46 protein-coding genes and 1 pseudogene are annotated in these 55,738 nt (G+C 67.2%); 18 read left to right on the top strand and 29 right to left on the bottom strand.

Annotated elements, in window-relative coordinates:
• Window positions 1-3,592 (bottom strand): DUF6531 domain-containing protein (locus C5O79_RS35605; protein ID WP_131932209.1); only part of this gene is annotated, 3,592 nt, incomplete at its 3' end.
• Between the two features lie 271 nt (window positions 3,593-3,863).
• Window positions 3,864-4,184, bottom strand: coding sequence for a hypothetical protein (locus C5O79_RS35600; RefSeq protein WP_236862343.1), 321 nt, complete (start codon window positions 4,182-4,184; stop codon window positions 3,864-3,866).
• Here C5O79_RS35600 and C5O79_RS35595 point away from each other — a divergent pair.
• A complete protein-coding gene (locus tag C5O79_RS35595) occupies window positions 4,156-4,521 on the top strand; it encodes an ASCH domain-containing protein (RefSeq protein WP_052759377.1) in 366 nt (121 codons plus the stop codon). The two genes, C5O79_RS35600 and C5O79_RS35595, sit on opposite strands and share 29 nt — an antisense overlap.
• A 98-nt stretch (window positions 4,522-4,619) precedes the next feature.
• On the opposite strand, the gene C5O79_RS35590 is transcribed toward C5O79_RS35595, so the two are convergent.
• A complete protein-coding gene (locus tag C5O79_RS35590; protein WP_122476734.1) occupies window positions 4,620-5,309 on the bottom strand; it encodes an aspartyl/asparaginyl beta-hydroxylase domain-containing protein in 690 nt (229 codons plus the stop codon).
• Window positions 5,310-5,551: 242 nt separating this feature from the next.
• On the opposite strand from C5O79_RS35590, the gene C5O79_RS35585 reads away from it, so the two are divergent.
• The 3 genes from C5O79_RS35585 to C5O79_RS35575 all read left to right on the top strand — a co-directional run bounded on the left by C5O79_RS35585 (window position 5,552) and on the right by C5O79_RS35575 (window position 6,546).
• On the top strand, window positions 5,552-5,896 hold the full coding sequence (locus tag C5O79_RS35585) for a DUF4148 domain-containing protein (RefSeq protein WP_122476731.1): 345 nt from the start codon (window positions 5,552-5,554) through the stop codon (window positions 5,894-5,896).
• Between the two features lie 80 nt (window positions 5,897-5,976).
• Window positions 5,977-6,249, top strand: a complete 273-nt coding sequence (locus tag C5O79_RS35580) for a DUF4148 domain-containing protein (protein WP_046549783.1) — start codon at window positions 5,977-5,979, stop codon at window positions 6,247-6,249.
• An 18-nt stretch (window positions 6,250-6,267) separates the two neighbouring features.
• Complete coding sequence (locus C5O79_RS35575; RefSeq protein WP_205746240.1) at window positions 6,268-6,546, top strand: hypothetical protein; 279 nt, start codon at window positions 6,268-6,270, stop codon at window positions 6,544-6,546.
• On the opposite strand, the gene C5O79_RS35570 is transcribed toward C5O79_RS35575, so the two are convergent.
• The 3 genes from C5O79_RS35570 to C5O79_RS35560 all read right to left on the bottom strand — a co-directional run bounded on the left by C5O79_RS35570 (window position 6,516) and on the right by C5O79_RS35560 (window position 9,222).
• On the bottom strand, window positions 6,516-7,043 hold the full coding sequence (locus C5O79_RS35570; protein WP_046549685.1) for a cytochrome b: 528 nt from the start codon (window positions 7,041-7,043) through the stop codon (window positions 6,516-6,518). The two genes, C5O79_RS35575 and C5O79_RS35570, sit on opposite strands and share 31 nt — an antisense overlap.
• A gap of 68 nt (window positions 7,044-7,111) precedes the next feature.
• The gene (locus C5O79_RS35565) at window positions 7,112-8,566 is read right to left on the bottom strand and encodes an ATP-binding protein (protein ID WP_122476728.1); all 1,455 of its coding nucleotides are present in this window, start codon (window positions 8,564-8,566) and stop codon (window positions 7,112-7,114) included.
• On the bottom strand, window positions 8,563-9,222 hold the full coding sequence (locus C5O79_RS35560) for a response regulator (RefSeq protein ID WP_039346624.1): 660 nt from the start codon (window positions 9,220-9,222) through the stop codon (window positions 8,563-8,565). Before C5O79_RS35560 ends, C5O79_RS35565 begins: the two co-directional genes overlap by 4 nt.
• 294 nt (window positions 9,223-9,516) lie before the next feature.
• On the opposite strand from C5O79_RS35560, the gene C5O79_RS35555 reads away from it, so the two are divergent.
• From C5O79_RS35555 to C5O79_RS35545, 3 genes are all read left to right on the top strand, one after another.
• A complete protein-coding gene (locus C5O79_RS35555) occupies window positions 9,517-9,867 on the top strand; it encodes a hypothetical protein (RefSeq protein WP_046549683.1) in 351 nt (116 codons plus the stop codon).
• 62 nt (window positions 9,868-9,929) lie between these two features.
• A complete protein-coding gene (gene hpnI / locus C5O79_RS35550; protein ID WP_081421020.1) occupies window positions 9,930-11,099 on the top strand; it encodes a bacteriohopanetetrol glucosamine biosynthesis glycosyltransferase HpnI in 1,170 nt (389 codons plus the stop codon).
• On the top strand, window positions 11,096-12,184 hold the full coding sequence (locus C5O79_RS35545) for a lysylphosphatidylglycerol synthase domain-containing protein (RefSeq protein WP_122476725.1): 1,089 nt from the start codon (window positions 11,096-11,098) through the stop codon (window positions 12,182-12,184). Before hpnI ends, C5O79_RS35545 begins: the two co-directional genes overlap by 4 nt.
• Before the next feature lie 43 nt (window positions 12,185-12,227).
• Here C5O79_RS35545 and denD read toward each other — a convergent pair whose 3' ends face one another.
• The 8 genes from denD to C5O79_RS35505 form a co-directional block, all read right to left on the bottom strand.
• Complete coding sequence (denD, locus tag C5O79_RS35540; protein WP_122476723.1) at window positions 12,228-13,199, bottom strand: D-erythronate dehydrogenase; 972 nt, start codon at window positions 13,197-13,199, stop codon at window positions 12,228-12,230.
• A gap of 28 nt (window positions 13,200-13,227) precedes the next feature.
• Window positions 13,228-14,004 (bottom strand): 2-oxo-tetronate isomerase, encoded by a 777-nt coding sequence (gene otnI / locus C5O79_RS35535; RefSeq protein ID WP_047849475.1) that lies wholly within the window; start codon window positions 14,002-14,004, stop codon window positions 13,228-13,230.
• Window positions 14,005-14,079: 75 nt separating this feature from the next.
• On the bottom strand, window positions 14,080-15,405 hold the full coding sequence (locus C5O79_RS35530; RefSeq protein ID WP_122476720.1) for an MFS transporter: 1,326 nt from the start codon (window positions 15,403-15,405) through the stop codon (window positions 14,080-14,082).
• 112 nt (window positions 15,406-15,517) lie between these two features.
• Window positions 15,518-16,156, bottom strand: coding sequence for an aldolase (locus C5O79_RS35525; RefSeq protein WP_047849477.1), 639 nt, complete (start codon window positions 16,154-16,156; stop codon window positions 15,518-15,520).
• Window positions 16,153-17,451 carry a 3-oxo-tetronate kinase gene (gene otnK, locus C5O79_RS35520; RefSeq protein WP_047849478.1) on the bottom strand — a complete coding sequence of 433 codons (1,299 nt, stop codon included), beginning with the start codon at window positions 17,449-17,451 and terminating at the stop codon, window positions 16,153-16,155. The genes C5O79_RS35525 and otnK overlap by 4 nt, the downstream gene beginning before the upstream one ends.
• Window positions 17,452-17,470: 19 nt before the next feature.
• The gene (gene ltnD / locus C5O79_RS35515; RefSeq protein WP_226245380.1) at window positions 17,471-18,367 is read right to left on the bottom strand and encodes an L-threonate dehydrogenase; all 897 of its coding nucleotides are present in this window, start codon (window positions 18,365-18,367) and stop codon (window positions 17,471-17,473) included.
• A 64-nt stretch (window positions 18,368-18,431) separates the two neighbouring features.
• On the bottom strand, window positions 18,432-19,136 hold the full coding sequence (locus C5O79_RS35510) for a FadR/GntR family transcriptional regulator (protein WP_046549676.1): 705 nt from the start codon (window positions 19,134-19,136) through the stop codon (window positions 18,432-18,434).
• Between the two features lie 189 nt (window positions 19,137-19,325).
• Window positions 19,326-20,393, bottom strand: coding sequence for a GlxA family transcriptional regulator (locus tag C5O79_RS35505; protein WP_046549675.1), 1,068 nt, complete (start codon window positions 20,391-20,393; stop codon window positions 19,326-19,328).
• A 290-nt stretch (window positions 20,394-20,683) separates the two neighbouring features.
• Between C5O79_RS35505 and C5O79_RS35500 the strand changes: the two genes are divergently transcribed.
• The 6 genes from C5O79_RS35500 to C5O79_RS35475 are packed head-to-tail and all read left to right on the top strand — an operon-like array spanning window position 20,684 to window position 27,711.
• Window positions 20,684-22,069, top strand: coding sequence for an L-serine ammonia-lyase (locus tag C5O79_RS35500; RefSeq protein ID WP_046549674.1), 1,386 nt, complete (start codon window positions 20,684-20,686; stop codon window positions 22,067-22,069).
• Window positions 22,070-22,085: 16 nt separating this feature from the next.
• Window positions 22,086-23,330, top strand: coding sequence for a sarcosine oxidase subunit beta family protein (locus C5O79_RS35495; RefSeq protein WP_006480591.1), 1,245 nt, complete (start codon window positions 22,086-22,088; stop codon window positions 23,328-23,330).
• A gap of 14 nt (window positions 23,331-23,344) precedes the next feature.
• Complete coding sequence (locus tag C5O79_RS35490) at window positions 23,345-23,644, top strand: sarcosine oxidase subunit delta (RefSeq protein WP_011354096.1); 300 nt, start codon at window positions 23,345-23,347, stop codon at window positions 23,642-23,644.
• Window positions 23,641-26,652: a sarcosine oxidase subunit alpha family protein gene (locus C5O79_RS35485; protein WP_046549673.1), complete on the top strand. Its 3,012-nt coding sequence runs from the start codon at window positions 23,641-23,643 to the stop codon at window positions 26,650-26,652. Before C5O79_RS35490 ends, C5O79_RS35485 begins: the two co-directional genes overlap by 4 nt.
• The gene (locus C5O79_RS35480) at window positions 26,642-27,274 is read left to right on the top strand and encodes a sarcosine oxidase subunit gamma (RefSeq protein ID WP_046549672.1); all 633 of its coding nucleotides are present in this window, start codon (window positions 26,642-26,644) and stop codon (window positions 27,272-27,274) included. The genes C5O79_RS35485 and C5O79_RS35480 overlap by 11 nt, the downstream gene beginning before the upstream one ends.
• Window positions 27,271-27,711, top strand: coding sequence for a dihydroneopterin aldolase (locus C5O79_RS35475; RefSeq protein ID WP_011354099.1), 441 nt, complete (start codon window positions 27,271-27,273; stop codon window positions 27,709-27,711). Before C5O79_RS35480 ends, C5O79_RS35475 begins: the two co-directional genes overlap by 4 nt.
• 284 nt (window positions 27,712-27,995) lie before the next feature.
• Here C5O79_RS35475 and C5O79_RS35470 read toward each other — a convergent pair whose 3' ends face one another.
• Window positions 27,996-29,069: an alkene reductase gene (locus tag C5O79_RS35470; protein ID WP_122476718.1), complete on the bottom strand. Its 1,074-nt coding sequence runs from the start codon at window positions 29,067-29,069 to the stop codon at window positions 27,996-27,998.
• A 172-nt stretch (window positions 29,070-29,241) separates the two neighbouring features.
• On the opposite strand from C5O79_RS35470, the gene C5O79_RS35465 reads away from it, so the two are divergent.
• Complete coding sequence (locus tag C5O79_RS35465; protein WP_122476714.1) at window positions 29,242-30,117, top strand: LysR family transcriptional regulator; 876 nt, start codon at window positions 29,242-29,244, stop codon at window positions 30,115-30,117.
• A 22-nt stretch (window positions 30,118-30,139) separates the two neighbouring features.
• Here C5O79_RS35465 and C5O79_RS35460 read toward each other — a convergent pair whose 3' ends face one another.
• The 7 genes from C5O79_RS35460 to C5O79_RS35430 form a co-directional block, all read right to left on the bottom strand.
• On the bottom strand, window positions 30,140-30,538 hold the full coding sequence (locus C5O79_RS35460; RefSeq protein ID WP_046549669.1) for a lysozyme inhibitor LprI family protein: 399 nt from the start codon (window positions 30,536-30,538) through the stop codon (window positions 30,140-30,142).
• A gap of 22 nt (window positions 30,539-30,560) precedes the next feature.
• Complete coding sequence (locus C5O79_RS35455; RefSeq protein WP_046549668.1) at window positions 30,561-31,244, bottom strand: lytic transglycosylase domain-containing protein; 684 nt, start codon at window positions 31,242-31,244, stop codon at window positions 30,561-30,563.
• Window positions 31,245-31,402: 158 nt separating this feature from the next.
• Window positions 31,403-31,798 (bottom strand): NAD(+)--rifampin ADP-ribosyltransferase, encoded by a 396-nt coding sequence (gene arr, locus C5O79_RS35450; protein WP_122476711.1) that lies wholly within the window; start codon window positions 31,796-31,798, stop codon window positions 31,403-31,405.
• A 32-nt stretch (window positions 31,799-31,830) separates the two neighbouring features.
• Entirely contained in the window at window positions 31,831-32,598 is a 768-nt protein-coding gene (locus C5O79_RS35445) for an ABC transporter permease (RefSeq protein WP_122476708.1), read from the bottom strand.
• Complete coding sequence (locus C5O79_RS35440) at window positions 32,595-33,533, bottom strand: ABC transporter ATP-binding protein (protein WP_047849484.1); 939 nt, start codon at window positions 33,531-33,533, stop codon at window positions 32,595-32,597. Before C5O79_RS35440 ends, C5O79_RS35445 begins: the two co-directional genes overlap by 4 nt.
• Complete coding sequence (locus C5O79_RS35435; RefSeq protein ID WP_122476706.1) at window positions 33,530-34,708, bottom strand: ABC transporter permease; 1,179 nt, start codon at window positions 34,706-34,708, stop codon at window positions 33,530-33,532. The genes C5O79_RS35440 and C5O79_RS35435 overlap by 4 nt, the downstream gene beginning before the upstream one ends.
• Entirely contained in the window at window positions 34,705-35,628 is a 924-nt protein-coding gene (locus tag C5O79_RS35430; RefSeq protein ID WP_046549663.1) for an ABC transporter substrate-binding protein, read from the bottom strand. Before C5O79_RS35430 ends, C5O79_RS35435 begins: the two co-directional genes overlap by 4 nt.
• 166 nt (window positions 35,629-35,794) lie before the next feature.
• Here C5O79_RS35430 and C5O79_RS35425 point away from each other — a divergent pair, with 166 nt between their 5' ends.
• On the top strand, window positions 35,795-36,724 hold the full coding sequence (locus C5O79_RS35425; protein ID WP_122476703.1) for a 2-hydroxyacid dehydrogenase: 930 nt from the start codon (window positions 35,795-35,797) through the stop codon (window positions 36,722-36,724).
• Window positions 36,725-36,826: 102 nt separating this feature from the next.
• Here the strand turns inward: C5O79_RS35425 and C5O79_RS35420 are convergent, their stop codons facing one another.
• The 3 genes from C5O79_RS35420 to C5O79_RS35410 form a co-directional block, all read right to left on the bottom strand.
• The gene (locus tag C5O79_RS35420; protein ID WP_131932207.1) at window positions 36,827-37,930 is read right to left on the bottom strand and encodes a methyltransferase type 12; all 1,104 of its coding nucleotides are present in this window, start codon (window positions 37,928-37,930) and stop codon (window positions 36,827-36,829) included.
• A 48-nt stretch (window positions 37,931-37,978) separates the two neighbouring features.
• Complete coding sequence (locus C5O79_RS35415; protein ID WP_131932205.1) at window positions 37,979-38,938, bottom strand: class I SAM-dependent methyltransferase; 960 nt, start codon at window positions 38,936-38,938, stop codon at window positions 37,979-37,981.
• Between the two features lie 267 nt (window positions 38,939-39,205).
• Window positions 39,206-41,158 carry a Xaa-Pro dipeptidyl-peptidase gene (locus C5O79_RS35410; RefSeq protein WP_122476698.1) on the bottom strand — a complete coding sequence of 651 codons (1,953 nt, stop codon included), beginning with the start codon at window positions 41,156-41,158 and terminating at the stop codon, window positions 39,206-39,208.
• Window positions 41,159-41,749: 591 nt separating this feature from the next.
• Here C5O79_RS35410 and C5O79_RS35405 point away from each other — a divergent pair.
• Complete coding sequence (locus C5O79_RS35405) at window positions 41,750-42,562, top strand: hypothetical protein (protein WP_122476695.1); 813 nt, start codon at window positions 41,750-41,752, stop codon at window positions 42,560-42,562.
• A gap of 32 nt (window positions 42,563-42,594) precedes the next feature.
• On the opposite strand, the gene C5O79_RS35400 is transcribed toward C5O79_RS35405, so the two are convergent.
• Window positions 42,595-43,848, bottom strand: a complete 1,254-nt coding sequence (locus C5O79_RS35400; protein WP_165935659.1) for a lipoprotein-releasing ABC transporter permease subunit — start codon at window positions 43,846-43,848, stop codon at window positions 42,595-42,597.
• Window positions 43,849-44,149: 301 nt separating this feature from the next.
• Between C5O79_RS35400 and C5O79_RS35395 the strand changes: the two genes are divergently transcribed.
• Both C5O79_RS35395 and pbpC read left to right on the top strand, forming a co-directional pair.
• Complete coding sequence (locus tag C5O79_RS35395; protein WP_122476683.1) at window positions 44,150-50,152, top strand: MG2 domain-containing protein; 6,003 nt, start codon at window positions 44,150-44,152, stop codon at window positions 50,150-50,152.
• Between the two features lie 54 nt (window positions 50,153-50,206).
• Complete coding sequence (gene pbpC / locus C5O79_RS35390; protein WP_122476681.1) at window positions 50,207-52,621, top strand: penicillin-binding protein 1C; 2,415 nt, start codon at window positions 50,207-50,209, stop codon at window positions 52,619-52,621.
• Between the two features lie 17 nt (window positions 52,622-52,638).
• On the opposite strand, the gene C5O79_RS35385 is transcribed toward pbpC, so the two are convergent.
• The 3 genes and pseudogenes from C5O79_RS35385 to C5O79_RS35375 form a co-directional block, all read right to left on the bottom strand.
• Window positions 52,639-54,045: a methyl-accepting chemotaxis protein gene (locus C5O79_RS35385; protein WP_122476679.1), complete on the bottom strand. Its 1,407-nt coding sequence runs from the start codon at window positions 54,043-54,045 to the stop codon at window positions 52,639-52,641.
• Window positions 54,046-54,270: 225 nt separating this feature from the next.
• A complete protein-coding gene (locus C5O79_RS35380; protein ID WP_046549657.1) occupies window positions 54,271-55,341 on the bottom strand; it encodes a porin in 1,071 nt (356 codons plus the stop codon).
• A 182-nt stretch (window positions 55,342-55,523) separates the two neighbouring features.
• Window positions 55,524-55,738: pseudogene (locus tag C5O79_RS35375) on the bottom strand (acetyl-coenzyme A synthetase); the annotation flags it as partial.

Raw genomic sequence — 55,738 nt, 5'->3', positions numbered from 1 at the left:
AGGTGAAGCGGCCTTCCTTGCCGTTGTGCCAGCGTTGCGTGAGGTTGCCGCGCGCGTCGTACTGGTAGTGGGTGCCGGCGTATTGCTTGAGCAGGTTGTCCAGCGCCTTGATGCGTGGCATGCGCTGGCGCTCGGCTTCGCGCTGCTCGGCCGGATCGATCAGGTTGCTCGCCGGATCGAAGTCGAAGGTCTCGTGGCCGAGCCGGCTTTGCGCTTCGAGCAGGCGGCCCACCGGATCGTAGCGGTACGCAAGCTGCCCGCGCCGTGTGTCGTTGATGTCGGTGAGCTGGCCGCTGGCGTCGTAGCGATAGCGGCGCACCAGCAGGCGGTTGCCGCCTGCGGTGTGTGTGGGAGCGGGCATGTCGCGCGCGAGCACCTGCTCGCTGAGCCGCCCCATGGCGTCCCACTGCTGCGTTTGCAGCAGGCGGTTGCCTTGCAGGCGCGCGACCTCGCGGTGCAGGTCATCACGCTCGTAGCTGACCAGTTCGCGCTCGTCGAGCTGCAGCGCCAACAGGTGGCCGCTGCCGTAGGTGAGCCAGCTGACGCGGTGGCCGTCCGGGCGCACGGTGGCGATGCGCTGGTTCAGCGCATCGTATTCGTGCTGCCACACCCCAACCAGCGGCTGGCCCAGGCGGGTGTAGTGCTGGTGCTCGCGCACCAGGTTGCCTGCCGGGTCGCGGAACCATTGCAGGCGGCTGTCGGCATTGCAGGCCAGCTCCAGGTTGCCGTTGCGGTCGTAGGCGAAGGTCTCGACCTGCCAGTCTTGCTCGCGTGGGGCCGCGTCGCCGGTTTGCAGCGCAGCGCGCCGCTCGGTGAGGCGACCCATCCGGTCAAAGGTGTAGGCGGTGGTGCGCTGCCCGTCGATGGCGCGCGCCAGTGTGCCGGTCTCTTCCTCGTATTCGTAGCGCGTGGTGGCACCATCGAAGCCGGTTTCCGCCAGCAGGCGGCCGACCGGATCGTAGTGGAACTCGGCATCGCGGCCGTTCTCGTTGCGCAGCGCGGTGAGCTGGCCGAGCTTGTCCCACTGGTAGCGCAGAGACTGGCCAGCGGCGTCCACGCGTTTTGCCAGCAGGCCGGCTTCGGTGTAGTCCCACTGCGTGCGCCGGCCCAGCGCATCCACATGCGTGAGCAAGCGGCCTTCGGCATCGCGCTCAAAGCGCTCTTCAGTGTCGTCCGGGTAGCGGATGGCGACAAGCTGTCCGGCCTCGTAGCGGTAGCGTGTGATCTGCCCAGCCGCGTTGGTGAACTGCACGAGCTGGCCGCGCTCGTCGTAGGTCCAGGTGCTGGCCTTGGCGGAGCAGTCCACGTAGCGGGTGAGCTGGCCGTTGGCGTTGTACTCGAGTTGCTTCTGCTTGCCGCTCGCATCGGTAATGCCGATCGGCAGGCCCATCAGGTTGTAGGCGTATTCGGTCTTGTTGCCCAGCGGGTCGATGGCCTCCGTGAGCCGGCCGCGGGTGTCGTAGTCGCGCAGCCAGAGGCCGCCCTCGGCGTCGCTGATCTTGATGAGCTGGTTCTTGGTGTCCCACGCGTAGTGCACGGTACTGCCGTCGTCACGGATGTGTTCGAGCAGGTTGCCGACCTCGTCGTAGGCGTAGCTGTCTTTGCTGCCGTCTGGATGGATGTGCTGGACGACGTTCTTGGCCTCGTCGCGGAACAACCATTCGGAGCGCTTGTCCGGGTGGACGATGCGGTAGGTGTAGCCCAAGTGGTCGTAGTAGTGCCGGGTCTCCTGGCCGTGGGCGTCGGTGACGTAGGTGAGGCGGAGGTTTTCGTCCCAACGAAGCTGAGTATCAAAGCTGCCGTCATCGGCCCATTCGCGCACGGCGCGGGCATTGGGGCCGTCACCTTCCCATTGCAGGTTCATGCCACGCCCGGTGCGGTCGGTGTAGTGGGTGATCAGGTGGTGCTGGTACTGGTAGGTCCAGACCTGTGCGTTCTCGTCCTGGGCCAGCGTGAGGTCGCCCGCTTCATCGTAGCGATACAGGCTTAGACGGCGCTGGGGTTCGTGCTCGCCCATCAGCCATAGGCCGGTGAGGCGGCCAACCTCGTCCACCAGGGTGCCGAGGTGGACATGCGCCTGGCTGGGGTCGTCCTGGTAGGTGATCAGGTCCGACAGCACGGCGCGATTGCCGATACGGTGGTCGTAGCCGAGCAGCATACCGGCACCGCCGCGCAATTCGATGTGCACGAGCAGGAAGCGATCACCGTGGCGATGGTAGGTCTCGCGACGTTCGTGGCCACGGCACAGTACCAGTTGGTGCTCGCTCACACGGGCCAGGGTGAGTTCTTCGATTCGGTCCTGGTACTCCATACCGACTTTGGGCAGCGGGTAGTCGTGGCTGCGGCCGTCAGCGCCGTGGTAGCGCAAGCCCTTGCCGGTCACGTCTATGCGTGTGGTGTACGGGGTGATCCAGCGCGCGCCCAACTCGCCGTCATCGAATGCACCGAGACTGGAGCGGTAGGTACGTGTCCAACTGATGGGAAATGGGCCGGGCAGCGTGAAGTCGGTCTGGCTGAGTGTTTCGCTGCCCGTGGCAAAGCTGATGTTGCTGCCGGTGCCCGTGGGCGCACAGTTCTTGCATGCGCTGGGGGTTTGGTCGGCCGGACGTTCTTTGACGCGAGCCTCCAGTGATTCGCCTGGATGGAACTGTCCAGCCTTGCTCGTCGTATCGGTCTTGACATTGGCGGCCAGGGGGCGGCCAGGCCCGCGCGCTTCGAGCGACCGATGTAATTCGGCGACGATCCACCCGACACTACCTTGCGTCGCCGGATTGGCCTGAGCTCGTACCTGCGTGGCCAAGAGCGCGGCAAACTGGCGCAGTAGCTGGGCGTTTGCGGCCATCTTGGCACGCGTTTCTTTTGCAGGGTTTTGTGCCGGGGCACTCTGGCTTGTGCTGGCGGCATCGCGCTGGAACTGAAGCGCCGCGTCATAGAGGTTGGAAAACACCTCGGTGGGGTCGTGCCATGACTTCCCCGATTCGCTTTTGCCGGGTGACATGCCGACAACATTGTTCACCTGGGCCAAGGCTTCCAGACCGCTGGCGAGGTCCAGCATGAGGGTTTCGCCAAAGGTGGCGGCCTCCTCCAGCAGGCTGGGTAGCCTTTGTTTGGCCTTCTCTACAGAGTCGTTCAACTCACCCCGAATGCTGCTGTTCAGATTGATCGCAAACGTGTTGAGCAGCGCCTCCCCAATCAGGGGCTTGCCGCTGTCGCTGTTCAGGAGTTCCTGTCGTGCCAGAAACAGGGTAGGCCGCAGCGTCATGCGGGCGGGAGCGGTGGCCGGAGCGGGCATTAGACCGATCAGATTGATGCTCGCGATTGCCCAGTCCGAGGTATCACGGTCCTCGCGTGTGGTGAGGGTGACAATGTCGCCCAGCAGGTCTGCCAGATTGAGGATGTTTCGGACGGCTGGAAGATTGCCTGCAACGGTGCGCAGGCGATCCAGGGTCACAGTTCCATCGGTGATGGTGCCCAGCCATTGGTCAAATGCACCGATGGTCAGCGCCACGTCACCCAGCTGGATTTGGTTGAGCGGAGCGACGGTGATGGGACGTGCGGAGGATGCGGACGGTTCAGGTGCTTGGCTTGCCATAGGTGCTCCAGGGGCCGAGCACCACAACTACTGCCTCCGGTGAAGGAATGACTAGCAGCAGGCGCTCAGCAGATGTGGACGTACATGGACTTCTCCAGACGCAAGCGTGAAGAGTTGCTGGCGATGTGAATATGGGATCGATCTGAAAAGACGTTCAGATGGCCTGATAGCTGTACGAAATTCGTTTCAGCGCATAGCCGTTCTCGTTGGCCCAGGCCGAGAAAGGCGCACAAGGGGCAGCGGTCCTGCCAGCCCGGTGCGCCATACCTGCTCACACCACAAAATTGCGCACCGACGCCAGCCCGTCGATGTAGTCCGACCACGCCTGCAGTATCTTCTGCCTCTGTTCGGCATATTCGGACCGATTGTAGACGCCGCGCACACAGCCGATGGTGTGATTCAACGCTTTCTCCACCACGTCCGATCCCCAGCCCTGTTCGTGCCGTAGCGCGGAGGCCGTGCGCCGCAGATCATGTGTGGTGAGGGTGGGAATCTCCTGCGCCTGTAATGAAACCTTCAGCGCCTGGAAGTGACGTTTTTTACCGATGAAGGAAATACTTGCGATGCCGCGACCCGCGCTGTCGATCGTCAAACCCGCCGTCGACGATATCGTCGCGGGCCGCAAGCGGGTCGAAATCCGGTCGTGGGCGCCGCCGGCCATACCGTTGCGCGATCTCGTGCGGGTGCAGAACACGGCCTTTCTGCGGCAGGACGGGCAGGAGGACCCTGACGATATCGCGCTCGCGTCGGTCGACGTCGTGGGCGTGCACGACTGGACGCCTGATGAAGCCCGCGCGCAAGGCGAGCACGGGTGCGCCGGATACGTGTGCGGGGAACTGACGAACATGCGGGCGATCGATCCGCCGTTCCGGTGTGTCGCCAGGCGCGGCATCCATGCGCTGGACGATGATTCAGGCAAGGTGTCCTGACGATCACGCCTGCATCCGGCGTGTGCTGAGCGTCTTCCCGACACAAGAGAGCGCAGTCGCGAAACGATGGGGCACCCGGCGCATGCCGGCTGTCGGCGCTAAACCGGAATCGATCGCCCGCGAATCCTGATCCCGAGCCGAACCACACCGATCACCGCATTCGACAACCACGTGAGCAGGCGCGGCATCCCGCGCCGGCGGATATCGAGCAGCAGCACGATCCGTACTTCGTCGCTGTCGTTCCATACCTCGTGCATGAACGTGTCGTCCCACAGCAGGAAGCGTCCTTCCTCGAGCCGGTATTCGTGGCCGTCGACCTTCAGCACGGCGGCCGGCGTGCCGTCCGCGCGCTTCGGCATCGACAGCACCAGATAGCCGCGCAGGATGCCGCGAAACGGCCCGCGATGCGGGGGAATGTGCTTGCCGGGCGCGAGGAACGACAGCGATGCGGACAGCACGTCCGGCGATGTCGCGACGATCGACGCGACGGTCGGGCAGCGCGACAGGTTGCGCGGGAACGGCTGGCCGTACGCCTGCATGATGAACATCCGCCAGTCGCGTGCATCGTTGGCCGAGATGTCGTACTGCTCGCGCATGATCTCGTGAAAGCGCGGAATGCGCGGCATGTCGCGCGCCACGGCGAACGCTTCAGCCTGGATGTCGGTCCATGCGCGGACGAAACGCCCTGCGTCGGGAAACGCGGCCGTGTCGAGCACCGCGCCGCCGTCGATATGGCGGTCGAACAGCATGCGCAGCAGGCCGGCTGCATAGTCGTAAGCGACGGACATGGTCGATCGAAGGGCGATCCGTAAAGGGTGACGTCAGTCTGCCCGAAGCGCGACTGGCGCTGCGTTACGTCAGGTTACGCCGGCTGACGAAAGAATGACAGTTTCATGAACGTCCATCCCGGGGCTCGCGGCGCGGGAGACGCCACGTGATCCGAGTTGCGCGACGAGCGGGAATAAACGCAGGCGCTCCGTCGTCATACGGGTGTAGCACGTCGTCTCGTTGACTTCTCAAGGAGTGGAACATGAACACGCATTGGCTGGTGGCCGCCGCGGTGGCGGCGATTTCCCTCGCGGGTATCGCGACGCAAGCGTCGGCACAGGAACTGACGCGCGCGCAGGTCAGGCAGGAACTGATCGACGCCGAAAACAACGGACTGCGCTTCGTGACCGATACGTCGTATCCGGACGTAAGCCCGCTGTTCCAGCGGCAGGTCGAACAGATGCCGGCGCATCAGGCCCGCACGGCGGTCGGCAGCGATCCGGCCGCTTCATCCGAAGCGGGCAAGCCGGCGACGATGTCGTCGCGCCGGGGTTCTGCCGCATGCGTCGGCCCCGCGAGCTTCTGCACGATCTATTTCGGAAGCTGACGCAGCCGCCTGCGTTCGCAGGTCAGGCATTCAAGGAATTCGACACGGTTGATCGATACGGAACATTGAAGGAGTTCATGATGAAAACATATATCGCAGTACTGACGATGATCGGAGCGATCGTCGGTCAGTCGGCTTTCGCGCAATCGGCCGCGCCGCTGACGCGTGCACAGGTTCGCGACGAATTGATCCGCCTGGAAGCAGCCGGGTACGACCCGGCGAAGGGAGACGAAGGCGAGTATCCGGCGGACATCCAGGCGGCGGAAGCGAAGCTTGCCGAGCAGGACCGGGCCCGGATGGCGGCAGCCGCGCACGCACCGGCGTCCGGCATGCCGGCGCAGACCAGCAACTAGGTGTGGAAATGGTCTTGTGTGACTTCAGGCCGTCGTGTTCGCGACACGGCAGGACGGCAGCCCTTCGTGCCGCTCGACGCGGCAGAAGGGCGCCGGCCGCGATGCCGGTCATTGCGCGCCGCTTCGCGCGGCGGCGCGATCATCTCATCGGCCGCTTGCGATGAGCGGCCGGCCGGTTGTGCGATGAACCGGGACGAAGACGGTATCGATATCGGCGGCAATCCGGTTCATGCGCGCGATGGCGTGCGGTGCCGCCGGCATGGCGATCACCAGGGCATCATGCGCTGCATGACCTGATCGCGCAGCACGAAGCGGTGCGCCAGCGCGGCTGCCACGTGCAGGCAAATGCCGGCGAACAGCACCCAGGCGAGGATGCCGTGCACATCGCCCATCGCATGGCCGAAGCTGGAGCCGGCTGCCGACAGCGCGGGCAGCGGCACGATCCCGACCAGCGTGACGCCCCACGCGCGCGACGACGCGTTGATCCAGCCGAGCAGCGGCACCGCGATCAGCAGCGCGTAGAGCGCAAAATGCGTCGCACCCGACAGTGCGCGCATCGCGGGCGACAGGTCATTCGCGGGCGGGCGATGCGTCGCGCGCCACAGCACGCGGCAAGCCATCGCCGCGACCAGCGCGGTTCCCACGAGGAGGTGGGCGGCGATCAGGCCGATGGGCTGCGTGTCGCGATGCACGTCGGGCATCGTCCAGCCGATCGCATATTGCGCGATGACCAGCGCGACGATCAGCCAGTGAAGCAAGCGCGCAACGGTGTCATATCGGGCGGGCGTGGACATGGAGACTCCTGGCGTACGGGGGAATGTATCGATCGTGGGGATTCTACGGTCGTATCCTTAACAAAACGTTAAGCACGGGGAATCGCACGTGACGGCGGGCCGGCGGGTTCGCCCGCTGGCGACGGTTCGCCCGCGCCAGCCGACGGCAGCGTGATCACGACACCGAGGCCTCGCCCGCCGATGCCGGCCCCGAACTGCACGGTGCCGCCGAAATACTGGGCGATGCGTGTGACGATCGACAATCCGAGCCCGCTGCCGGGCGATTGCACGCCGCTGCCCCGATAGAAACGGTCGCCCAGCCGCTCGTGCTCGACGGGTGCGACACCGGGCCCGTCGTCGCACACGACGATGCGTTGCCGCGTGCCGTCATCGTCCACACCGATCTCGATGCGGCCACCCTGGCGGCCGTACTTGATGGCGTTGTCGACGAGGTTGTCGAGCAGGATGCCGATCAGGATCGGATCGGCTTCGATCGCCCGTCCGGATACGGTGCCTGTCACGAGCGCGATGGCCTTGTCCGATGCCTTCGCGAGATGGCGATCGACGGCGGCTTCGACGAGTTCGCGAACGACGACGGCACGCGTCGGAATGCGTTCGTACTCGTCGAGCCGCGCGAGCAGCAGCAGTTGTTCGGCGAGACGCGCGCTGCGGTCGACGCCTTGAACGACCCGCTGCATCGCCAGTTGCTTGCGAGCCGGATCGTCGGTCGCGATCGCCACCTGCGCCTGGACCTTGATCGCGGCGAGCGGGGTCTTGAGTTCGTGCGCGGCGTCGGACGTGAACGCGCGCTCGCGCACGATCGATTGCCGCAACCTCGCCAGCAGGCGATCGATCGCGTCGACCAGCGCGCGCACTTCGTCCGGCACGGTGGCGATGCCGAGCGGTTCGAGCGATCGTGCGTCGCGTGCGCCGATCAGTGCCGACAGCGTCTTCAACGGTGCGAGACCGCGTCCGATCAGGTACCAGAGGAGCAGCGCCAGCACCGGGAGTGCGACGATCAGCGGCATGACGATGCCGCGCGCGATGCCGGTCGCCAGATCGCTGCGCGTGTTGACGATTTCCATCACGCGTATCCAGCGCCCCGACGCATCGTCGCGCAACGTGTGCGTGCGCCACGGTGTGTCGTGAATGACGATCGTTTCAGGGGTGCCGCGCGAGTTGCGCGTGCCGGGCAACCCGGCCGCTTCGGCCGGAAGGCTCGACGCGATGACGTGGCCCTGCGCGTCGCGTACCTCGAACAGCACGTCGCGCGGCAGGCGATCGCCGTCGGTCACGGGGCCGGGCCTCGAATGGCCACGATCCAGTTCGACGCGCGCATCCGGCGGAACACGGGCGAGGCGTTCGAGGTCGGCGGATGAAAGATCGACCAGCAGCGACGCGTATTCGACGAGGCGGGCGTCTTCCCATTCGCCAATCTCGCGCGTCGCATAACGGAAGCTGCCGAATACGGCAACGAGCCACACGACGGTCACGCAGCCGAGCGCCATCGACGACACGCGGCGCCGTATCGAGCGGGAGATCATGCGAGGTCGACGACGTAACCGATGCCGCGAACGGTGCGGATCAGGTCCGCGCCGAGTTTCTTGCGCAAGTTCGAGACATGGACCTCGATCGCATTGCTTTCGATACCTTCCTGCCAGCCGTACAGGGTGTCTTCGAGGCGCGCGCGCGATTGCGGCGCGCCCGGGTGGCTGACGAGCTGCACCAGGATGGCCCACTCGCGCGAGGTCAGTGCGATGCGCGACGCATCGCGTGTCACGGTGTGGGCGGTCAGGTCGATCGTGATGTCGCGCCACACGATCTCGTCGCCGGCGCGGCCCTGCGAGCGGCGCACGAGCGCACGACAACGGGCCAGCACCTCGGTCAGCTCGAACGGTTTCGCGAGATAGTCGTCCGCGCCGTCGTCGAGGCCGCGGACCCGGTCGGCCACGGTGCCGCGCGCGGTCAGCACCAGCACGGGAACCGTGTCGCCCGCATCGCGCAACGCACGCAGCAGTTCCGTGCCCGATTTCCCCGGCAGGCCGAGATCGAGCACGACGAGCGCGAAGCGTGTCGTCGCGAGCGCCGCGGCGGCCGCGTGACCGTCGCGCAACCAGTCGACGTGATAGCCGGCCTGACTCAGGCTGATCTCGAGACCGCTGCCGATCAGGTCGTCGTCTTCAACAAGGAGGAGTCGCATGGTCGATTCGGGTTCGGATGGTTGCGATTGTACGAGTGCAACCCTGCATCCCGTGCAACGGATTGTAATTGTGCTGCGTCAAGCTTTCGCCGATTCTGAAGAACGCTTAAGGTTTGCCGCCGGTAATCCCGCTACCATCAGCCACAACATTTCTCGGGTGGTGCTCCGCTTCCCTGGATCCCGAACCGGGTTTCGCCTGTCCGGCACTGGCCGCGCAAGCTTGCCCGTCAATCCGCGACGCTTCCGATCGATCCCAGGTCGATGGGAGTCGTCCGAACGGGAGGTTCATTCCTCATGGCATCCTCGACGATCGGGCGATGGCGCGCCCACCTGCTGATCGCCGCGCTGGCCGGCATGTTGATTCAGTGTTTCGTGCTGGTATCGTTGCTTGCATGGCGCGTACCCGAAGCATTTTTCACCACGATGACGTTTCGCATCTGGGTCGTCATCGCGGTCGCCACCGCGATCCTTTCAGCCCGCAAGCTTGCCGACGTCGCGTTCCGCGCCGCGATCGCCTGCGGCTACGTGCGCGTGACGGGAATCGATCGCCGCACGGTAGTTGTGTCATCTGATTGCGCGTATCGTCGCTTGGTCGTCCTTCACATCCGGCTCCACGGGAATCGATATGGCGGCGCGCACGGGTGAACCCGCGTACGCGCGGCGGCTCCCGGGTGTCGTGGTCTCACGGGTCACCACTGGGGAGAAGCATGGTATTGCTGCATGTGCTGCGCGCGCTGGCTGGGGCAATGTCGATCGTCTGCGGGCTGGGCGTGCTATTGGGCATTGCATACACGATCACGGCCAGCGTGCTGGTTGGCCGGTTCTTTTCCCGGGCGCCGGCCGAGCCGCGCGATTATCCGGGCGTCACCGTCGCGAAACCGCTGCACGGCGACGAGTGGCAGCTCGTACAGCATCTCGAAAGCTTCTTCGTGCAGGATTATCCGGGGCCGGTTCAGCACCTGTTCGGCGTGCACGATGCGAACGACAAGGCCCTCGCGGCCGTCGAGACGCTGCGGGCGCGCTACCCTGACGCGAACATCAAGGTCGTCGCCGATGCGCGGCTCTACGGGCCGAACCGCAAGATCGCCAATCTCGTGAACATGCTCGAACACGCGGAGTACTCGGTGCTCTGTCTCGCCGACAGCGACGTGCTGGTCGAGCGCGATTATTTGCGCGCCGTCGTCGGCGCGCTGCAGCAGCCGGATGTCGGCATCGTGACGAGCGTGTATCGCGGCATCGCCTCGCCGGGCTTCTGGCCCGGTGTCGCCGTCGCGATGACGAACTACCATTTCCTGCCGGGCGTGATCACCGGGCTCTTCATCGGGCGCGCACGGCCCTGCTTTGGCCAGACGATTGCGTTCACGCGCGCGACGCTCGAGCGCATCGGCGGGCTCACGCGTTTCGCGCATCACCTGGCCGAGGATCATGCGCTGGGCGAAGCGGTGCGGCAGGTGGGCGCGCAGGTCGTCATTCCCCCGTTCGTCGTCGGGCATGCATGCGTCGAGGAGACGTTCGCGAAGCTGTACGCACACGAATTGCGCTGGAGCTGCACGATCCGCGCGGCGGACCGGCTCGGTCACGCCGGCTCCGTGCTGATGCACCCGGTGCCGCTCGCGCTGCTGGCGCTGCTGTTCTCCGGCGGCACGGCCGTCGCATGCGGGCTGGTGGTCGCGGCGCTTGCCGCGCGGGCGCTGCTCATGCTGAAAACGAGCCGGGCGACCGGCGCGGGGCTGCGCGGCGCGCTCTGGCTGCCGTTCGTCGATCTCCTGCAGTTCTGCGTGTTCGTGTCGAGTTTCTTCTCGTCGCATGTCGTGTGGCGCGGCACACGTTTTCGCGTCGACCGGGAAGGCCTGTTGTCGCCCGCGAGCGAATCATGACGACGCCGACGAACGCCGGCGCCGATGCCGCGGAGCGGAACGCCGCGCGGGGCGACACGCGGCTTCGCCATGTGGGGCAGGTGGCGGCGCTGGGCGGGCTGGCGCTCGCCGTGTGGCTGATCTGGCGTGAGCATCCGCTGGACATCCTGCATCGCCTGCGGATCGCCGGGGCAGGCCTGTTGCTCGCGGCGCTGGCGCATATCCTGCCGATGCTCGCGAATGCGTGGGACTGGCGGATGCTGATCCGCGGCCCGCGCCGGCCGTCGTTCGCGACGATGCTGAAGCTCGTGTGGATCCGCGAATCGATCAACGGGTTGTTGCCGGTCGCGCGGATCGGCGGCGAGATCGTGTCGTTCGGCCTGCTGCGGCAGGCGGGCGTGCGGCCGGCAACTGTCGTCGCCAGCCTCGTCGCCGACATGCAGCTGACGCTGATCAGCCAGCTGGTGTTCGCGCTGGTCGCGATCGGCTACGTGCTCGAGCATGTGTCGTCCGATGCCGCGCGCGTGGCCGGCAATCTCGCGATCGGCATGGCCGCGCTGGTGCCGGTGCTGCTGCTGTTCGCACTGGTGCAGCATGCGCGGCCGTTCGAGCGCGCGATGCGCGTGCTCAACCGCGTCACGAGCGGCAAGGTGGTGGCGCTGGTCGGCGAATCGGCGCGCACCGATCAGTCGATCCGGATGATCTGGAGAAAGACCGGCATCGTCGTGCGTTATCTCGTGATCTGGCAGACGCTGCAGTTCGTCGGCTATGCGCTGGAAATCTGGCTCGCGCTGTATTTTCTCGGCGCGGAGCCGACGTTCGCGCAGGCGCTCGCGATCGAGGCGCTGATCCAGCTCGTGAGCAGCATCGCGTTCCTGATGCCGGGCGGGCTCGGGGTGCAGGAGGGCGGGTTCGTGCTGATCGGCGGGCTGCTCGGGTTCGACCCGCCGACCTGCCTCGCACTGGCCGGCGCCCGCCGCGTGCGCGACCTGCTGTTCTATCTGCCGGGCCTGATGGCGTGGCAGTGGGCGGCCGGTTCGGCGAACCGGCCGGGCGGGACGAAAAACGCGCCGTTGCCCATCGGGGAATCCGCCCGGTCGCGTTGAGGCGACCGGGGAGCCCGCGTCCGCGCGTCGAGCGGCGCGGGAATCAGCGCCGTTCGTCGGCGAGGTGGCTGCGGATCACGTCCGCGAACGACGTATCGCCCTTCAGCCCGAGCGCTTCCGCGCGCGACGTATCCCAGCGGCCCGGCCAGCTGCCGACGATCTTCTCGACGCGATCGTCCGGCACATGGCGGATCAGCTTCACGACTTCGTCACCCGCGACTTCGCGCAGCGCCGCGATCATTTCGTCGACCGATACCGACAGCCCGGGCAGATTGATCACCCGCTTGTTGCCGAGCTTCGCGCCGTCGATCTCGCAGCCCGCGACGAGCGCTTCGATCGCACCGCGCGGCGACAACAGCCACAGCCGCGTCGAACCCGGCACCGGGCACACGCTTTCCTCGCCGTTCAGCGGCTCGCGGATGATGCCGCTCGCGAACGACGACGCAGCCGCATTCGGGCGGCCCGGCCGCACGCTGATCGTCGGCAGCCGCAGCACGCGACCGTCGACGAAGCCGCGCCGCGCGTAGTCGCACAGCAGCAGCTCGGCGATCGCCTTCTCGGCGCCGTACGACGATTGCGGGTTCAGCGCGGTGTCGTCCTGCACGACGTCCGGCAGCGTGCCGCCATAGACCGCGACGGAGCTCGTGAACACGACGCGCGGCCGATGGCCACGCGCGCGGCACACTTCGAGCAGCGTGCGCGACGCGTCGAGGTTGATCCGCATGCCGAGATCGAAATCGGCTTCGGCCTGCCCGCTGACGATCGCGGCGAGGTGGAAGATCGCGCCCGTTTGCGTGTCGATCGCGCTGTCGAGCACCGCGCGGTCGGCGATGTCGCCGACGATCGACGTCACGCGCGCGTCGCCGAAATCGCTGCCGGCGACGACGTCGAGCAGGACCAGCTCGTCGATCTTCTCGCTGCGGCCGTCGGGGCCGGTCAGTTCGCCGCGCTCGAGCAGCTTGCGCGCGAGACGCTGGCCGAGAAAGCCGGCGCCGCCGGTGATCAGTACTTTCATGTTCTTTACCCTCGGAAGAATGCGGGAATTACAGGTACGCCTTGAGCCAGCCGAGCCCTTCGGACGTGCCGGCCTTCGGGCGGTACTCGCAGCCGATCCAGCCGTCGTAGCCGAGCGCATCGATCAGCGCGAACAGGTATGGGTAGTTGAGTTCGCCGATATCCGGCTCGTGGCGCTCGGGCACGCCCGCGATCTGGATATGGCCGATGCCCGCGAAATCGCGCTTGAGCTTCATCGCGAGATCGCCTTCGACGATCTGGCAGTGGTAGCAGTCGAACTGCACTTTCAGGTTCGGCGCGCCGACTTCCGCGCAGATCGCCTGCGCGTCGTCCTGGCGGCTCAGGAAATAGCCGGGCATGTCGCGCTGGTTGATCGGCTCGATCAGGATCGTGATGCCGTGCGCGGCGGCGGCCTGCGTCGCGTGCCGCAGGTTCGCGAGGTAGGTGTCGCGATGGCGGGCACGGTCGGCGCCCGGCGGCACCATGCCGGCCATCACGTGCAGCTTCTTGTTGCCGAGCACGCGTGCATAGTCGAGCGCCAGGTCGATGCCGCGCCGGAACTCGTCCTCGCGGCCCGGCAGCGATGCGGTGCCGCGTTCGCCCGCGGCCCAGTCGCCGGGCGGCGCGTTGAACAGCGCCTGTTCGAGGCCGTGCGCGTCGAGGCGTGCACGGATGTCCTCGGCGGCGAAGTCGTACGGGAACAGGTACTCGACGGCCTTGAATCCGTCGTACGCGGCAGCGGCGAAGCGTTCGAGGAACGCGTGCTCGGTGTACATCATCGAGAGGTTGGCGGCGAAGCGTGGCATGGCAGCGGGTCCTGTGAATGAATGGGGCGGGGCGCCGTGCGCCCCGCATCGAATGATGAATCGGCCAGCGCCGGATCAGCGGTTCACGAGTTTCGCGGGCGTGAGCCACACGGCGATCGCGCCGATCACGAGCATCGCGGCGAGCACGTACATGCCGGACGCCGTGCTGTGCGTGACGTCCTTCAGATAGCCGATCACGTACGGGCTCGCGAACCCGGCGAGGTTGCCGACCGAGTTGATGATCGCGATCCCGGCCGCGGCCGCGGAGCCCGCGAGGAACGCGGTCGGCAGCGACCAGAACAGCGGCGCGCAGGTCAGCACGCCGCCCGCCGCGAGCGACAGGAACACGATCGACACCGCTGTATTGTGCGAGTGCGACGCCGCGACCGCAAACCCGAGCGCGCCCATCAGCGCGGGCACGATCAGGTGCCAGCGGCGTTCGCGGCGCTTGTCCGCGCTGTGGCCGAACAGGTTCATCACGACGATCGCGACGACGAACGGAATGGCCGACAGCAGGCCGATCTGCAGCGTATCGGTGATGCCGGTCGACTTGACGAGCGTCGGCATCCAGAACGTGAGGCCGTACTGGCCCGTGACGAATGCGAAGTAGATCAGCGACATCCACCACATGCGCGGGTCCGCGAACACGGCCTTCAGCGAATGGCCGTGCTTCTGCTGTTCCTGCGGCTGCGCGGCGATCTCGTCCTCCAGCAGCTGCTTCTCGCGCTCGTCGAGCCACTTCGCGCCGCGGATGCTGTTGTCGAGATACAGGATCGTCGCGATGCCGACGAGCACGGCCGGCACGGCCTCGATCATGAACATCCATTGCCAGCCGTGGAAGCCCGAGCCACCGTGAAAGCGCTCCATGATCCAGCCCGACAGCGGGTTGCCGAAGATGCCCGACACCGGAATTGCGGACATGAACACCGCGATGATCTTCGCGCGGCGATGCGACGGGAACCAGTACGTGAGATACAGGATCACGCCCGGATAGAAGCCGGCTTCCGCGAGGCCGAGCAGGAAGCGCAGCACGTAGAACTGCGTCGGCGTCTGCACGAACGCGAACAGCGCGGACAGCAGGCCCCATGTGATCATGATCCGCGCGATCCAGATGCGCGCGCCGATGCGGTGCATCAGCAGGTTGCTTGGCAGTTCGAACAGAAAATAGCCCAGGAAGAAAATGCCGGCGCCGAGCCCGAACACCGTTTCGCTGAACGCGAGATCCTGCGACATCTGCAGCTTCGCGAAGCCGACGTTCACGCGGTCGAGATACGCGACCACGTAGCAGAGCATCAGGAACGGCACGATGCGCCAGAACACTTTCTTGTAGGTGCGGTCGAGTTCCGCGGCATGGGCGGGCGCGGCGGGCGAGCGGCCAGCGGCCGCGTCGAGAGCAGTCATCGTCGTCTCCAATGATGTCGTGTGCCGGCGGCGCGTACGTCGCCGGTCGTGTGTGTGCTGACGGAAGGGCCCGCGCACACGGCGGGCATGGGAATCGTTGCGTGGCGTGCCGCTACCAGCGCGCGCCGAAGCTGGTGCGCAGTTCGTCGAGCGCTGTGTCGTCGAGCGGCTCGGGTTTCGGGTGCGTCATCAGCCACAGGCGCGCCGTTTCCTCGAGTTCCTCGAGCGCATACGACGCGTGCGATACCGACGGTCCCCACATCACCGGGCCGAGGCGGTCGAGCAGCACGCCGCGCACCTGGTCGGCGAGCGCCGCGACTTCGGCCGCGACGCCCGGATCGCCGGGGCGGCGGTAACGGATCAGCGGAATGTGGCCGACCTTCATCACGTAGTACGGCGTGATCGGCGGCAGCACGTCGGTGTCGCGCCACACGCCCGCGAGCGTCAGTGCGACGAGGTGCGTCGAATGCGTGTGGACGACGCCGTTCGCTTCGGCATTGCGCGCGTAGATGCCGCGATGCAGTGCGAGCGTCTTCGACGGCTTGCCGCCCGATACGGGCTGGCCATCGAGGCCGACCTTCGCGATGTCGTTCGGGTCGAGCCGGCCGAGGCAGGCGTCGGTCGGCGTGATCAGCCAGCCGTCGGCGAGGCGCGCGCTGATGTTGCCGGCGCTGCCGACGGCGTGGCCGCGCGCATACAGGCTTGCGCCGACCACGCAGATCTCTTCGCGCAGTTTCGCTTCGTCGCTCATCGTGCGGCTCCGTCCAGCGCGCGCAGCGCCTTGTCGAAAAAGTCCGTGGTGCCGAAGTTGCCGGACTTCAGCGCGAGGCCGAGCGGCTGCGCGTCGATGGTGGCCGTCGCCGGCACGCCCGGATCGATCTGCGCGCCGATCTGCAGCGACTTCACGTCGAGCGCCTGCACCACCGCGCCGGACGTTTCGCCGCCGGCGACGACGAACTTGCGCACGCCGAGGTCACGCAGCCCACGCGCGATCGCCGCGAGCGTGGCTTCGACGAGATGGCCGGCCGCGTCGACACCGAGCGCCTGCTGCACGGCCTTCACTTCGTCGGGCGTCGCGGTCGCATAGATCAGCACGGGTTGCGGCAGGTGCGAGCGCGCGAACGCGAGCGCCTGGTCGACGACAGGTTCGCCGCGCGAGGCCGCGAGCGGATCGATGCGGAAGCTCGGCCGCGTGGCGCGCCATGCGGCGACTTGCGCATTGGTGGCCTTCGACGCGCTGCCGGCGAGCACGGCCGACAGGCCGTCGATGCGCGGCAGCGACGCCGCGTTGTCGCGCTCGGGCAGTTGCTCCGCACGGCGGAAATTCGCGGGCAGGCCGAGCGCGATGCCCGAGCCGCCGGTGACGAGCGGCAGGCCCGCGCATGCTTCGCCGAGCACGTAGAGGTCGCGGTCCGACAGCGCGTCGGCGATCGCGAAGCGCGCGCCTTCCGCGCGCAGTTGCTCGATCCGCGTGCGCACGGCGGCCGCGCCCAGCGCGATCGTGTCGTAGCGGATCAGGCCGACCGGCGACTTCGTCTGCCGCTGCAGCACGCGCACGAGGTTCGCGTCCTTCATCGGCGTGAGCGGATGGTTCTCCATCCCCGATTCGTTCAGGAGCACGTCGCCGACGAACAGGTGGCCGCGATAGATCGTGCGACCGTTCTCGGGGAATGCCGGGCACGCGATCGTGAAGCCGCCGCCGGCCGCATCGAGCAGCGCGTCGGCGACGGGCCCGATGTTGCCTGCGTCGGTCGAATCGAACGTCGAGCAGTACTTGAAGAAGAACTGCCGGCAGCCTTGCGCGCGCAGCCATTCGTATGCGGCGAGCGATTGCGCGACCGCGTCGGCGGCGGGGATCGTGCGCGACTTCAGCGCGACGACGATCGCGTCGGCGTCGAGCGTGGTGTCGGCGGCGCCGTCGGCGGGCACGCCGATCGTCTGCACGGTGCGCATGCCGCTCTTCACGAGCATGTTCGCGAGATCGGTCGCGCCGGTGAAATCGTCGGCGATGCAGCCGAGCAGGGGACGGGAAGCGGAAGCGGTCATGGCAGAAGCGTCGGTCGAATCAGCGGGCGGGCGGCAGCGTGATGCCGGGGAAAGTCTTGATCACGGCGGAATCGTCCTCGCCGCCGTGGCCGGCGCTCGACGCGCTCATGAACATCTGGTGCGCGGTGGCCGACAGCGGCAGCGGGAACTTGCTGCGGCGCGCGGTATCGAGCACGAGGCCGAGATCCTTCACGAAGATGTCGACGGCCGACAGCGGCGTGTAGTCGCCGTTCAGGATGTGCGGCACGCGGTTCTCGAACATCCACGAGTTGCCGGCGCTGTGCGTGATCACGTCGTACAGCGCGTCGGCATCGACGCCTTCGCGCAGGCCGAGCGCCATCGCCTCGGCCGCTGCCGCGATGTGCACGCCGGCGAGCAGCTGGTTGATGATCTTCACCTTCGAGCCGATGCCGTGCGCGTCGCCGAGGCGATAGACCTTGCCGGCGATCGCCGCGAGCACGTCCTCGCAGCCCGCATACGCGGCGGCCGGGCCCGACGTCATCATCGTCATCTCGCCGGAGGCTGCGCGCGCGGCGCCGCCGGATACCGGCGCATCGAGCATCTGCAGGCCGGCGGCCTCGATGCGCGCGCCGAGCGCGACCGCGAATTCGGGCGCGACGGTCGCGCTGGCGATCACGACGCCGCCCGGCTTCATCGCCGCGACCGCGCCGTGCTCGCCGAACAGCACCGTTTCGGTCTGCGCGGCATTGACGACGAGCGTGACGACGACGTCGCACTGCGCACCGAGTTCGGCCGGCGTCGCGCAGGCGATGCCACCTTCGGCGGCGAACGCCTGCAGCACGGTGTCGCGCACGTCGCATGCGTGCACGCGCAGGCCGGCGCGCAGCAGCGAGCGGGCGACGCCGAGGCCCATCGCGCCGAGGCCGATGACTCCAACATTTCGTGACATGGTCAACCTTGATCGATTCGGGAGAGGTTCATGACAGCGGCGGCGCCGGTAACGGCCGCGGCCGCCGGGTTCAGCAGATACCGGCTTCCGCGAGACGGCGGGCGGCGTTGTACATGTGCGTGCGGGCCGCGTTGCGTGCGGCCATCGGGTCGCGCGCGCGGATCGCGTCGGCGATCGCCGCGTGTTCCTCGCGCACCTGGCGCGAGAAGTCCTCGCGCGTCGCTTCGTTGCGCCGCGTGACCTTCACGCCGGCTTCGAGGTACTGGTTCAGGAACTGCAGCGTCTTCAGGAAATACGGGTTGCCGGTGACGGCCGCGATCGTGCGGTGGAACGCGACGTCTTCCGCGACGCCGTCGCGCCCTTCAGCGACCGCATCGTCGATCTTGCGCAGCGCATCGTCGATGTCGGCCATGTCTTCATCGGTGTGGTTCAACGCCGCTTCGGCCGCGACCTCGGCCTCGATCGCGCGGCGCACCGCGAGCAGGTGCGGCAGCGACGTGGCCTCGACTGCCTCCGCGTAGTCGATCCGCAGCGGCCGGATCGCGCCGTGCTGGTTCACGAACACGCCGCTGCCCTGGCGCGGCTCGACCACGCCTTCGTTCTTCAGCCGCGAGATCGCCTCGCGAATCACCGTGCGGCTCACGCCGAATTCCTGCGCGAGCACGGCCTCCGTCGGCAGCTTGCCGGTGGCGGAGAAACTGCCGACTTCGATCTGCTTGAGCAGTTGCTGCGCGACATGATCGCTCATCGCGCGGGCGGGAATTTTCTCGAACATGGTGCTCTGGCTTGTAAGGTTATGTGGTCATCATACAAATTTGAGTGTGCGACAGCATCCGTGATAACCCTCGGTTAACGGCGCGCAACGTCGGCTAAATTGATTGGAACCGGTTCCAATTGAAGGGAAACCGATGCGTTCGGGTGTCGTGTCGCGATCGGTTGGTAATGGGGCGGGTGCCCGTTGGCGTCAATCGACGATGTCCTCGACGGGGTCCGCCGCGATTGCCGCGCCGGCTTCCGCCACTTCCCCGCCACGCTCCCGATAAGTCGCCGGCGGCACGCCGAACTGCTTGCGGAATTCGCGCCCGAGGTGCGACGCATCGGCGAATCCGCAGCTCGACGCAATATCGGCCACCGTGCGGTCCGAACTCGTCAGCAGCCACGCGGCCGTGCGCAGCCGCACCTGCTTCGCGAACGCCTGCGGGCTCTTGCCCGTTTCCGCCTTGAACAGCCGCTCGAGCTGCCGCGTCGACAAATCGAGCTTGCTCGCGAGCTCGTCGAGCGACAGCGCGCGGCCGACATGCTGTTCCATCAGGAGAATCGCGCGCTTGACCTTCGGGTGCGTCGCCGGCTCGAGGCCCGGCGGATGCGGCTGCGGCGCATTGCCTTTCTGCATCTCGCCGACCAGCAGGATGCGCAGCGCCTTCTGCACGGTCGCGTGATCGAAATGGCGCAGCAGGATCGCGGCGGCGACGTCGATCGACGCGCGGCCGCCCGAACAGGTGATGCGGCGCCGGTCGATCACGAACAGCCGGTCGGCGATCAGCAGGTCGGGATCGGCGGCCGGGAAGCGCTCGATGAAATCCCAGTAGTGGAACCAGCTCACGCAGGTGCGGTAGCCGTCGAGCACGCCGGCGCGCATCAGCGTGAACACGCCGGTGCAGATGCCGACGACGGTGGCGCCGCCCGCCGCCGCGCGGCGGATGAAGTCGAGCGTCTCGGGGCCCGCCTGCGGCCCCGAATGCAGCAGCCCGCCCACCACCACCACGTAGTCGAACGGCTCGGCCGCGTCGAACGTTTCCCACGGCGTGATCTGGATCCCGCAACTCGCGCGCACCGGCGCGAGGGTCTCGCCGATCACGCTCCACGCGCAGCGCACGGGCTTGCTGTAGTCGCCGTCGTCGGCCGACAGCCGCAGCATGTCGACGAAGCCGGAGAAGGCTGTCAGCGTGAAGTTCGGCAGCAGCACGATGCCGAAGCGGATGCGCCGCGGCGCGGGTTCTGCGAGGGGGGAAGCGGGTACGTCGGTTGTCATCGCGGCCAGTCTCTTCACGCCGGGCGGGCGGTCTCACTCAATCTGTTGATACGGGTCATGCGGGTACGGCAGTCGGGCGGGGCGGATATAGCCAGCGTCGCTGATCGGTTCCGGCCCGACTTGTGGTTTTCCGTCGCGAACCATCGCCAAAACGCACTTTCGGGCCTGCCGACATGGCGCTTGGCGGCGGTATCCCACGCCGATGCCGTTTTTGTTCTATCGGCCGATTTTACGCTTTGATGTACTGGCGCCAACGTCATTTCACGTGTGTCCCACCCAGAGGAAGCCAGATGAACGTCAGCGTCTTCGACCTGTTCAAGATCGGCATCGGCCCGTCCAGTTCGCATACGGTCGGCCCGATGATCGCCGCGTGCCGCTTCGCGTCGCACGTGGAGGACGCGAACCTGCTCGGTTTCGTGCGCCGCGTGCGGGTCGAACTATACGGCTCGCTCGGCGCGACCGGCAAGGGCCACGGCACCGACAAGGCCGTGCTGCTCGGTCTCGAGGGCCACCTGCCCGACACGATCGATCCGGACCTGATCGAGCCGCGGCTCGCCGCGATCCGCGCGGAGAAATCGCTGTCGCTGCTCGGCAAGCAGACCGTCCGCTTCGAGGAAAAGGAGCACATCGGCTTCTATCGCAAGCTGATGAGCGGCACGAGCATCGTGCACCCGAACGGGATGCGCTTCCAGGCGTTCGACGAGCACGGCCAGCTGCTCGTCGAGAAAGAGTATTACTCGGTCGGCGGCGGCTTCGTCGTGAACCGCGACGGCGATCGCGTGAACGGCGTGCGCGCGGCGGTCGAGGTGCCGTATCCGTTCCGCACCGGTGACGACCTGATGCGCCAGTGCCGCGAGCACGGGCTGTCGATCGCCGAGCTGATGATGCGCAACGAATGCGCGCTGCGTCCCGCCGAAGAAGTGCGCGCCGGGCTGCTCGCGATCTGGCGCACGATGGCCGCGTGCGTCGAGCGCGGCTGCAAGGTCGAGGGTGACCTGCCGGGCCCGATGCGCGTGAAGCGCCGCGCGGCCGAGCTGAACGCCCGCCTGCGCGAGCGCTCGGAAGAGTCGCTGCGCGACCCGCTGTCGATGCTCGACTGGGTCAACCTGTATGCGATGGCCGTCAACGAGGAGAACGCGGCGGGCGGCCGTGTCGTCACCGCGCCGACCAACGGCGCGGCCGGCGTGATTCCTGCAGTGCTGCACTACTACGTGAAGTTCGTGCCGGGCTCGAACGAAGCCGGCATCCTCGAATTCCTGATGACCGCCGCGGCGATCGGGATCATCTACAAGGAAACCGCGTCGATCTCGGGCGCGGAAGTGGGTTGCCAGGGCGAAGTGGGCGTCGCGTGCTCGATGGCCGCCGCCGCGCTCGCCGCGGTGATGGGCGGCACGCCCGACCAGGTCGAGAACGCCGCCGAGATCGGCATGGAGCACAACCTCGGGATGACCTGCGACCCGGTCGGCGGGCTCGTGCAGATCCCGTGCATCGAGCGCAACGCGATGGGCGCGATCAAGGCGCTGAACGCGTCGCGCATGGCGCTCAAGGGTAACGGCCAGCACTACGTGTCGCTCGATTCGGTCATCAAGACGATGCGCGAGACGGGCGCCGACATGAAGACGAAATACAAGGAAACGTCGCGCGGCGGTCTGGCCGTGAACGTCATCGAATGCTAAACGAAGGATCACTCACATGAGCCGCTACTCGATATTCAGCCTGTTCCGCAACGGCCTCTCGTATCACGAGAACTGGGAAAAGCAGTGGAAGAGCCCGGAACCGAAGAAGGAATACGACGTCGTGATCGTCGGCGGCGGCGGCCACGGCCTCGCGACTGCCTACTACCTCGCGAAGGAGCACGGGATCACGAACGTCGCGATCCTCGAGAAGGGCTGGATCGGCGGCGGCAACACCGCGCGCAACACGACGATCGTGCGCTCGAACTATCTGTGGGACGAATCGGCCGCGCTGTACGAAAAGGCGATGAAGCTGTGGGAAGGGTTGTCGCAGGACCTGAACTACAACGTGATGTTCAGCCAGCGCGGCGTGATGAACCTGGCTCACACGCTGCAGGACGTGCGTGACACCGAGCGCCGCGTGAACGCGAACCGCCTGAACGGCGTCGACGCCGAATTCCTGACGCCCGCGCAGATCAAGGAAATCGAGCCGACCATCAACCTGAACAGCCGCTACCCGGTGCTCGGCGCATCGATCCAGCGCCGCGCGGGCGTGGCGCGTCACGACGCGGTGGCCTGGGGCTTCGCGCGCGGCGCGGATCGCGCCGGTGTCGACATCATCCAGAACTGCCAGGTGACGGGCATTCGCCGCGAAGGCGGTGCAGTCGTCGGCGTCGACACGGTGAAGGGTTTCATCAAGGCGAAGAAGGTTGCAGTGGTCGCCGCCGGCAACACGACGACGCTCGCCGACATGGCCGGCGTGCGCCTGCCGATCGAAAGCCACCCGCTGCAGGCGCTGGTGTCCGAGCCGATCAAGCCGGTGGTGAACTCGGTGATCATGTCGAACGCGGTGCACGCTTACATCAGCCAGTCCGACAAGGGCGACCTCGTGATCGGCGCCGGTATCGACCAGTACACGGGCTTCGGCCAGCGCGGCAGCTTCCACATCATCGAGAGCACGCTGCAGGCGATCGTCGAGATGTTCCCGGTGTTCTCGCGCGTGCGGATGAACCGCCAGTGGGGCGGCATCGTCGACGTGTCGCCGGACGCATGCCCGATCATCACCAAGACCGACGTGAAGGGCCTCTATTTCAACTGCGGCTGGGGCACCGGCGGCTTCAAGGCGACGCCCGGCTCGGGTTGGGTGTTCGCGCACACGATCGCCCGCGACGAACCGCATCCGCTGAACGCGCCGTTCGCGCTCGACCGTTTCTACACGGGCCACCTGATCGACGAGCACGGCGCCGCCGCCGTCGCGCACTGAACGAGGAGATAAACATGTTGCTGATCGAATGTCCGTGGTGCGGGCCGCGCGCCGAATCCGAGTTCTCGTGCGGTGGTGAAGCCGACATCGTGCGCCCCGTGAACAACGAGAACATGACCGACCGTGAATGGGGCGAGTACGTGTTCATGCGCGAGAACAAGCGCGGGCTGCACAAGGAGCAATGGCTGCACGCGCAGGGTTGCCGCCGCTGGTTCAAGGCCACGCGCGACACGGTGACCTACGATATCAAGGGCTACGAAAAGTTCGGTGGCGAAGCTGCCGGCAACGCACACGAAGAGGGCACGAGCAAATGAGCCAGAAAGACCGCCTCGGCACCGGTGGCCGCATCAATCGCGCGATTCCGCTGACCTTCACGTTCAACGGCCGCACGTATCAGGGCTTCCAGGGCGACACGCTCGCGTCCGCGCTGCTCGCGAACGGCGTGCACTTCGTCGCGCGCAGCTTCAAGTACCACCGTCCGCGCGGGATCGTGACGGCGGACGTCGCGGAACCGAATGCCGTCGTGCAGCTCGAATCCGGCCCGTACACGGTGCCGAACGCGCGCGCGACCGAGATCGAGCTGTACCAGGGCCTCGTCGCAACGAGCGTGAACGCGGAGCCGTCGCTCGAGAACGACAAGTACGCGATCAACCAGAAGCTGTCGCGCTTCCTGCCGGCCGGCTTCTACTACAAGACGTTCATGTGGCCGCGCAACATGTGGCCGAAGTACGAAGAGAAGATCCGCGAAGCGGCCGGCCTCGGCAAGGCGCCGGAAGCGCTCGACGCCGATCGCTACGACAAGTGCTACGCGCATTGCGACGTGCTCGTGGTCGGCGGTGGCCCGTCGGGCCTCGCGGCCGCGCATGCGGCGGCCACGGCCGGCGCGCGCGTGATCCTCGTCGACGACCAGCGCGAGCTCGGCGGCAGCCTGCTGTCGTGCCGCGCCGAGATCGACGCGAAGCCCGCGCTGCAGTGGGTCGAGAAGATCGAGGCCGAGCTGCGCAAGCTGCCCGACGTGACGATCCTGTCGCGCAGCACCGCGTTCGGCTACCAGGACCACAACCTCGTGACGGTCACGCAGCGTTTGACCGATCACCTGCCGGTGTCGATGCGCAAGGGCACGCGCGAGCTGCTGTGGAAGGTCCGCGCAAAGCGCGTGATCCTCGCGACCGGCGCGCACGAACGTCCGATCGTGTTCGGCAACAACGACCTGCCGGGCGTGATGCTCGCCGGCGCGGTGTCCACCTACGTGCATCGCTTCGGCGTGCTGCCGGGCCGCAACGCGGTCGTGTTCACGAACAACGATCGCGCGTACCAGACCGCGCTCGACCTGAAGGCGTGCGGCGCGAAGGTGACGGTCGTCGATTCGCGCGCTTCGTCCAACGGCGCGCTGCCGGCCGCCGCGAAGCGGCAGGGCGTGACGGTGATGAGCGGCGCGGTCGTGACGGGCGCATCGGGCAAGTTGCGCGTATCGTCGGTCGACGTCGCGTCGCTCTCGAACGGCCAGGTGGGCGGCAAGCTGCAGACGCTGCCGTGTGACCTCGTCGCGATGTCGGGCGGCTTCAGCCCGGTGCTGCACCTGTTCGCACAGTCGGGCGGCAAGGCCTGCTGGAACGACGAGAAGGCATGCTTTCTGCCGGGCAAGCCCGTGCAGGCCGAAGCGAGCATCGGCGCCGCGGCCGGCGAATTCGGTCTGGCCCGTGCGCTGCGGCTCGCGGTCGATGCGGGCGTGGAAGCCGCGAAGGCAGCGGGTTTCACCGCTGAGCAGCGCGCGGTCGCGCCGCAGGTCGCGGAAACCGTCGAAGGCGCATTGCAGCCGCTGTGGCTGGTCGGCAGCCGCGAAGCCGCGGCACGCGGGCCGAAGCAGTTCGTCGACTTCCAGAACGACGTGTCGGCCGCGGACATCCTGCTGGCCGCACGCGAAGGCTTCGAGTCGGTCGAGCACGTGAAGCGCTACACGGCGATGGGCTTCGGCACCGACCAGGGCAAGCTCGGCAACATCAACGGGATGGCGATCCTCGCGGGGGCGCTCGGCAAGACGATTCCGGAAACGGGCACGACGACGTTCCGCCCGAACTACACGCCGGTGTCGTTCGGCACGTTCGCGGGCCGCGAGCTCGGCGATTTCCTCGACCCGATCCGCAAGACCTGCGTGCACGAGTGGCACGTCGAGCACGGCGCGCTGTTCGAGGACGTCGGCAACTGGAAGCGGCCGTGGTACTTCCCGAAGAACGGCGAGGATCTCCATGCGGCCGTGAAGCGCGAGTGCCTCGCGGTGCGCAACAGCGTCGGCATCCTCGACGCGTCCACGCTCGGCAAGATCGACATCCAGGGTCCGGATGCGGTGAAGCTGCTGAACTGGATGTACACGAACCCGTGGAACAAGCTCGAAGTGGGCAAGTGCCGCTACGGGCTGATGCTCGACGAGAACGGGATGGTGTTCGACGACGGCGTGACGGTGCGCCTCGCCGACCAGCATTTCATGATGACGACCACGACGGGCGGCGCGGCGCGCGTGCTCACGTGGCTCGAGCGCTGGCTGCAGACCGAATGGCCCGACATGAAGGTGCGGCTGTCGTCCGTCACCGATCACTGGGCGACGTTCGCGGTGGTCGGCCCGAAGAGCCGCAAGGTCGTGCAGAAGGTGTGCCAGGACATCGACTTCGGCAACGAGGCGTTCCCGTTCATGAGCTACCGGAACGGCACCGTCGCGGGTGCGAAGGCGCGCGTGATGCGGATCAGCTTCTCGGGCGAGCTCGCTTATGAAGTGAACGTGCCGGCGAATGCGGGCCGTGCGGTGTGGGAAGCGCTGATGGCGGCCGGTGCCGAGTTCGACATCACGCCGTACGGCACCGAGACGATGCACGTGCTGCGCGCGGAGAAGGGCTACATCATCGTCGGCCAGGATACCGACGGCTCGGTCACGCCGTACGACCTCGGGATGGGCGGCGTCGTCGCGAAGTCGAAGGACTTCCTCGGCAAGCGTTCGCTTGCGCGTTCGGATACCGCGAAGGAAGGCCGCAAGCAGTTCGTCGGCCTCTTGACCGAAGACGAACAGTTCGTGCTGCCGGAAGGCGCGCAGATCATCGCGAAGGACACGCAGGTGTCGGCGGTCGATCCGACGCCGATGATCGGCCACGTGACGTCGAGCTACTACAGCCCGATCCTGAAGCGCTCGATCGCGCTCGCGGTGGTGAAGGGCGGCCTGAACAAGATGGGCGAGAGCGTCGTGATTCCGCTGGCCAACGGCAAGCGCATCACCGCGAAGATCTCGAGCCCGGTTTTCTACGATACCGAAGGGGTGCGCCAGCATGTGGAATGAAACCAGAAACCAGTCGCAGGTGGCGGGCGCGGGCGGCGTGGCGCTTGAGTCGCCGTTCGTCGGCGCGGCCGACGTGCTGAAGCCGCACCAGGCGCGCGCATCGAAGAAGTTCACGCTGCGCGAGCGGCCGTTCCTCGATCTCGTCAACGTGCGCGGCGAGTTGAGCGATCCGGCGTTCGTGAGCGCGTTCGAGCGTGTGGTCGGCTGCCGGCCGCCCGCGGCGCCGAACACGGTCGCGCGCGGCGCCGAGTACGACGTGCTGTGGCTCGGCCCGGACGAGTGGCTCGTACGCTCGAACGGGCCCGTGCAGGCCGGCGTGCTCGAAGCGAAGCTCGCGGAAGCGGTGCAGGGCACGTATGCGGCGGCCGTCGATGTCGGCAGCGGCTATACGGTCGTCGAGATCAGCGGCGAACGCGTGCGCGACGTGCTCGCACGCGGCTGCCCGCTCGATCTCCATCCGCGTGCGTTCAAGCCGGGCCAGTGCGCGCAGTCGCACTACTTCAAGTCGTCGATCGTGCTGATCCCGACGGGCGACGATGCGTTCGAGATCGTCCTGCGTCGCAGCTTCGCCGACTACTTCGTGCGCATCATGCTCGACGCGGCCGCGCCGCTCGCATCATGAAGCCGTTCGACGAACCGTTCGTGGCGATCGACGCGCCGCGCCTGCGCGGGCGCGGCTGGAGCGTGTTCGTCGACGAACTGAAGGTGCCCGCGCGGATCGGCATTCATGCGCACGAGCATGAAGCGCCGCAGCCGATCGTGATCGATGCAAGGCTCGGCTACCGGTGCGAACCGAGCGAGCAGGGCGAGTGGATCGATTACGACGGCTATTGCGCGCGCCTTGCCGCGTTCCTGTCGCACAAGCCGCATACGCGGCTGCTGGAGACGCTCGTCGCCGATATCGCGGTGCTGTCGTTCCGTGAGTGGCCGGCGCTGGAGTCGCTGACGCTGTCGGTGTACAAGCCGAAGATCCGGCCCGGCACGAAGCGGGTCGGCGTGTCGCTCGACTGGACGCGCGGGGATTACTTGCGGTGGACGGGGGCGGCTGGGCAGTTTTGAGCGGGCGGGCGGTCGACGAGCGCATCGAAACGATGCCGGTCGGCTGCCAGCCGTGGCACTTGCTGGCGCATCTCGACCAACGGTTCGCCCGTCGGGCAACTGACTTACGACGCCCGTCAGGATGACTACGGTTTTGCGTATGCGTGCCCAGGCCGACCGGGTGCTGCGTATTGCGCCCATGGTGTCCAAGGTGAACACCGATCTGCTTTGAAATCGGGCATTCACCGGGCGATCGCAGCGACGTCCGTTCCAGCCTGTCTTTGCGATCACCCTGGGCCGAAGCATCAAGCCGCAGCCGCCCCGTCCAGCGCCGGATAGTCGACATACCCGCGCGCATCGCCACCGAAAAACGTCTCGCGCCGCGCATCGTTCATCGGTGCGCCGGTCTTCACCCGCGTCACGAAATCCGGATTCGCCAGCACCATCTGCCCGTACGCTTCGAGATCAGCCAGCCCCGACGTCACGTCCGTGCCGATCGCGTCGCGCGTGCGGCCCGGCCGGTTCAGAATCAGCGTGCCGTTCCAGCGCGCGCGGAGGTCGGCCAGCAGTGCTTCGTCGCCCTGATGCATCACGTGCAGGTAGGCGAGGCCGAGCCGGTCGAGTTCCGTCGCGAGATGGCGATACAGGTCCCGCCCCTCGGCACCTTCGTCGAGGCCGCCCAGCGTGTTGCCGGGCGATACGCGGATGGCTGTGCGGTCCGCGCCGATCTCGTCGGCGATCGCCGTGGCTACCTCGATCGCGAAGCGCGCGCGGTTCTCGATCGAGCCGCCATACACGTCGGTGCGTGTGTTCGCATTCGGCGCGAAGAATTGCTGGACGAGATACCCGTTCGCACCGTGGATCTCGACGCCGTCGGCGCCCGCGTCGATCGCGCGGCACGCGGCGATGCGGAAGTCGTTTACGGTCGCGCGCACTTCCTCGGTCGTCAACGCACGCGGCACGGGGATGTCCTGCATGCCCTTTACCGTGAACATCTGCGCGTTCGGCGCAATCGCCGACGGTGCAACGCCCTGCCGGTGATGCGGCGTATTGTCCGGATGCGACATGCGCCCGACGTGCATCAGCTGGATGAACAACCGGCCACCGCGTGCATGCACGCGGTCGCTGATCGCCTTCCAGCCGGCGACGTGCGCGTCGGTATAGATGCCGGGCGTCGTCAGGTAGCCTTGCCCGTCGTCCGACGGCTGGGTGCCTTCGCTGACGATCAGGCCGAGGCTCGATCGCTGCGCGTAATACTCGGCGGCCCATTCGCCGGGCGTGCCGTCGAAGGCGGCGCGGCTGCGGGTCATCGGCGCCATGACCAGGCGGTTTTCCAGCGTATATCGGCCCACGCGGACCGGAGTGAACAGTTGGCTCATGATGCGTCAGCTCCTCGAGTTTCGGGACGGCGGCGCCGGGTCGGTGCCGCCTCGGGCGCCGGCCGCGCACGGGTGTGCCGACCTCGCCTCCACACACCCATCATCCATTGCTTCCTTTTCGGGATAAACCGGGTAATCTGGATAGCATTGATCCATTAATGGGGCAATGAGCATGGAACTGCTGAACGACATGGCGCTGTTCGTCGAAGTCGTGAAAGCGAAGGGCTTTCGCAGTGCGGCCGAGACGCTGGGGATGCCGAACTCGACGCTGTCGCGGCGGATCAGCGCGCTGGAGAAGGCGATCGGGCTGCGGCTGCTGCACCGGACGACGCGCCGGATCGAGCTGACCGAGGCCGGCCAGCTCTACTTCGAGCGCTGCAAGCGCATCGTCGACGAGGCGCGGCTCGCGCACGAGCAGCTCGGCGGCCTGCTGGCGGAGCCGACCGGCGTGCTGCGCGCCTCGTTTCCGGTCGATTTCGCGGTGACCTACCTGGCGCCGCTGATCGTCGAATTCTCGACGCGTTACCCGAAGCTGACATTCGATTTCGAGCTGACGTCGCGGCGGGTCGATCTGGTGAGCGAACCGTTCGACGTGGCGATCCGCTTGGGCGAATCCGAAGATTCTCAACTGATCGCGCGGCGGCTGGCCACGCTCGGGAACTACCTTTATGCGTCGCCCGGCTATCTCGCGCGCGCGGGCGAGCCGCGCACGCCGGACGACCTCGCGCGGCACGCGTGCCTCAGCCTGGCGAGGGCCGGCACGTGGACGCTGCATGACGGCACGCACGCCGTCGCGGTACCGGTGAGCAGCCGTTTCGCGGGTAACAGCGTCGGCATGCTGCGGCGCCTGGCCACGCTCGATGCGGGCATCATCGTGCTGTCCGAAGCGATCGTCGCGGATGACCTGGCCGCCGGCCGGTTGCGCCGCGTGATGCCCGAATGGGAGGGCGAGCCGATTCCGGTCTACGCGATGACGGAAACGCGGCTGCTGCCCGCGAAGACGCAGCATTTCATCGAGTTCTTGCGGGAGCGTTTCGCACAGGCGTGACGAGCGGGTATCCGTTCGTCGTTCAGTTCTGCGCCGGTGGCGGTGCGTCCAGCTGCGCTTCCCATTTCTTCAGGATGCGCACGCGTGCCTGGCTGAAATCGACCCAGCAGTTCACCCGCGCGTCTTCCGGGATCATCTGCTGCGGATCGGCGGCTTTCACGTAGTCGCAGGTGTCGTCGGCGAAACGGGTCCAGCTTGCCTGCGACTTCGCGAGCGCGCGGGCGGCATCGGGGTTGCGCTGCTCGAGCTTGCGCTCGAGCGACCGGTACGCGCGCTCGACCGCCTGATTATTCTGATCCAGGATGCACACGCGCACGTTGTCCATCGTCGGGCCGTGTTTCTCGCAATCGACGGCGGCAAACGCAGCGATGTGGCCGGTCGCCAGCGCGGCGACGGCAAGGAAGCGGGCGGCGTGGCGCATGCGCGTCGAACGAAGGCGGAGACTAGTTGCCGCGGGCCGACGCCGGGCTCGTCTTGTCGCTGACCGGCACCATGCGGGCCTTCGCATCGTTCGCGGAGTTCGCGGGATTCACGGCTTTCGCGTCGTCGTCAGGTTCGAGCACGAAGCGGAACGAATCGACGCGCTGCATCACCTTCGCCGCATACGCGTTCGAACCGCCGCTGTAGCTCCTCAGTCCGGCCCGCACGTCGCCCCCGGCCGCCCTCACGTAGCCCGACAGGATCGCCGACCCGACTTCGACGTTCGCGTTCGGGTCGGTCAGGTCCTTCACGTTGCGCACCAGGCCGCGGTGCGCGGTCGGCACGACCTGCATCAGCCCGGTCGCGCCATGCTGGCCGCGCGCCTTTTCCTGGAAGCGCGATTCGATCGAAATAATGGCGTAAACGAGTGCGGGAGGCAGCGAATATTTCGTCGCAGTGACGCTCACGATATCGGCAAGTTTCGCGGCCCGTTCCTTCGCGACGCCGAACTTCTTCGTCAGGTAGGACGTGATGCGGCGGTTTGCTTCGTTCGGCTGATCGTTGGCGTCGGCGAGCGGCGCGGATGCGACGGACGGCGCCGATGCGGCTGCTTCGGGCGCGGACGCAGGCAGTGCGGGCGCTTGCTGCGCCGACGCCTGTTGCGCGATGCCGAGCGAAAGCACGATCAGCCAGAGAAACCGTCGCATGGTGGAGTGCGGGGAATGGGAAGGCGCCTAGTATATCGGCCAATCGCGGCCGGTGGTCGAGTGCCGGTTCGAATGAAAGCGGCATGTAGGCTTGTGTCGTGGCGAGCCGATCGAGGAGCCGGTCGTTGCGCGGACACGCATCGGAGTCCGGACGAACGCTAGTTGATGATCTCGCCGATGCCGGTTTCGATGCGGATTCTGAGCTGCTGGATGAATGCCGGATCGTAGGGTTCCCAGCTCTCGAGTTCGCCGACGATCTTCAAAGGCGATGTGCTCCGATACGATCGCGTCGGATTGCCCGGGAATTTCTTGTCCGTGACGTTGGGGTCGTTTTCGAATTCGCCGGTGGGTTCGACGATGTAGACCCGCGGCCGGCCGTCGCCTTTGGCCATTTCCGCAGCCAGGCCGGCGCCTTTGGGCAACGCCGTGAAGTAAATGTGATTCATCACGACGTCATCGCGATAATTCGATCTGAAGCCTGCCGTCAGCAAGTCGCCGATCCGCAGATTCGCTTTCGTGCCATGAAAAAACGGGCCGGAGTCCGGAGCGGTCATGGTTTCTCCTTCCAATAATCGCGCAACGGCTTCTACGCGCGCCGCGCGCTCGCCACCCGTGCAATCGCGCCGATCGCATCGCTGACGAGCACCGCGAGCAGGCCGACGATCACGCCGCCCTGCAGCACGAATGCGGTGTTCGACGTCTGCAGCCCCGCGATGATCACGTCGCCGAGCCCGCGCGCGGCGACCGTCGAGCCGATCGTCGCGGTGCCGAGATTGATCACGACCGCGAGCCGGACTCCGTTGATGATCACCGGAAACGCGAGCGGCAGCTCGACCGATACCAGTTGCTGCCAGCCGCTCATCCCCATCCCGCGCGCGGCATCGACGACGTCGCGCGGCACGTCCTCGAGCCCCGCGATCGTGCTTTCGAATACGGGCAGGAGGCCATACAACACGAGTGCGATCAGCACGGGCTTCAAGCCGAATCCGACGGCCGGCACCGCGAGCGCGAGCACCGCGACGGGCGGGAAGGTCTGGCCGATGTCGACGACGCTGCGCGCGACCGGCAGGAAATCCGCGCCCCACGGCCGCGTGACCGCGATGCCGGCCGCGACCGCGACGATCGTGCCGATCACGCTCGACAATGCGACCGTGCCGAGATGCGCGAGCGTGAGGTCGAGCAGGCTCGCGCGGTCGTAGATGACCGGTGCGCCGTTGTCCGCGAACGGCGCGAACACGCCTTGCAGCCATGCGGGTCGCAACAGCAGCACGAGCAGCAGCGCGAGCGCGGCCGCGCGTGCGATGTGAGCGGGAAGTGCCGACCGCCCGGGCCGCTTGCCGCCGTGCGTCGTCATGCGGGCTTCCTTGCGTGCGCACGGATCGCGTCGAGCGTGATGCGGCGCGTGTTGCGGCCGTCGCCATCTTCGACCGGAAGCGCATCGACGCCGCGCCACAGCAGCTCCGATACCGCATCGCGCAGCGTGCGTGTCGCGGCGATCGGTTCGCCGTCGGCATGACCGGGTTCGGCCACCGCGTCGATCGGGGTCAGCGCGAGCAGGCGCAGCGGCCGGTCGACGCCGGCGACCAGCTGTTCGACGACGCCGGCTGCCGGCTTGCCGAGAATCTCGGCAGGCGTTGCGACCTGCAGCAGCCGGCCGCCGTCCATCACTGCGATCGTGTCGCCGAGCTTCAGCGCTTCCTCGATATCGTGCGTGACGATCACGACCGTGATGCCGAGGCGGCGTTGCAATGCAAACAGGTCGTCCTGCGCCTTGTTGCGGATGATCGGATCGAGCGCGCCGAACGGCTCGTCCATCAGCAGCATCGCGGGTTCGGCCGCGAGCGCGCGCGCAACGCCGACGCGCTGCTGCTGGCCACCCGACAGTTCGTGCGGCAGCTTGTCCGCGAACTCGGCCGGCGGGAGATGAAACAGGTCGAGCAATTCGCTCACGCGCGCGTCGACGCGATCGGCCGGCCAGCCGAGCAGGCGCGGCACGGTCGCGATGTTGCGCGCGACACTCCAGTGCGGAAACAGCCCGTGCCCCTGGATCGCGTAGCCGATGCCGCGCCGCAACTGCTCGGGCGCAACGGTGGCCGTATCGACGCCGTCGATGCGGATCGTGCCGCTGGTGGGCGCGATCAGCCGGTTGATCATGCGCAGCAGCGTCGACTTGCCGCTGCCCGATGCGCCGACGAGCGCGGTGATCGTGCCGCGTTTCATCGTCAGCGTGACGTCGTCGACGGCGACGATATCGCCGAAGCGTTTGCCCGCACGTTCGATCTCGATCATCCTGCACGCCCCTTCGCGAGCGTGGTCGCGGCTTCGAATATGACGGCCGCCACCAGCGCGAGCGCGATCGTCGGGATCGCGCCGAGCAGCACGAGATCGGCGGCCGATTGCCCGATCCCCTGGAAGATGAAGGTGCCGAAGCCGCCGCCGCCGATCAGCGCGGCGACCGCGGTCAGTCCGATGTTCTGCACGAGCACGATGCGCACGCCGCTCAGGATCACCGGCAGCGCGAGCACGAGATCGACGCGCAGCAACCGCTGCATGCGCGTCATGCCCATCGCGCGCGCCGCTTCGGTCACGTGCGGCGGCACCTGGCCGAGCCCGACCACGACGCTCGACGCGATCGGCAGCAGCGAATACAGGAACAGCGCGAGCACGGCAGGCGCCACGCCGATGCCGCGGATGCCGAGCGCGGCCGCGAGCGGCACGTGTGCGGCGAGCAAACCGAGCGGCGCCATCATCAGCCCGTACATCGCGATGCTGGGGATCGTCTGCACGATATTGAGCACGGGCATCGCGACGGTACGCACCGCCGCGATGCGCGCGCAGGCGATGCCGAGCGGCACGCCCGCGACGAGCGCGGCAGCCACCGAGCCACCGGTGAGCGACACGTGCCGGATCGCCTCGATCCAGAAGTCGTCGCTGCGCACCGCGTATTCGCGCATCACGGAGAGGCCGTCCCACCAGCCGCTCGCGAGCGGCACCGAAATCGCTGCTATCGCGACGACGAGCGCGGCGAGACGCCGCCACGGGCCGAATGCGAGCCGCGCGAGCGCATCCGCGACGAGCACGGCCCACGCGAACAGCAGCAGCCAGACGCCGGAGGAGGGCGACACGCGGGCGAGCGTGTCGTCAGGTGCGACGACGTGCGTCGCGGCCGCGCCGACCGCGTACACGAGCGTGGCGAGCCACGCGCAGCCGGCCATGAGGCGCCACGCGGGGCGGCTCGCGGTCATCGCCCACAGCGCGCCGACGATCCACAGCGCGGCGAGCCCGGCGCCCTGCAGGGCCGGCAGCGCGGCGAACATCGACAGGTCGGTGCCGGCCGCGATGCGGTTCGGCCGCAGCACCGCGAACGGCAGGCCGAGCACGGCGACGATCGTCAGGACCCCGATCAGGATACCGACCTTGTCTGCCGTGATGCGCCGCGCGGACGCCGCCGCGCGACCCGTCATTTAACGAAGCCCTTCGATTTCAGGTAGCTTTTCGCGACGCCGGCGGCCGGTTCGCCGTTGATCTGGATGCGCGCGTTCAGTGACTGCAGCGTCTTCAGGTCGAGGCTCGCGAACACCGGCTTCAGGTAGTCGGCGATCTGCGGATGCGCTTTCAGCACGGCTTCGCGGATCACCGGTGCGGGCGCGTAGACGGGCTGCACGTGCTTGTCGTCGTCGAGCACCGCGAGGCCGCTCGACGCGATGCCGCCGTCGGTGCCGTAGACCATCGCGGCATTCACGCCGTCGGTCTGGTTCGCGGCGGCCTTGATGGTTGCGGCCGTGTCGCCGCCGGACAGCACCACGAGCTGGTCGGGCTTCAGCTTGAAGCCATAGGCTTTCTCGAACGACGGCAGGGCGGACGCACTGTTCACGAATTCGGCCGACGCCGCGAGCTTCACCTTGCCGCCGCCGGCGACCCACTTGCCGAAATCGGAGAAGGTCTTCAGGTGCTGCGATTGCGCGACCGGTGCGAGCACGGCGACGCCCCACGTGTTGTTCGCGGGCGCCGGGGTGAGCCAGACGAGATGGTTGGCCGCGTAGTCGAGTTGCTTCGCGGTGTCGTAACCCTGGCTCGCGTTCTTCCACAGCGGATCGTCCGCCTTGTTGAAGAAGAACGCCGCATTGCCGGTGTATTCGGGGTAGACGTCGATTTCGCCGCTCGTGAGCGCCTTGCGCACGATCGGCGTGGTGCCGAGCGCGATCTTTTCGGTGACGGGGATGCCGTGCGCCTTCAGCACCTGCGCGATGAGGTTGCCGAGCAGGTTGCCTTCGGTGTCGATCTTCGACGACACCACGACGGGCGTGTCGGCATGCGCGCCGGGCGCGACGAGGGTAGCGGCGAGCGCGAGGCCCAGGATCCGGGCGGGCAGGGCGAGCTTCATACGGGCCAATCTCCAGGACGGGGGCGTACGCCGAAAGTTACTTGACTGAGCCGGCTTTGGCAAACCGCGTGCGGCGGCGTGCCCACAGCCCGTGTGGGGATTACCCGCATCCGTGTTGCAGGCTTGTTACACTGAATCCGTTCCCGCCTTGCCGACACTTCCTGACATGAAGCCCGAGTTGCTGGTTCTCATCGCATTGCGCGGTGACGCGCATCGCGAGATCGCCGCGTCGTTCGACGTGCGCTACGCCCCGACATCCGAAGAACGCGAACGCGCGATCGCCGAACACGGCGGCACCCTACGCGCGGTGCTGACCAACGGCAGCACGGGGCTCACCGCCGCCGAGATCGATCGTCTTCCGCAACTCACGTTCGTCAGCGCGCTCGGCGCCGGCTACGAGCACATCGACGTGACGCATGCCAAGGCGCGCGGCGTTACCGTGGTCACGGGCGCCGGCACCAACGACGATTGCGTGGCCGATCATGCGTTCGCGCTGCTGCTCGCGGTGGTGCGCAACGTCGTGCAGCTCGATGCGAAAACCCGTGCGGGCGTGTGGCGCGACGGACTGGCGATGCCGCCGAACGTGTCGGGCAAGAAGCTCGGCATCGTCGGGCTCGGCAAGATCGGCGAGAAGTGCGCGCGCCGCGCAGCCGGCTTCGACATCGAGATCGGTTATCACAACCGGTCGGAGAAGAAGGTCCCTTATCGCTATTTCGACCGCGTCGACGCGCTCGCGCAGTGGGCCGATTTCCTGATCGTCGCGACACCGGGCGGCGCGCTCACGCGGCACCTGATCGATCGCGCGGTGCTCGATGCGCTCGGCCCCGGCGGGTTCGTCGTCAACGTGTCACGCGGCAGTGTTGTCGATACTGCTGCTTTGGCGGAGGCGTTGCGTGAAGGACGCATCGCGGGTGCGGGGCTCGACGTGTACGAAGGCGAACCCGAGCCGCCGCGCGCGCTGACGGATCTCGACAGCGTCGTGCTGACGCCGCACATGGGCGGCTGGTCGCCCGAGGCACTCGATCGGTCGGTGCGGCAGTTCATCGACAATGCCGAGCGGCACTTTTCAGGGCAGCCGGTGCTGACGCCGGTGTGAGGGTGGCTCGTGCGGCAGGCACGGCGATTTTTTTCCGCCGCAGCGAGTCTGTTGCCGTTGCTTCGACAGTATCGACGCGTTTGCGTGGCCGATCCGGTTGCCTCAATTCGCGGGGCGGATACCGGCCAGATCGGCCGCGGCGACTTCATCCGTCGAGGGGAGCGCCCGAATGGTCACCTCGCCGGAAATGAACCGTTTCCCCTTGAAATCCCGGCCGTGGTAGCGCGTGCTGATCGCGTGAAATTCCGCGTTGCCGGACGCCAGATGCTCGAGCTCCGTCACGTAGGCGCGCACATCCGCCCGATTTCCGAGCGGGCCGGCAAGGACGCGGTCGCGCGCGGCCATCAGGTTGCGCTCGTTCTCGGCCACCAGCGTTGCCAGCTTGTTCAGCGCGTCCTGGAGTTTCAGGCCCTCCCGGTACATCAGCAGCCAGACCGAGTTGACCGAGTCGGCGATATGAATTTCCTTTCGGAATGAATACGGGTCGTTGACCAGCGTAATCGAATCGATGGCGGCCGTTCTCATTTCCGCCAGCGAGCGGTCGGCCGCCAGGTGCTCGGTCATGTCGACGTCGATCGCGTACTCCGTCATGATGGCCGCCCATTCCCCGTAGTTGTCGATGCGCCGCATCTCCAGGTAGGCATCGAACGTGAGTTCGTCCATCTTCAACGCCAGCGGATCGGTCTGCCTGACGATCAACGTATGCAGTGCGTCCTCCATGCGTTTCCAGACACGCGGTTTCGACGCCAGATGTGCCTTGACGGGCAAGAGCCCCTCGTACAGCAATTGCGCGATGGGCGCGGTGTCGGGCGGGCGAATGCCGGCGATTGCATCGAAGTAGTGCTGGCGCAATGTCGAGCGCTGTTGCGCCTGCTCCAGCATCGCGGGGTTGGTGATGGTGTCGTCGATCAGCGTGGTGATGCTCATCATCCGTTCCAGATCGTAGATCCTGTCGTTCAGCGTGTGCGGATAGCACAGCCCGCCGAATGACGGCATGCTTTGCGCCAGATAATGTTCGACGGCCTTCTGGCTGCCGTAGTAGGCGAGGATGTACGGGCTGTCCGTGAGCGCGATCCGGCGTTCCGCCTCGTCATGGTGCGGATGCCACATGGGTTTCAGTTGCAGATGGAAATCCGGATGGAAGATCTTTTCCCCGGGCTTCGGCAGGCCGGGGAGGTTGCGAACGAAGTTGGGAATATCTGTCATGGCGGGATCTCGGGCTGGATGTCCGGCGGCCGGGACGGGTGGCCTTCGTCAACCGTGCTTGAGCACGAAGCTGTAGATGGAAACCTGACGCTTCACGATGGCGACGGCCAGGCTTTCGCACATCACGCGGAGTTCTTCCAGCGCGCCGACCGCGCCCGTCGGGAAATGGCGCTCGATGTTGTCCTGAACGTCCAGCAGCCATCGCGTCGCGTCCGTCCGGTTCGGCAGGACCTGCATGTCGTGGATGCGGAAGCCGCTTTGCTCGAACACCTGGCGCAGGTATGCGGGCGTCTTGCGATATTTGCACGCGAGCCTGTCGACCAGGTCGGGCGTATCGGAGCGGTATTCGGAAAGGTCGACGTTATATAAGTTATCCGAAACGATGACCGTCCCGTTTGCGGCCAGCCGCCGACGCAACTTGGCCATCACGCCCTCGAAGAGATCATAGGGGAAATGGGAGATCACGCCGCGCATGATCGCGAGGTCGTAGGGCGCGTCGAAGTCCGGCAGCAGGTCGATGTCCAGTGCATTGCACCGGAACAGGTTGATCCTGTCGGATACGCCGCGCGCGGCGTTGACTTCGGCGCAGTATTCGAGCTGGCGATCGCTGATGTTGATGCCGTCCAGGCGATGACAGCCGGGAAACCGCTCGGACAGATCGCGCAGCACCGTTCCCCAGCCGCATCCGATGTCGAGTATCCGGTTGATCGGCTGGCGCCCGGGCGTTTCCAGGCCGGCGATCTTCAGTTGCCGTTCGAAATACCTGAGGCCCGATTCGTCGAGGTCGGCCGGCCTGGGCGATTGGGGATCGTCATAGACGCCGAACTGGAACCAGAGGCGATCGCCAATGGCCTTGCTCCAGTTCACCGGATCGTTCTGGTAGGCCTCCATGACCCGCGATTCGTAATCGTTCTGCAGTTGGCCTCGAATGGCCGCGAATGGCTGGCGACGCCGATCGTTCAATGGCGACGCGGATGCGATGGTTTTGCTGGTAACCAGGTTGTTCATTGCCATGCCCCCGCAGCGACCGGCTACAAATGTCCGGATTATTGACTTTTAAATCTAGCCGGCGGGGAATCGATGTCAAGCGATATCAGATTGTTTCTGATTTCGATTCAATAATGCAATTGATTGATGAAGCGTGGAATTGTTTTTTTAAAGAGTCGTTGCTTCTGTTTCGATAAGAATCGGAAAATGGAAGCGAATGAATGAAGCGATCCCGGGACGCCGGTGCACTGGCGTCCCGGGATCGCTTCCGGACGGTCACGCCGCCGTTCAGGACGCCGTCAACGGCACCGTCACCGACGTGCCGGCCGGGTCAAGCGTCAGCCCGGTGCCCGGCGTCGGCCGCAGCGTGGCCTCGTTGTCGCTCGACAGCACGACGAGCCCCAGCCGGTGGCCGGCTTCCAGCTTGTAGTCACGCGGCATGAACGTCAGCTTCAGGTCGTACGGCATCCCGGGCAGAAGCGGCTGCGAGACCCATTCCGACACGCGGTTGCGCGGATCGGTCCACGCGCGCGTGACGATCGTGGCCGTGCCGTCCGGCGCGCGATCGACCAGCAGGGCCGTCACATTGGCCACGGCCGTGAAGGTCAGCCTGACGCGCGCGGTCGCCGAACCGGACAGGCGTGTCGCGGCCGTGAGCGGCGCGGTTTCGAACCGGCTGCGGTTCTCGCCCGTCGGCGCGTTCGCCAGCGTGAGCGCGGGAATGCGCGCATCGTCGGTGAAGCGCGCGAGCGGGCCGCCGCTCGGCAGCCGCAGCAGCGTGCCGGTGCCAGTGCCGTCGCCGCTCGCGAAGTACGTGACCGGCGTGGCGTGGCGCGCGGCCCAGTCCGCTTCCTTCAGCAGCGTGCCGTCCGCCTGCTCGATCACCGCGCGCGGATCGCGTTCGACGCCGTTGTCGAAACCGATCAGGTAGCGCGTGAACCAGCGGTTCACTTCCGCAGTCCACGCATCGGCCATCGCCGGCACGCGGGTCGGGTCGGTGTGCTTCAGGCGATGCAGCCACAGCTGCGTCGGCACGCCCTGGCGCCGCATCGCAAGATGCCACAGCGTCGACTGGTCGACCCGCACGTTGTCGTCGGTGAGCCCTTGCGCGACGAGCGCCGGCGCGACCGCGTACGCGGTGGGAATATCGCGCGCGGCCCAGAACGGCGAATAGTCGCCGGTCTTGCGGTCTTCCTGCTGCAGCGCTTCGTCGATCAGGTGCGTGCAGCGCTCCGGATGCGCGTTCGTCAGCAGCGCCTTGATGTACACGTCGACGTCCTCGCCCTGATAGCCTTCCGGCGCACGCACGAGCCCGCCCGAGCGGTAGTAGCCGTACATGTTCGTCAGCCCGGCGACCGGCACGATCGCGTCGAGCCCGCGCGTGCGCAGGCTCGCGACCATCTTCGGCAGCGTGCCGTCGTACGACACGCCGTACATGCCGACGTGGCCCGTCGACCAGTTCGCGACGACCGTCTTGCCGTTCGCGTCCTTCGCGGTCGCGTCGCGGCCGAGCCAGCGGATCACCGATGCCATCGCGACCGATTCGTCGCGCGTGAGGATCGTCGGGCAGCCGTCCGAACCGGCGGTACCGAGCGAATCCGCGTAGACGATCGTGAAGCCGCGCGGGATGAAGTAGCCCTCGATCCACGAGCGCCCGGCGGCGGCCGCCTCGACCTGCTGCAGCATCCGCACCTGCGGCGCGGCGGCCATGATGCGCGCGGAGGCGCCGGTCGCTGCCGTGGCCGCCGTGGCGGCCGGATGCGGCGTGCCGTCGAGTTCGACGTCGACGTTGTGGTCGGGGCTGTCGGCGAGGCCCGCGTAGTACGGGCTCGCGAGCACGATGACGGGCGTACGCGCGCCGTTCGCGGTTTCGGTCGGTCGCACGATGCGGACGTGGATGCGGTCGCGCGTGCCGTCGCCGTCGGAATCGACCGGCGTGTCGACCCACGCGTTCTCCTCGATCGTGCCGCCCGACAGCGACGGCTGCACCTGGCCGTTCGTGATCACGGGCCGGTAGTGGCCGCCGCTGGCCGGATTGGCGTACGGGACGCCGGACGGCGAAATGCGTGACGCGAGCTGCTTGTCGGCTGCCGAGGCGGCGGCCTCCTCCTGTTTGCCCTGCGCGAGCGCGGAGACGCCCGCCACGCTGCCGCCGTCGTCGCCGCCGCACGCGGCGAGCGTTGCGGCTGCAACGAGCGCGGGTAGCCACGCGCGACGCAATCCGGTTCGATGAATGTCCATTGTCGACCTCTTCTTGTGATTGTCTGGAACCGGCCGGCCCGCGATATGCCCCCTGCGGCCCGGCCGGGTGCTGCATCGGATGAAACGGAACTGCACCTTCGAAAGCGCCGGGCGCGATGCCCGGGTGTCACGGCCGGTGTCGACGCGCGTCACGCATCGCGCGACCCGGCGAGCGTCGGGGCGACTGCATCGCCCCGACCGGAAAGCGTCAGCGCGGCGGCTGATTCGGGCCGCCCGGTCGAAGCGAGTCCGGCGGCGCGAAATGCATACAGGAGTGCGAATCAAATGCGGGCATGCCCGATCTTCCTTCAGGTTTCAGATGAAACGGAACGGCACGATGCGATGAGGCGGGGATGGTGCGAACGGCGGTGCTGCAACGGCAGGAAAGCGCGACGCGAGTCGGCGGGGCCGGCCGGAATGCTTTCCGGAAGCTTGCGCAAACTTATCTCAGTGAAATCTCGGTGTCAAACTTTTTTAGTTTGAGTCAAACAAAGTTTTTAGGCGTGCGAGGCGACGGACCTGCGATCGGTCTAAATTTCCGGGAAATCTGTCCGTAAACGGTAAAAAACAGATTGAAAGGAGAGAGAGGGCATGACGACTTCGGTCACGGCAGCGAGCGGCCTTTCGCGCGCGCAGATGGCGCAGCAGGCAGCGCTCGACGGCCGCCAGCAGACGGACGCGGCGGCCGGGCAACCGCAGGACGCGCCGCTTGCCATCCGCGCGCTGGACCAGGACGCGATGCAGGCGGCGCGCATGAAGCAGATGTCGATACTGGGCAACCTGTCGACGAAGCTGCGCGACGTCACCAGCCAGCTCGCGACGAGCATGCACGAGATCATCGCGAAGCGGCCGGACCTGGCCGACGCGCAGTTCGATTTCACGACCGACAACGGCCAGATCAAGGTCGTAGCGAAGACGATGACGGAAAGCGATCGCGCGTGGGTGGAGTCGACGCTGAATGCGAACGCGGGCCTCGTGCTCGCGACGCGCGCGTTTCACCAGCAGGCCGTCGACTTCGCCGAGCAGGGGGCGGCCGCCGTAGGCGAGACGTTCACGGACGACGATCGCAAGGTGGCCAGCCAGCGCGCCGACGCGGACTTCCTGTTCATGAAGGAAATCAACGCGTCCGTCGCGCGCAACCGGACGTTCGAGGAGGTCGGCGGGCATTTCACCACGCAGGACGGCACGCGGCTGACGTTCGACGCGTCGGCCGGCAGCGCGCGCGGCACGCTCGCGCTGCTGGAAACCGACCGTCAGCTGTCGTCGGGCGCGGCGATCTTCGTCGACGATTCGGGGCAAAAGACCTACGGCCGACGCCCGGGCCTGATCGACGTCGGCTTCGGGGCGGCGTTCGAGGACATCCTGAACGGCCGCAACAGCATCGGTTTCCACGAGGTCGCGTAGCCACGCGCGTCGCGGAGCCGGGCGTCGCGGGCCTATTCGTCGCGCAACGCTTCGGCCGGCCGTACCCGTGCGGCGCGCCAGCTCGGGTAGAGCGTCGCGACGCACGACATCAGGAACGCGGCCGCGGCGATCTCGATCACGTCGGCCGCCGCGAGCTTCGACGGCAGCGAGCTGAGGAAGTACACGGACGGCGTCAGGAAGCGGATGCCGAGCAACTGCTCGATCGCGGGCAGCACCCACGGGATGCTCACCGCGATCGCGCAGCCGAGCGCGACGCCCGCCAGCGTGCCGGCGAGGCCGATCGTCATCCCCTGGATCGCGAAGATCTTCATGATCGACCCGGGCGGCGCGCCGAGCGTGCGCAGGATCGCGATGTCGCCCTGCTTCTGCGTGACGGTCATCACGAGCGACGACACGAGGTTGAACGCGGCGACCGCGACGATCAGCATCAGGATCAGCGACAGCATGCGCTTTTGCAGCCGCTCGGCCTCGAACCACGTGCGGTTCTGCCGTGTCCAGTCGCGGATATAGAGATCGCCCGACAGCGTGCGCGACAGTTCCAGCGCGATCTCCGGCGCGCGCTGCAGATCGTCGAGGCGCAGCCGGACGCCGGTCGGCGCACGCACGTTGAACAGCGTCTGCGCGTCGCGGATGTGGATGTAGGCGAGCGCGCTGTCGTACTGGTAGTGGCCCGACTCGAACGTGCCGACCACGTTGAACTGCCGGAACTGCGGCAGCGCGTCGCCGATGCGTGCGGTGTTGCCGGGCGCGAAGAACGTGATGCGGTCGCCGCTCTTCACGTGCAGCGCGTCGGCCAGCGCCGAGCCGAGCACGATGCCCATCTCGCCCGGCACGAGCGCGTCGAGCCGCCCGGTCTTCAGCTTGCGCGCGATCTCGGACACGCGCGGCTCCAGCACGGGATCGATGCCGCGCAGCGCGACGCCCGTCACGCTGCCCGCGTTCGTCAGCAGTGCCTGTGCGTCGACATAGGGCGCGACGGCGCGCACCGCCGGATTCCGCAGCGATTCGTGCGCGGTGAGCCGCCAGTCGGGCATCGTGCCGGTCGGCGAGAAGATTTCCACGTGTGCGAGCACCGACAGCATCCGGTCGCGCACTTCGGTCCGGAATCCGTTCATCACCGACAGGACGACGATCAGCGCGGCGACGCCGAGCGCGATGCCGGCCATCGCGGCGCCGGCAATGAACGACACGAAGCCGTCGCCGGCCGTGCGCCGGCCGCCGCGCGCATAGCGCAGCCCGATCTGCCATTCGAACGGGAGTTTCAAGCGGTTTCCTTTCATTTCGATTCGATCCTGCCGAGCCGCGCATTCTAGCGAACGCGGCGCCGCCGTGCGCAGCGGTTGCGCGACGGACGGCCGATATCCGCCCGACCGGCCGGTCATCCGGCGGCGTTGCGCGCCGGCACGCCGATATTTCCATCGTTTCGGGTCTGATCGATAATGGCGCCCAGCATCCGGTCGAACATACCAAGCAATTACGGCGCAACCGGGCCGCGCCGTCACAGACCCATAACAATTCGGGGAAGGTTGCCGCACCAGGCAGCATGTCCTTGACAAGGAAATAACAATGGATTTGCTGCGCTTCCTGCTGCTCCTGCCGATTCGCGTGGCGGGCTTCTTGTGGTGGCTGCTCGGCAGCGCGCTGCGGCCGCTGGTGGGCGACGTGTCGTGGAAGGCCCCCGCGTGGATGGGCGTCACCGCCGCGGCCGTGCGCCGCCGCCCGTGGCATGCCGGCGGCCTCGTGCTGCTCGCGGCCGCGCTCGGCTACGGCGGCTACTGGTTCAAGCATCGCCCGAAGCCGCCCGAGCCCGAGACTGTCAGCTTCACCGTGAAGGCGCCGGCGATCACCACCTACGAGGTGGACGACACCGACAAGCCGAAGATCACCGTGCATCCGCTCGAAGTCGTGTTCGCGCAATCGGCCGCGCCGATCGAACAGGTCGGCAAGCCGGCCGGCGACGGCATCGAGATGACGCCCGCGCTGAAGGGCGCATGGGAGTGGGCCGACGACAAGACGCTGCGCTTCACGCCGGCGGCCGACTGGCCGGTCGGCGCGCACGTCGAGGTGCGTTTCGCGGTGCACCGGGTGTTCGCGCCGCAAGTGACGATGCATGACGACCGTTTCGCGTTCGACCTGCCCGCGTTCGCCGCGACGTTCGGCAACAATGAGTTCTACCAGAACCCCGACAACCCGGCGGAGAAGCAGGCGCTGATGCAGTTGCGCTTCAACTACCCGGTCGATCCGGCCGAGTTCGAGAAGCGCATCGGCCTCGTGCTGGTCGGCCGTGACGGCAAGCATTCGACGCCGCTGCGCTACACGGTCAACTACGACAAGATGAAGACGAGCGCGTGGGTCTACTCGCAGCCGCTCGAGATTCCGCGCGATCCGCTGGTGGCACGGCTCGACGTCGACAAGGGCGTGAAGAGCTCGCGCGGCGGCAACGGCACGCCGGACGTGCTGCATGCGTCGGTCGACGTGCCGGGGCTCTACAGCCTGTCGATCGCCAACGTCGCGCCGACGCTCGTCGACAACGAGCGCTACGAGCCCGAGCAGGTGCTCGTCGCGGAGGCATCCGACGGCGTGCGCAGCGCCGACCTGGCCGCGCGCGCGAAGGCGTGGGTGCTGCCGAAGCGCAAGCCGGGCGTCGATCAGTCGGACGACGATCCGCCGTACGAATGGAACGTGGCCGACATCAGCGACGCGGTGCTGAAGCAGTCGAAACCGCTGCCGCTCGACGCGGTGCCGACCGAGAACGACTACGCGACGTTGCAAAGCTTCAAGTACCACGCGACGCCGGGCGATCGCATCGTCGTGCGTTTCGCGGGCGACCTGAAATCGGCCGGCGGCTACCTGCTCGCCGAGCCGGTGACGACCGCGTTCACGGTGCCCGATTATCCGAAGCTGCTGCGCTTCATGGCCGACGGCTCGCTGCTGTCGATGAGCGGCAGCAAGCGGCTGTCGGTCGTGTCGCGCAACCTGCCGGGGATGAAGGTCGAGATCGGCCGCGTGCTGCCCGACCAGCTCCAGCATCTCGTGAGCTTCAACAACGGCACGTACGCGCGGCCCGAGCTGTCGTATTCGTTCAGCGAGGATCACATCGTCGAGCGCTTCGTGCAGACGCGTGCGTTCCCGGCCGGCGACCCCGGCAAGGCGCATTACGAAGGCATCGATCTCGGCCAGTACCTGAAGGGCGGCAAGCGCGGCGTGTTCCTGCTGCACCTGACGAAGTACGACCCGGCGGCGGAGAAGAAGAAAGCCGACGATGCGAAGGATGGCGATGCATCGTCCGGCGACGGCAGCCAGGATCAGTCGGACAACGCCGATTCGGGCGACAGCAACGGCAACGGCGATGACAGCGACAACGCGCTCGGCGACACGCGCCTGATCGTCGTGACCGATCTCGGGATGCTGGTCAAGAAAGCGCTGGACGGCAGCCAGGACGTATTCATCCAGTCGATCCGAACGGGCAAGCCGGTTGCGGGCGCAACCGTATCGGTGCTCGCCGTGAACGGCCAGGCGCTGTTCACGCAGACCACGAGCGCCGACGGCATCGTGCATTTCCCCGCGTTCAAGGGGCTCGACCGCGAGAAGCGGCCGCAGCTGTACGTCGTGAAGAAGGACACCGACCTGTCGTTCCTGCCGGTGGCCGGCCGCGATCGCCAGCTCGATTTCTCGCGTTTCGACGTCGACGGCGAGCGCAATGCGACGGGCCAGGGGCAACTGTCCGCGTACCTGTTCTCCGATCGCGGCCTGTATCGGCCCGGCGATCCGTTTCACATCGGCCTGATCGTGCGCGCGGCGAGCTGGGCGCGCAGCCCGGCCGGCGTGCCGCTGCAGGCGGAGATCGTCGATCCGCGCGGGATCACCGTCGAGCGCAAGCCGGTGACGGTCGATGCGACCGGCTTCACCGAGCTCGGCTATACGACGGCCGAAACGGCGCCGACCGGCACGTGGACGGTCAACCTGTATATCGTCAAGGACGGCCAGCCCGGTGCGGAGCCGATCGGCAGCACGACGGTGCAGGTGAAGGAGTTCCTGCCCGACCGGATGAAGGTCGACGCGAAGCTGTCGCAGCAGGTCGTCGAAGGATGGGTGAAGCCGAAGGGGCTGAAGGGCATCGTCGATGCGCAGAACCTGTTCGGCACGCCGGCGGAGAAGCGCCGCGTCGCGGCGACGCTGACGCTGCGCCCGGTGTGGCCGTCGTTCCGCAGCTGGCAGGGCTATCGCTTCTTCGATGCCCGCCGCGCGAAGGAGGGCTATACGACGACGCTGCAGGACGGCGCGACCGACGACAAGGGCCATGCGGAGTTCGACCTCGATCTCGACAAGTACGCGGACGCGACCTACCAGCTCTACTTCCAGGCGAAGGCCTATGAAGCGGAAGGCGGGCGCAACGTCGCCGCGAACGCGCAGGCGCTCGTGTCGAACAACGACTGGCTCGTCGGCTACAAGTCGGTCGACGATCTCGGCTACGTGAAGCGCGGCAGCCCGCGCACGGTGCGCCTCGTCGCGATCGATCCGAACGCGAAGGCGATCGACGTGAAGGACTTGCGTGCACAACTCGTCGAGGAACGCTACGTGTCGGTGCTGACCAAGCAGGATTCCGGCGCGTACAAATACGATTCGCGGCTGAAGGAAGTGCCGGTCGACGAGAAGCCGCTGGCGATTCCGGCGGCCGGGCTCGACTTCACGCTGCGTACCGACAAGCCGGGCAGCTATGCGCTCGTGATCCGCAACGCGGCCGGCGCCGCGGTGAACCGGATCGAGTATTCGGTCACGGGCGACGCGAACGTCACGCGCTCGCTCGACCGCAACGCGGAACTGCAGGTGACGCTCGCGAAGCACGACTACAAGCCGGGCGAGCAGGTCGAGATCGCGATCCGCGCGCCTTACGCGGGCAGCGGCCTGATCACGATCGAGCGCGACAAGGTGTATGCGCACGCGTGGTTCCATGCGGACACGACGAGTTCGATCCAGCACATCACGGTGCCGGCCGGCTTCGAAGGCAACGGCTACATCAACGTGCAGTACATCCGCGATCCGTCGTCGGACGAGATCTTCATGAGCCCGCTGAGCTACGGCGTCGTGCCGTTCTCGGTGAACCTCGACGCGCGCCGCAACGCGGTGTCGGTCGATGCGCCGGCGCTCGTGAAGCCCGGCGACACGGTGAATTTCACCGTGCATTCGGCGAAGCCCGCGAAGGTCGTCGTGTTCGCGGTCGACGAGGGCATCCTGCAGGTCGCGCGCTACAAGCTCGGCGATCCGCTGAAATTCTTCTTCCGCAAGCGGATGCTCGAAGTCGGCACGTCGCAGATCCTCGACCTGATCCTGCCGGACTTCGAGAAGCTGATGGCGATGGCCGCGCCGGGCGGCGACGCCGACGATGCAATCGGCCGCCAGTTGAACCCGTTCAAGCGCAAGCGCGACAAGCCGGTCGTCTACTGGTCGGGGATCGTCGACGTGAACGGCGACACGCGCCTGAGCTACACCGTGCCTGATTACTTCAACGGCAAGCTGCGCGTGATGGCCGTGTCGGTGTCGCCGGATCTCGTCGGTACGTTCGAAGGCGCGACGACGGTGCGCGGCGATTTCGTGCTGTCGCCGAACGTGCCGACGACGCTCGCGCCGGGTGACGAGGCCGACGTCAGCGTCGGCGTCGCGAACAACCTGACGGGTGTCGGCAACCAGCCGGTGCCGGTCGCGGTCACGCTGAAGACGGGGCCGCAGTTGCAGGTGGTCGGGCCGGCCACGCAGAACATTTCACTCGCCCCGCAGCACGAGGGTGTCGCGATGTTCCGCGTGAAGGCGACCGACACCCTCGGCTCGGGTTCGCTGTCGTTCGGCGCGCGTTATGGTGCGAAGGGCGCGCAGCAGCGCGTCGACGTGTCGGTGCGGCCGGCCGCCGCGTTCCGCACGCAGCTCGACATCGCACGCCTCGATCCGGGCAAGAAGGCGAGCGTGCCGAACCTGCGGTCGATGTACGACGCGTATGCATCGCGCGACGCGAGCATCTCCACCGCGCCGCTCGTGCTGTCCGAAGGATTGTCGTCGTATCTCGTCAACTTCGAGCACACCTGCAGCGAGCAGCTGGTGAGTGCGGCCGTGCCGCGCGTGTTCGCGGCGAAGTGGCTGTCGGTGCGGGCGCTGACGAGCGCGATGCACGCAACCGACGCCGGTGCCGACGCGACGAACGCGGCGGCGATCACGCAATTCCTCGGGGTGCTGCGCAGCCGGCAGAACGCGCAGGGCGGGTTCGGGCTGTGGAGTGCGACGCCGGACGCCGATCCGTTCGTGTCCGCGTACGCGATGCACGTGCTGCTCGACGCGCGCGAGCGCGGCATCGCGGTGCCGAAGGACATGCTCGACGCGGGTAATCAGTATCTGCAGAAGCTCGCGGCGAACGATTCGCTCGGCTCGCTCGACCTGCTGCGGCAGCGCGCGTATGCGGTGTATCTGCTGACGCGCCAGGGCAACGTGACGACCAACAGCCTCGCGGCCGTGCAGAAGCGGCTGCAGGATGCGTATCCGAACGACTGGAAGAACGATCTCGCGGCCGCATGGCTCGCCGCGTCGTACCAGCTGCTGAAGCAGGACAAGGAGGCCGCGGCGCTGATCGCGGGCCCGCAGGCGCTGCTCGAGCGCAAGCGCGCGTCCGACGGCGGTTACGTGACCGGCTACTACCTCGATCCGCTGACGCGCGACGCGAGCGTGCTGTACCTGATCGCGAAGCACTTCCCCGAGCGCGTGCGCAAGCTGTCGCCGCGCGCGATGGACAACCTCGCCGCGCCGCTCGTCGACAATCGCTACAACACGCTGTCGTCGGCGATGACGATTCTCGCGCTCGATGCGTATGCGGCGTCGAGCGCGGGCCAGCTCGACCAGCTCGCGATCGACGAGGTGCGCGCGGGCGCCGCGCCGAAGGACGTGTCGTCGATCCAGGCGAACCTCGTGCGCTCGGGCACGTGGTCGGCCGCTGCATCGCGCGTCGACTTCGTGAACGGCAGCACGTTGCCCGCATGGTGGATCACGAGCCAGTCGGGCTACGACCGCGGCACGTCGACGAAGGCGATCAAGAACGGGCTGGAGATCGTGCGCGACTATACCGGCACGGACGGCAAGCCGCTCGACAAGATCACGGTCGGCCAGGAGATCGACGTGCACCTGAAGATCCGTGCGACCGGCTCGGCGAGCGTCGGCAACATCGCGATCGTCGACCTGTTGCCGGGCGGCTTCGATCCGGTGATCGCGCCGCCGCCCGTCACCGACACGCAGGACGGTGACGGCAACGGCGATGGCGGCGCGCCGGCGCCGGTGGCCGATGCCCCGTGGCGTTCGCCGATCGGCGTGAAGGGTTCCACGTGGCAGCCGCAGTTCGCGGACGTGCGCGAGGATCGCGTGGTGATCTACGGCACCGCGACGACCGACGTGCGCGAGTTCGTCTACCGGATCAAGGCGAGCAACGCGGGCCGCTTCGTCGCGCCGCCGGCTTACGGCGAGTCGATGTACGACCGCCGCTTGCAGGCGCAGGCGCCCGGCGGCACGACCCTGACGGTGGAGCGCGTGCGATGACGATGAGGCTGCAACGTCGTCGCCGGCCGCGGCGGGTGCGAGGAGCGCCCGCGCGTGGCTGACGACGTTTCGGTGCGCCGGCGCGTGCTGCACGGCGCCGGCCGGTGGCTGCATCGCTGGCAGAACTGGATCGCCGGCGTGCTGCTCGTGTTCGGCGCGCTGGCCGCATGCCGGCTGTGGCCGCATCCGCCGCTACGCGACTGGAAGCCGTCGTCGGTCGCGGTGGTCGACGCGCAGGGCCGCTTGCTGCGACTCACGCTCGCGAAGGACGACCGCTACCGGCTGTGGGTGCCGCTCGACCGGATGTCGCCGCAGCTCGTCGAAGCCGTGATGCTGCACGAGGACCGCTGGTTCTGGTGGCATCCCGGCTTCAACCCGTACGGGCTTGCACGCGGCGCGTGGATCACGTACGTGCGCGGCGGCAATCCGCAGGGCGGCTCGACGCTGACGATGCAGCTCGCGCGCTCGCTGTGGCGGCTGAACACGCGCACGCCGGCCGGCAAGCTCGAGCAGGTTGCGCGCGCGGTGCAGCTCGAACTCTTCTATTCGAAACGGCAGATCCTCGAAGCGTATCTGAACGATGCGCCGTATGGCCGCAACGTCGAAGGCGCGGGCACCGCGAGCGTCGTCTATTTCGACCGGATGCCCGACGCGCTGACGCTGCCCGAGGCGCTTGCGCTCGCGGTGATTCCGCAGGACCCGGCGCGGCGCGTGCGCGGCGGGCAGGATGAAATCAACCGCGCGCTGGCCGCGTCGCGCAACCGCTTGTATGCGCGCTGGCTGACGAAGCATCCGGGCGATGCATCGTTCAAGCCGCTGTTCGCGTTGCCGCTTGCGATGCGGCCGCTGTCCGCGCTGCCGTTCGATGCGCCGCATGCGGTCGGCCAGGCACTCGCCGCGCGCAACGCATGGCGTACGACCTCGAGCGCCGCGGCGAACGACAGCGACGCCGACGCGCGACTCGTGACGACGCTCGATCTCGACCTGCAGCACACGCTCGAACGGCAGATCGCACGTTATGTCGCGCGCAACGATACGCGCGGCGTGCGCAACGCGGCGGCGATCCTCGTCGATACGCGCGACATGGGCGTTAAGGCGCTCGTCGGTTCCGCGAACTTCTTCGACCGCGCGATCGACGGGCAGGTGAACGGCACGCTTGCGCGGCGTTCACCCGGCTCGACGCTCAAGCCGTTCATCTATGCGCTCGGCTTCGATCAGGGCGTGCTGCATCCGCAGACCGTGCTGCGCGACGTGCCGACCGCATTCGGCCCGTATGCGCCGGAGAATTTCGACGGCCATTTCCTCGGGCCGATCACCGCGACCGATGCGCTGAACCGCAGCCGCAACGTGCCGGCCGTGTGGGTCGCGTCGCAGCTCAAGTCGCCCGATCTGTACCGGTTCCTGCAGGAAGCCGGCGTGCGCCGGCTCGCGAGCGCGCAGCACTACGGGCTCGCGCTGGTGCTCGGCGGCGGCGAAGTGACGATGCAGGATCTCGCGGCGCTCTACGCAATGCTCGCGAATCGCGGCGAGTTCCGGCCGCTGCGGCTGCGCGCGGACGAACCGGCGCTGCCCGGCCGACGCCTGCTCAGCGCCGAGGCGAGCTACATGACGATGGACATGCTGCGTCAGCATCTGCGCCCCGACGAGACGAGCGGCGCGCAGCCGTCGAGCGTGCCGGTCTACTGGAAGACCGGCACGTCATGGTCGTTCCGCGATGCATGGACGGCCGGCGTGTTCGGCCCGTACGTGCTGGTCGTGTGGGTCGGCAACTTCGACAACTCGACCAATACGGCATTCGTCGGCGTCGACGCGGCCGCGCCGCTGTTCTTCCAGGTCGTCGATGCGCTGAATGCCGAGCGCGCGCTCGTCGAGCCGCCGCGCGCGGTGCCGCCGAAGTTGAAGCGCGTGCGGATCTGCCTCGCGAGCGGCGATTTGCCGAACGAGTGGTGCCCGCAGCAGGGCTGGACGTGGTTCATTCCGGGTACGTCGCCGATCCGCGTGAGCACCGTGCACCGGCCGGTCGTGATCGACGACTCGACGGGGAAGGCCGCGTGTCCGCCGTACGACGGCAAGCGCACGCATACGGAGATCTTCGAGTTCTGGCCGTCGGATCTGCAGCAGGTGTTCGCGCAGGCCGGCATTCCGCGCCGGCGGCCGCCGCAGAACGCGGACTGCCGCGACGCGGGGCAGGTCGAAGGCGATCCGCCGCGCATCACGTCGCCGCTGCGCGGCAGTACGTATGCGATGCGCGTGAGGAGTACGGAGGAGACGCGCATCGCGTTCAACGCGACGGCCGATGCGAGCGCGCATGCGCTGTACTGGTTCGTCAACGATGCATTTGTCGGGCGCGGTGCGCCGGGCGATGCGCTGTTCTGGCAGCCGCGGACGGCCGGCAGCTATACGGTGCGGGTGGTCGACGATCACGGGCGCAGTGATCAACGGCCGCTGGCGGTGGGGTTGGAGCAGTAGGGGCCGCCCGCACCGATTCAGACGCTGTAGCCGATCCGCAGGACACCCCACGGCCGCCCGCCGACGACGATCGGCGCGGAAACGTCCTTCATCAGCGCGAACTGGCCGTTGCCCATGTCGCGCCGATAGGTCTGCAACAGGAACGGTTTGGTATGCGACACGGAGGTGCGCGCAGTCCGGTCGGTGTAGATCCGGCGGTTCCGGCAGTTCGCTGCGTTCCAGGCGGCGTCCGCGCGCTGCGGCAGCGAGAACTTCCGGTTGTGGGTCGGCAGGTAGCACAGCCGGTCGAAGCTCGCGCAATAGACGATGCGCGCGTCGATCTCGAGCACCGGCTCCTGGAGGGCCGGCAGCACGCGATCGGTGAACGCCGTGAAGCGCGTCACGAATTGCTGCGGGTCGGTGCCGGGAATCGGCTCGTAGTGCGCGTCGAAGAGCGCGTCGAGCGTGATGTCGCCGCGGCTGACCGCGTCCTCGAAAAGCTTGCTGATCGCGGCGGCGGTGTTCCGTGCGGTTTCGATCAGGCGCGTATCGGGTGACTCGATGCCGGTTGCGGCCGTGAGTTCGATGAGTGTCTCGGAGACGGAGAGCAGATTGCCGAGCCGGTCCTTGGCCTGTGAGAAGTTGTTGCTCGAGTTTTCGACGCCGGACGCCATCTCGCCCACCTGCTCGTCGAGACGGTGGCACTGCGTCTCGATCTCGTCGGTCAGCGACGCGATCTGTTCGGCTTCGCCGGCGAGCTCGGTGATCGCGTGCCCGGTCGCGTGCACGACTTCGCCGATTGCGCGCGTGCCTTCGCGCACGCGGTGCGCGCGTGCGGCGTTGTCGGTTCCCTCGGCGATCAGGTGTTCGGTCTGCTCGGCGAGGCGCGCGAGGGTCGTCTCGATCTGGGCCGTCGCCTGTCCGGTCTTCGCGGACAGGTTCTTCACCTCGGCGGCGACGACGGCGAAGCTGCGGCCCGCGTCGCCTGCGCGCGCTGCCTCGATCGCGGCGTTCAGCGCGAGCAGGTGCGTCTGGCGCGCGATGACGGAGATATCCTCGGAGACGGCCCGCACGTGATCGAGCGCGTCGCGCAGCGCCCCCATCTGGTCGCTGATCGTGGTGACGCCCTCGACGAGGCCGTGAATGTCCGCGAGCGAGGCCTCGATCGTCTGCTGCGACTGCCGGACCGCATTCGACGCATTGGCGCTGACGTCGCGCACCTGCTGCGCCGCTTCGGCGATCCGGTGGTTGCCGCGCAGCGTAACGGCGGCCGATTCGCGCAGCGTGTGGCAGACCTCCGCCTGACGGGCGACGCGGGCGGCCACTTCCTCGACATGGCCCGACACGTCGCAGATCTCGATGCCGAGCCTGCCGGCCTGCTCGGCGATGTCGCCGACGACCGCGCGCGACGAACGGCGGCCGCGGCCGATTCCGAAGAAGTTCACGTTGCAGGGTCTCCTTTAGGGGGCATGCCCGGTTCCGGGCGGATATCGGGCGCGCGTTCCTGACTTGACGGCAGCTTGGCTGCGGACTTGAGGTCGGGTAAACATCGAGGCCCGATTGCCCGTGCGATGCAGGGCGCGGTACGTCGTCATCCGCGTTCGAAGCGGCCATGTACCGGTGCGGGGCGGGGACGGGCGCATGCCGGCCGCCCGCCCGCACGCGCAGCGTCAGAACACGTGGTGGATGCCGGCGTTGACGCCGACCGTCGTGCCCGGCAACCCGTACAACGCGCCACCCGTGATGCCGAGGCCCGTATTCATCGCGCCGTGGTTGTTGACGACGCCGACCTGCGCATACAGGCCCGTTCGCTTCGACAGGCTGTAGTCGGCGCCGATCGCGGCAAGCAGCGAGTGATTGTGCGAATCGTTGCGGTCGGTCGTGTACCACGCGCCGGTGTTCAGGTCGAGGGCCGGCGTGACGCGATAGTCGAGACCGGCGCTGTACACGTTGTTGCTGAACGATCCGGCGACCTTGTAGCTCGTGAACGACGCCTTGCCCGTTACCGGCCCGAACGTGTAGGCGGTACCGATCGTGCGGCCGACGAATGCGACCGTGCTCGGAACCGGCGTGGGGGATGTGCCGCCGTTCCCGTCGTAGAGCGCCGCGTTGAGCATGAAGCCGCCGTTCGTATAGGTGAGGCTGCCTGAATACTGGCGTCCCGCCTGGAAGTCGCCGGCTTTCCCGCCGAATCCGAACATCGCGCTGGCCGTCAGTCCGGCGATCGTCGGGCTCGTGTACGAAATCGCGTTCGGATTGAAGAGACCCGTGACGAGCACGTTGTCGACGTACGGAATCAGTGCGGCGCCGAAGTGCGAGATATTGCGCGGATCCGAGCCGAGTATCGCGAGCACGAACGGCGAGAACTGCAGGCCGACCTTGGTTTCGCCGAACCCGCCGTCGATGCCGACCCACGCCTGGCGGCCGAAGAAGTTGCCGTTCGAATGGCCGAACGCGCCGTCCGTGATGTTGAAGCCGCTTTCCAGCTTGAATCTCGCATGCAGCCCGCCGCCCAGATCTTCGGTACCCGTCATCCCGAAATTGGTCGGCGTCATGCCGGTGTCGGTCAGCGCGAACTGGCGTCCGGCGTTGCCACCGGTTGCCGAGTCGAGCGATCGGCTCGTATAAAGCAATGCGGCGTCGAGGTCGCCGTACAGCGTGATGCTGCTCTGGGCGAAGCTGCTCGTGCTTGCCGCTGCGCCCAGCAGTGCCGCGCAAATCATCCGTGTCCTTCCGTTCATCGTCTGTCTCCGTTTTGTTGAGTGTTGTAATACGTATAACTAATTAAGTGGGCGGCGATGGAATCGATGCGAGCCGCCCGCATGCCGTGCTGTCGGGAACGCACGGCAATGCTTTTCGCGGGCCGGATACGGCCGCGCTCCGGCGCCGCGGCGATGCGGAACGCCCGCCGTGGCGGGCGGTGTCACATCGAGCGGTTCAACTGCTCGAGGATGGCCGGGTTCTCGAGCGTGGACGTGTCCTGCGTGATCGCCTCGCCCTTCGCGAGCGAACGCAGCAGGCGCCGCATGATCTTGCCCGAGCGCGTCTTCGGCAGGTTGTCGCCGAAGCGGATGTCCTTCGGCTTCGCAATCGGCCCGATCTGCTTGCCGACCCAGTCGCGCAGCGTCTTCGCCAGCG

This window comes from Burkholderia sp. SRS-25 (genome assembly GCF_004343765.1).
Classification (GTDB): domain Bacteria; phylum Pseudomonadota; class Gammaproteobacteria; order Burkholderiales; family Burkholderiaceae; genus Burkholderia; species Burkholderia contaminans.
This window is presented reverse-complemented; position numbering and strand designations above follow the sequence as displayed.

Bases quoted from the DNA above. Each gene is read 5' to 3' on its own strand.
- C5O79_RS35570 (WP_046549685.1), bottom strand. From the start codon at position 7,043: ATGTCCACGCCCGCCCGATATGACACCGTTGCGCGCTTGCTTCACTGG.
- C5O79_RS35530 (WP_122476720.1), bottom strand. From the start codon at position 15,405: ATGACTGCTCTCGACGCGGCCGCTGGCCGCTCGCCCGCCGCGCCCGCC.
- C5O79_RS35415 (WP_131932205.1), bottom strand. From the start codon at position 38,938: ATGAACAACCTGGTTACCAGCAAAACCATCGCATCCGCGTCGCCATTG.
- arr (WP_122476711.1), bottom strand. From the start codon at position 31,798: ATGACCGCTCCGGACTCCGGCCCGTTTTTTCATGGCACGAAAGCGAAT.
- C5O79_RS35465 (WP_122476714.1), top strand. From the start codon at position 29,242: ATGGAACTGCTGAACGACATGGCGCTGTTCGTCGAAGTCGTGAAAGCG.
- C5O79_RS35585 (WP_122476731.1), top strand. From the start codon at position 5,552: ATGAACACGCATTGGCTGGTGGCCGCCGCGGTGGCGGCGATTTCCCTC.
- C5O79_RS35425 (WP_122476703.1), top strand. From the start codon at position 35,795: ATGAAGCCCGAGTTGCTGGTTCTCATCGCATTGCGCGGTGACGCGCAT.
- C5O79_RS35560 (WP_039346624.1), bottom strand. From the start codon at position 9,222: ATGCGACTCCTCCTTGTTGAAGACGACGACCTGATCGGCAGCGGTCTC.
- C5O79_RS35490 (WP_011354096.1), top strand. From the start codon at position 23,345: ATGTTGCTGATCGAATGTCCGTGGTGCGGGCCGCGCGCCGAATCCGAG.
- C5O79_RS35580 (WP_046549783.1), top strand. From the start codon at position 5,977: ATGAAAACATATATCGCAGTACTGACGATGATCGGAGCGATCGTCGGT.
- C5O79_RS35430 (WP_046549663.1), bottom strand. From the start codon at position 35,628: ATGAAGCTCGCCCTGCCCGCCCGGATCCTGGGCCTCGCGCTCGCCGCT.
- C5O79_RS35510 (WP_046549676.1), bottom strand. From the start codon at position 19,136: ATGTTCGAGAAAATTCCCGCCCGCGCGATGAGCGATCATGTCGCGCAG.
- C5O79_RS35545 (WP_122476725.1), top strand. From the start codon at position 11,096: ATGACGACGCCGACGAACGCCGGCGCCGATGCCGCGGAGCGGAACGCC.
- C5O79_RS35485 (WP_046549673.1), top strand. From the start codon at position 23,641: ATGAGCCAGAAAGACCGCCTCGGCACCGGTGGCCGCATCAATCGCGCG.
- C5O79_RS35495 (WP_006480591.1), top strand. From the start codon at position 22,086: ATGAGCCGCTACTCGATATTCAGCCTGTTCCGCAACGGCCTCTCGTAT.
- C5O79_RS35445 (WP_122476708.1), bottom strand. From the start codon at position 32,598: ATGACGACGCACGGCGGCAAGCGGCCCGGGCGGTCGGCACTTCCCGCT.
- hpnI (WP_081421020.1), top strand. From the start codon at position 9,930: ATGGTATTGCTGCATGTGCTGCGCGCGCTGGCTGGGGCAATGTCGATC.
- C5O79_RS35405 (WP_122476695.1), top strand. From the start codon at position 41,750: ATGACGACTTCGGTCACGGCAGCGAGCGGCCTTTCGCGCGCGCAGATG.
- C5O79_RS35500 (WP_046549674.1), top strand. From the start codon at position 20,684: ATGAACGTCAGCGTCTTCGACCTGTTCAAGATCGGCATCGGCCCGTCC.
- C5O79_RS35455 (WP_046549668.1), bottom strand. From the start codon at position 31,244: ATGCGACGGTTTCTCTGGCTGATCGTGCTTTCGCTCGGCATCGCGCAA.
- denD (WP_122476723.1), bottom strand. From the start codon at position 13,199: ATGAAAGTACTGATCACCGGCGGCGCCGGCTTTCTCGGCCAGCGTCTC.
- C5O79_RS35505 (WP_046549675.1), bottom strand. From the start codon at position 20,393: ATGACAACCGACGTACCCGCTTCCCCCCTCGCAGAACCCGCGCCGCGG.
- C5O79_RS35525 (WP_047849477.1), bottom strand. From the start codon at position 16,156: ATGAGCGACGAAGCGAAACTGCGCGAAGAGATCTGCGTGGTCGGCGCA.
- C5O79_RS35590 (WP_122476734.1), bottom strand. From the start codon at position 5,309: ATGTCCGTCGCTTACGACTATGCAGCCGGCCTGCTGCGCATGCTGTTC.
- C5O79_RS35595 (WP_052759377.1), top strand. From the start codon at position 4,156: ATGCCGCGACCCGCGCTGTCGATCGTCAAACCCGCCGTCGACGATATC.
- C5O79_RS35475 (WP_011354099.1), top strand. From the start codon at position 27,271: ATGAAGCCGTTCGACGAACCGTTCGTGGCGATCGACGCGCCGCGCCTG.
- C5O79_RS35420 (WP_131932207.1), bottom strand. From the start codon at position 37,930: ATGACAGATATTCCCAACTTCGTTCGCAACCTCCCCGGCCTGCCGAAG.
- C5O79_RS35555 (WP_046549683.1), top strand. From the start codon at position 9,517: ATGGCATCCTCGACGATCGGGCGATGGCGCGCCCACCTGCTGATCGCC.
- C5O79_RS35380 (WP_046549657.1), bottom strand. From the start codon at position 55,341: ATGAACGGAAGGACACGGATGATTTGCGCGGCACTGCTGGGCGCAGCG.
- C5O79_RS35440 (WP_047849484.1), bottom strand. From the start codon at position 33,533: ATGATCGAGATCGAACGTGCGGGCAAACGCTTCGGCGATATCGTCGCC.
- otnK (WP_047849478.1), bottom strand. From the start codon at position 17,451: ATGACCGCTTCCGCTTCCCGTCCCCTGCTCGGCTGCATCGCCGACGAT.
- C5O79_RS35480 (WP_046549672.1), top strand. From the start codon at position 26,642: ATGTGGAATGAAACCAGAAACCAGTCGCAGGTGGCGGGCGCGGGCGGC.
- otnI (WP_047849475.1), bottom strand. From the start codon at position 14,004: ATGCCACGCTTCGCCGCCAACCTCTCGATGATGTACACCGAGCACGCG.
- C5O79_RS35435 (WP_122476706.1), bottom strand. From the start codon at position 34,708: ATGACGGGTCGCGCGGCGGCGTCCGCGCGGCGCATCACGGCAGACAAG.
- C5O79_RS35410 (WP_122476698.1), bottom strand. From the start codon at position 41,158: ATGGACATTCATCGAACCGGATTGCGTCGCGCGTGGCTACCCGCGCTC.
- C5O79_RS35460 (WP_046549669.1), bottom strand. From the start codon at position 30,538: ATGCGCCACGCCGCCCGCTTCCTTGCCGTCGCCGCGCTGGCGACCGGC.
- C5O79_RS35395 (WP_122476683.1), top strand. From the start codon at position 44,150: ATGGATTTGCTGCGCTTCCTGCTGCTCCTGCCGATTCGCGTGGCGGGC.
- C5O79_RS35470 (WP_122476718.1), bottom strand. From the start codon at position 29,069: ATGAGCCAACTGTTCACTCCGGTCCGCGTGGGCCGATATACGCTGGAA.
- C5O79_RS35565 (WP_122476728.1), bottom strand. From the start codon at position 8,566: ATGATCTCCCGCTCGATACGGCGCCGCGTGTCGTCGATGGCGCTCGGC.